50 protein-coding genes and 1 pseudogene (1 of these 51 cut by a window edge) are annotated in these 56,634 nt (G+C 62.0%); 24 read left to right on the top strand and 27 right to left on the bottom strand.

The features are described 5' to 3' along the window. Together A9D15_RS08435 and A9D15_RS08440 are read right to left on the bottom strand one after the other, a co-directional pair. Positions 1-120, bottom strand: partial view of a YeeE/YedE family protein gene (locus A9D15_RS08435; protein WP_066763912.1) — the beginning only. 330 nt of this gene lie to the left of the window's left edge; the window shows 120 of its 450 coding nt (coding positions 1-120); its start codon is at positions 118-120; its stop codon lies beyond the left edge, outside the window. Further along, positions 117-1,046 carry an MBL fold metallo-hydrolase gene (locus A9D15_RS08440; RefSeq protein ID WP_066763914.1) on the bottom strand — a complete coding sequence of 310 codons (930 nt, stop codon included), beginning with the start codon at positions 1,044-1,046 and terminating at the stop codon, positions 117-119. Before A9D15_RS08440 ends, A9D15_RS08435 begins: the two co-directional genes overlap by 4 nt. Positions 1,047-1,122: 76 nt before the next feature. On the opposite strand from A9D15_RS08440, the gene A9D15_RS08445 reads away from it, so the two are divergent. The 3 genes from A9D15_RS08445 (at position 1,123) to A9D15_RS16755 (ending at position 2,528) form a co-directional block, all read left to right on the top strand. Continuing rightward, positions 1,123-1,764, top strand: a complete 642-nt coding sequence (locus A9D15_RS08445; protein ID WP_066763915.1) for a peroxiredoxin — start codon at positions 1,123-1,125, stop codon at positions 1,762-1,764. Further along, positions 1,764-2,135, top strand: a complete 372-nt coding sequence (locus tag A9D15_RS08450; protein WP_066763917.1) for an ArsR/SmtB family transcription factor — start codon at positions 1,764-1,766, stop codon at positions 2,133-2,135. Before A9D15_RS08445 ends, A9D15_RS08450 begins: the two co-directional genes overlap by 1 nt. 243 nt (positions 2,136-2,378) lie before the next feature. Continuing rightward, positions 2,379-2,528, top strand: coding sequence for a hypothetical protein (locus A9D15_RS16755; protein ID WP_172807498.1), 150 nt, complete (start codon positions 2,379-2,381; stop codon positions 2,526-2,528). 91 nt (positions 2,529-2,619) lie between these two features. On the opposite strand, the gene A9D15_RS08455 is transcribed toward A9D15_RS16755, so the two are convergent. From A9D15_RS08455 to A9D15_RS08465, 3 genes are all read right to left on the bottom strand, one after another. Next, positions 2,620-6,024, bottom strand: a complete 3,405-nt coding sequence (locus A9D15_RS08455; protein WP_229660390.1) for an acyl-[ACP]--phospholipid O-acyltransferase — start codon at positions 6,022-6,024, stop codon at positions 2,620-2,622. Positions 6,025-6,147: 123 nt separating this feature from the next. Then, entirely contained in the window at positions 6,148-7,212 is a 1,065-nt protein-coding gene (gene arsB, locus A9D15_RS08460) for an ACR3 family arsenite efflux transporter (protein ID WP_066763923.1), read from the bottom strand. A 61-nt stretch (positions 7,213-7,273) separates the two neighbouring features. Then, on the bottom strand, positions 7,274-8,176 hold the full coding sequence (locus A9D15_RS08465) for an ROK family protein (RefSeq protein WP_066763925.1): 903 nt from the start codon (positions 8,174-8,176) through the stop codon (positions 7,274-7,276). Positions 8,177-8,558: 382 nt separating this feature from the next. Here A9D15_RS08465 and A9D15_RS08470 point away from each other — a divergent pair, with 382 nt between their 5' ends. Both A9D15_RS08470 and A9D15_RS08475 read left to right on the top strand, forming a co-directional pair. Then, positions 8,559-9,608 carry a LacI family DNA-binding transcriptional regulator gene (locus tag A9D15_RS08470; protein WP_066763927.1) on the top strand — a complete coding sequence of 350 codons (1,050 nt, stop codon included), beginning with the start codon at positions 8,559-8,561 and terminating at the stop codon, positions 9,606-9,608. Positions 9,609-9,698: 90 nt separating this feature from the next. Continuing rightward, on the top strand, positions 9,699-10,268 hold the full coding sequence (locus A9D15_RS08475; protein ID WP_066763929.1) for a superoxide dismutase family protein: 570 nt from the start codon (positions 9,699-9,701) through the stop codon (positions 10,266-10,268). Between the two features lie 58 nt (positions 10,269-10,326). Here A9D15_RS08475 and A9D15_RS08480 read toward each other — a convergent pair whose 3' ends face one another. Further along, a complete protein-coding gene (locus tag A9D15_RS08480; protein WP_066763931.1) occupies positions 10,327-10,644 on the bottom strand; it encodes a hypothetical protein in 318 nt (105 codons plus the stop codon). A 185-nt stretch (positions 10,645-10,829) separates the two neighbouring features. Here A9D15_RS08480 and ettA point away from each other — a divergent pair, with 185 nt between their 5' ends. Together ettA and A9D15_RS08490 are read left to right on the top strand one after the other, a co-directional pair. Then, positions 10,830-12,503 carry an energy-dependent translational throttle protein EttA gene (gene ettA / locus A9D15_RS08485; protein WP_066763933.1) on the top strand — a complete coding sequence of 558 codons (1,674 nt, stop codon included), beginning with the start codon at positions 10,830-10,832 and terminating at the stop codon, positions 12,501-12,503. A 145-nt stretch (positions 12,504-12,648) separates the two neighbouring features. Continuing rightward, positions 12,649-13,626 carry an RcnB family protein gene (locus tag A9D15_RS08490; protein ID WP_172807499.1) on the top strand — a complete coding sequence of 326 codons (978 nt, stop codon included), beginning with the start codon at positions 12,649-12,651 and terminating at the stop codon, positions 13,624-13,626. Positions 13,627-13,699: 73 nt separating this feature from the next. On the opposite strand, the gene A9D15_RS08495 is transcribed toward A9D15_RS08490, so the two are convergent. Further along, positions 13,700-14,257 carry a cytochrome b gene (locus A9D15_RS08495; RefSeq protein ID WP_066763935.1) on the bottom strand — a complete coding sequence of 186 codons (558 nt, stop codon included), beginning with the start codon at positions 14,255-14,257 and terminating at the stop codon, positions 13,700-13,702. 86 nt (positions 14,258-14,343) lie between these two features. Between A9D15_RS08495 and A9D15_RS08500 the strand changes: the two genes are divergently transcribed. From A9D15_RS08500 to A9D15_RS08510, 3 genes are all read left to right on the top strand, one after another. Then, positions 14,344-15,018 carry a prolyl hydroxylase family protein gene (locus A9D15_RS08500; RefSeq protein WP_066763936.1) on the top strand — a complete coding sequence of 225 codons (675 nt, stop codon included), beginning with the start codon at positions 14,344-14,346 and terminating at the stop codon, positions 15,016-15,018. A gap of 21 nt (positions 15,019-15,039) precedes the next feature. Beyond that, positions 15,040-15,486, top strand: coding sequence for a thioredoxin TrxC (gene trxC / locus A9D15_RS08505; RefSeq protein ID WP_066763937.1), 447 nt, complete (start codon positions 15,040-15,042; stop codon positions 15,484-15,486). A 90-nt stretch (positions 15,487-15,576) separates the two neighbouring features. Beyond that, entirely contained in the window at positions 15,577-15,960 is a 384-nt protein-coding gene (locus A9D15_RS08510; protein WP_229660391.1) for a mannitol dehydrogenase family protein, read from the top strand. A gap of 3 nt (positions 15,961-15,963) precedes the next feature. On the opposite strand, the gene A9D15_RS08515 is transcribed toward A9D15_RS08510, so the two are convergent. The 3 genes from A9D15_RS08515 to A9D15_RS08525 form a co-directional block, all read right to left on the bottom strand. Continuing rightward, on the bottom strand, positions 15,964-16,716 hold the full coding sequence (locus A9D15_RS08515; protein ID WP_066763939.1) for an SDR family NAD(P)-dependent oxidoreductase: 753 nt from the start codon (positions 16,714-16,716) through the stop codon (positions 15,964-15,966). Between the two features lie 14 nt (positions 16,717-16,730). Further along, positions 16,731-17,255, bottom strand: a complete 525-nt coding sequence (locus tag A9D15_RS08520) for a nuclear transport factor 2 family protein (protein WP_066763941.1) — start codon at positions 17,253-17,255, stop codon at positions 16,731-16,733. A 276-nt stretch (positions 17,256-17,531) separates the two neighbouring features. Next, on the bottom strand, positions 17,532-18,218 hold the full coding sequence (locus tag A9D15_RS08525) for a TetR/AcrR family transcriptional regulator (RefSeq protein ID WP_066763943.1): 687 nt from the start codon (positions 18,216-18,218) through the stop codon (positions 17,532-17,534). Positions 18,219-18,361: 143 nt separating this feature from the next. On the opposite strand from A9D15_RS08525, the gene A9D15_RS08530 reads away from it, so the two are divergent. After that, a complete protein-coding gene (locus A9D15_RS08530; protein WP_066763945.1) occupies positions 18,362-19,495 on the top strand; it encodes a glycoside hydrolase family 68 protein in 1,134 nt (377 codons plus the stop codon). Here A9D15_RS08530 and putP read toward each other — a convergent pair whose 3' ends face one another. After that, positions 19,496-20,971 carry a sodium/proline symporter PutP gene (gene putP / locus A9D15_RS08535; RefSeq protein ID WP_066764218.1) on the bottom strand — a complete coding sequence of 492 codons (1,476 nt, stop codon included), beginning with the start codon at positions 20,969-20,971 and terminating at the stop codon, positions 19,496-19,498. Between the two features lie 363 nt (positions 20,972-21,334). On the opposite strand from putP, the gene A9D15_RS08540 reads away from it, so the two are divergent. The 3 genes from A9D15_RS08540 (at position 21,335) to A9D15_RS08550 (ending at position 24,696) form a co-directional block, all read left to right on the top strand. Then, the gene (locus A9D15_RS08540; RefSeq protein WP_066763948.1) at positions 21,335-21,838 is read left to right on the top strand and encodes an energy transducer TonB; all 504 of its coding nucleotides are present in this window, start codon (positions 21,335-21,337) and stop codon (positions 21,836-21,838) included. Between the two features lie 153 nt (positions 21,839-21,991). Further along, positions 21,992-23,941 carry an outer membrane protein assembly factor BamB family protein gene (locus A9D15_RS08545; protein ID WP_082924359.1) on the top strand — a complete coding sequence of 650 codons (1,950 nt, stop codon included), beginning with the start codon at positions 21,992-21,994 and terminating at the stop codon, positions 23,939-23,941. Continuing rightward, positions 23,938-24,696 carry a glucose 1-dehydrogenase gene (locus A9D15_RS08550; protein WP_066763949.1) on the top strand — a complete coding sequence of 253 codons (759 nt, stop codon included), beginning with the start codon at positions 23,938-23,940 and terminating at the stop codon, positions 24,694-24,696. The genes A9D15_RS08545 and A9D15_RS08550 overlap by 4 nt, the downstream gene beginning before the upstream one ends. Here the strand turns inward: A9D15_RS08550 and A9D15_RS08555 are convergent. Beyond that, on the bottom strand, positions 24,693-26,234 hold the full coding sequence (locus tag A9D15_RS08555; protein ID WP_066763951.1) for a BCCT family transporter: 1,542 nt from the start codon (positions 26,232-26,234) through the stop codon (positions 24,693-24,695). The genes A9D15_RS08550 and A9D15_RS08555 overlap by 4 nt on opposite strands. A 318-nt stretch (positions 26,235-26,552) precedes the next feature. Here A9D15_RS08555 and A9D15_RS17150 point away from each other — a divergent pair. Next, positions 26,553-26,771, top strand: a pseudogene (locus tag A9D15_RS17150) (hypothetical protein); the annotation flags it as partial. On the opposite strand, the gene A9D15_RS08560 reads toward A9D15_RS17150, so the two are convergent. The 3 genes from A9D15_RS08560 to A9D15_RS08570 form a co-directional block, all read right to left on the bottom strand. After that, positions 26,769-28,004: an MFS transporter gene (locus A9D15_RS08560; protein ID WP_066764222.1), complete on the bottom strand. Its 1,236-nt coding sequence runs from the start codon at positions 28,002-28,004 to the stop codon at positions 26,769-26,771. The pseudogene A9D15_RS17150 and the gene A9D15_RS08560 sit on opposite strands and share 3 nt — an antisense overlap. Before the next feature lie 75 nt (positions 28,005-28,079). Further along, positions 28,080-28,472 carry a metallopeptidase family protein gene (locus A9D15_RS08565; protein ID WP_066763957.1) on the bottom strand — a complete coding sequence of 131 codons (393 nt, stop codon included), beginning with the start codon at positions 28,470-28,472 and terminating at the stop codon, positions 28,080-28,082. Between the two features lie 34 nt (positions 28,473-28,506). Continuing rightward, on the bottom strand, positions 28,507-30,159 hold the full coding sequence (locus A9D15_RS08570; RefSeq protein ID WP_082924375.1) for a lysine--tRNA ligase: 1,653 nt from the start codon (positions 30,157-30,159) through the stop codon (positions 28,507-28,509). Positions 30,160-30,256: 97 nt separating this feature from the next. On the opposite strand from A9D15_RS08570, the gene A9D15_RS08575 reads away from it, so the two are divergent. Beyond that, on the top strand, positions 30,257-30,661 hold the full coding sequence (locus A9D15_RS08575; RefSeq protein ID WP_066763958.1) for a hypothetical protein: 405 nt from the start codon (positions 30,257-30,259) through the stop codon (positions 30,659-30,661). A gap of 13 nt (positions 30,662-30,674) precedes the next feature. After that, entirely contained in the window at positions 30,675-31,448 is a 774-nt protein-coding gene (gene ppk2 / locus A9D15_RS08580; RefSeq protein ID WP_066763959.1) for a polyphosphate kinase 2, read from the top strand. Between the two features lie 267 nt (positions 31,449-31,715). Here the strand turns inward: ppk2 and A9D15_RS08585 are convergent, their stop codons facing one another. The 3 genes from A9D15_RS08585 to A9D15_RS08595 form a co-directional block, all read right to left on the bottom strand. Beyond that, complete coding sequence (locus tag A9D15_RS08585) at positions 31,716-32,006, bottom strand: hypothetical protein (protein WP_066763961.1); 291 nt, start codon at positions 32,004-32,006, stop codon at positions 31,716-31,718. A 115-nt stretch (positions 32,007-32,121) separates the two neighbouring features. Continuing rightward, on the bottom strand, positions 32,122-32,883 hold the full coding sequence (locus A9D15_RS08590; protein ID WP_066763963.1) for a WYL domain-containing protein: 762 nt from the start codon (positions 32,881-32,883) through the stop codon (positions 32,122-32,124). Positions 32,884-32,975: 92 nt separating this feature from the next. Then, positions 32,976-34,028 carry a ribonucleotide-diphosphate reductase subunit beta gene (locus tag A9D15_RS08595; RefSeq protein WP_066763964.1) on the bottom strand — a complete coding sequence of 351 codons (1,053 nt, stop codon included), beginning with the start codon at positions 34,026-34,028 and terminating at the stop codon, positions 32,976-32,978. A gap of 388 nt (positions 34,029-34,416) precedes the next feature. Here A9D15_RS08595 and A9D15_RS08600 point away from each other — a divergent pair, with 388 nt between their 5' ends. Beyond that, positions 34,417-34,674, top strand: coding sequence for a DUF2171 domain-containing protein (locus A9D15_RS08600; RefSeq protein ID WP_066763969.1), 258 nt, complete (start codon positions 34,417-34,419; stop codon positions 34,672-34,674). Positions 34,675-34,775: 101 nt separating this feature from the next. Here the strand turns inward: A9D15_RS08600 and A9D15_RS08605 are convergent, their stop codons facing one another. Both A9D15_RS08605 and A9D15_RS08610 read right to left on the bottom strand, forming a co-directional pair. Continuing rightward, a complete protein-coding gene (locus A9D15_RS08605) occupies positions 34,776-35,516 on the bottom strand; it encodes a sulfotransferase (protein ID WP_172807500.1) in 741 nt (246 codons plus the stop codon). 87 nt (positions 35,517-35,603) lie between these two features. After that, a complete protein-coding gene (locus A9D15_RS08610) occupies positions 35,604-36,017 on the bottom strand; it encodes a PepSY domain-containing protein (RefSeq protein ID WP_066763973.1) in 414 nt (137 codons plus the stop codon). Between the two features lie 226 nt (positions 36,018-36,243). Between A9D15_RS08610 and A9D15_RS16535 the strand changes: the two genes are divergently transcribed. Continuing rightward, positions 36,244-36,426 (top strand): hypothetical protein, encoded by a 183-nt coding sequence (locus A9D15_RS16535; RefSeq protein WP_156521720.1) that lies wholly within the window; start codon positions 36,244-36,246, stop codon positions 36,424-36,426. Positions 36,427-36,577: 151 nt separating this feature from the next. Next, positions 36,578-36,799, top strand: coding sequence for a DUF2171 domain-containing protein (locus tag A9D15_RS08615; RefSeq protein WP_066763975.1), 222 nt, complete (start codon positions 36,578-36,580; stop codon positions 36,797-36,799). A 66-nt stretch (positions 36,800-36,865) separates the two neighbouring features. Here the strand turns inward: A9D15_RS08615 and A9D15_RS08620 are convergent, their stop codons facing one another. From A9D15_RS08620 to A9D15_RS08640, 5 genes are all read right to left on the bottom strand, one after another. Next, positions 36,866-40,312 (bottom strand): CheR family methyltransferase, encoded by a 3,447-nt coding sequence (locus A9D15_RS08620; protein WP_066763976.1) that lies wholly within the window; start codon positions 40,310-40,312, stop codon positions 36,866-36,868. A gap of 95 nt (positions 40,313-40,407) precedes the next feature. Further along, positions 40,408-41,175, bottom strand: a complete 768-nt coding sequence (locus A9D15_RS08625; RefSeq protein WP_066763978.1) for a Crp/Fnr family transcriptional regulator — start codon at positions 41,173-41,175, stop codon at positions 40,408-40,410. Beyond that, entirely contained in the window at positions 41,175-41,693 is a 519-nt protein-coding gene (locus A9D15_RS08630) for a PAS domain-containing protein (protein ID WP_066763979.1), read from the bottom strand. The genes A9D15_RS08625 and A9D15_RS08630 overlap by 1 nt, the downstream gene beginning before the upstream one ends. 310 nt (positions 41,694-42,003) lie before the next feature. Next, entirely contained in the window at positions 42,004-44,055 is a 2,052-nt protein-coding gene (locus tag A9D15_RS08635) for a TonB-dependent receptor (protein WP_229660392.1), read from the bottom strand. 341 nt (positions 44,056-44,396) lie between these two features. Then, a complete protein-coding gene (locus tag A9D15_RS08640; RefSeq protein WP_216634384.1) occupies positions 44,397-45,938 on the bottom strand; it encodes an MBL fold metallo-hydrolase in 1,542 nt (513 codons plus the stop codon). A gap of 243 nt (positions 45,939-46,181) precedes the next feature. Between A9D15_RS08640 and A9D15_RS08645 the strand changes: the two genes are divergently transcribed. The 3 genes from A9D15_RS08645 to A9D15_RS08655 all read left to right on the top strand — a co-directional run bounded on the left by A9D15_RS08645 (position 46,182) and on the right by A9D15_RS08655 (position 51,647). Beyond that, positions 46,182-48,827: a cation-translocating P-type ATPase gene (locus A9D15_RS08645; protein WP_066764227.1), complete on the top strand. Its 2,646-nt coding sequence runs from the start codon at positions 46,182-46,184 to the stop codon at positions 48,825-48,827. Further along, positions 48,824-49,834, top strand: a complete 1,011-nt coding sequence (locus tag A9D15_RS08650) for a sodium:calcium antiporter (protein WP_066763985.1) — start codon at positions 48,824-48,826, stop codon at positions 49,832-49,834. The genes A9D15_RS08645 and A9D15_RS08650 overlap by 4 nt, the downstream gene beginning before the upstream one ends. 106 nt (positions 49,835-49,940) lie before the next feature. After that, positions 49,941-51,647, top strand: coding sequence for a monovalent cation:proton antiporter-2 (CPA2) family protein (locus tag A9D15_RS08655; RefSeq protein WP_172807501.1), 1,707 nt, complete (start codon positions 49,941-49,943; stop codon positions 51,645-51,647). Positions 51,648-51,885: 238 nt separating this feature from the next. Here the strand turns inward: A9D15_RS08655 and A9D15_RS08660 are convergent, their stop codons facing one another. After that, a complete protein-coding gene (locus A9D15_RS08660) occupies positions 51,886-53,943 on the bottom strand; it encodes a ribonucleoside-diphosphate reductase subunit alpha (protein ID WP_066763988.1) in 2,058 nt (685 codons plus the stop codon). Between the two features lie 604 nt (positions 53,944-54,547). On the opposite strand from A9D15_RS08660, the gene A9D15_RS08665 reads away from it, so the two are divergent. Continuing rightward, positions 54,548-54,787: a GlsB/YeaQ/YmgE family stress response membrane protein gene (locus tag A9D15_RS08665; protein WP_066763990.1), complete on the top strand. Its 240-nt coding sequence runs from the start codon at positions 54,548-54,550 to the stop codon at positions 54,785-54,787. Positions 54,788-54,878: 91 nt separating this feature from the next. Here A9D15_RS08665 and nadB read toward each other — a convergent pair whose 3' ends face one another. Further along, complete coding sequence (gene nadB, locus A9D15_RS08670) at positions 54,879-56,489, bottom strand: L-aspartate oxidase (protein ID WP_066763992.1); 1,611 nt, start codon at positions 56,487-56,489, stop codon at positions 54,879-54,881. Between the last annotated feature and the right edge of the window lie 145 nt (positions 56,490-56,634).

The raw sequence follows: 56,634 nt of genomic DNA on the forward strand, positions 1-56,634 counted from the left end.
GCCGGAAACACCCGCAATGCGGCCCATGCCGAGCAGCATGACCGCAGCCGAAAGGCCGATGAGAATGCCGCCGATCAGGCCCGCAAGCGGCGCGGCATCAGGGAAACCGGGGATCGTCATACCGCGTTCACCGGGATCTTGATGTAGCTGACGCCATTATCCTCAGGCTCGGGCAGGCGCCCGCCGCGAATGTTTACCTGGACGCTGGGCATGATGAGGTTGGGCATGGCCAGCGTCTTGTCGCGGCTAGTGCGCATCTCGACGAACTCGTCCTCGGTCACGCCATCCTTCACGTGGACGTTCTCCTCGCGCTGCTGCTTGACGGTGGTCTCCCACGCATATTCGTCGCGGCCCGGCGCCTTGTAGTCGTGACACAGGAAAAGGCGGGTTTCGTCCGGCAGGGAAAGGAGACGACGGATCGACTGGAACAACTGGCGCGCATCGCCTCCGGGGAAGTCGGCGCGAGCGGTGCCGAAATCGGGCATGAAGATCGTGTCGCCGACAAACGCGGCATCGCCGATCAGGAAAGCCATGTCGGCAGGCGTATGGCCCGGCACGTGAAGCGCCATGCCCTCAAGTTCGCCGATGCGGAAGGTCTCGCCATCCTCGAACAGCTTGTCGAACTGCGAACCGTCGCGCTGGAAATCGGTGCCGGCGTTGAACAGCTTGCCGAAAACCTCCTGGACGCGAATGATCTCCTTGCCGATGGCCAGTTTTCCGCCCAGCTTCTGCTGAAGATAGGGCGCGGCAGAGATGTGATCGGCATGGGCATGCGTCTCGATCAGCCACATCACTTTCAGATTATTCGTATTTATATACTCGACAATTCGATCCGCAGAACCATGCGCGGTACGGCCCGAGGCCGCCTCGTAATCGAGCACCGAGTCGATGATCGCGGCCTCGTTCGTCGCAGGATCGTGCACAACGTAGCTGACGGTATATGTAGCTTCGTCGAAAAACCCAGCAATAGTGGGCCTTAACGCCTTGTCGGCCTGAGCGCGGCCAACCTGCTCGGCAGCGCGATCGATAACGGCATCTCGGGACATTGCAGCCTCCAAAATTTATTTACATAAATCGTGTATATGTATTGCTTTCCGAAAGTCAAGCTGCAATAAAGCCGGCATGGATCAGACCAACCCACCGTGTTCCGGCCTGCGCATCGGCGATGTCGCTCCGGATTTCTCGGCCCGCAGTACGGCCGGCAATGTTCGGCTGTCCGATTTCCGCGGACGCTGGCTCATCCTCTTCTCGCACCCGGCGGACTTCACGCCCGTCTGCACGACCGAGTTTGTCGAGCTGGCGAAGGTGGCAAAGGACTTTGCGGATCGGGACTGCGCGTTGATGGCGCTATCGGTGGACAGCCTGTTTTCGCACTTCGCCTGGCTGCGGATGATCCGCGACAGGTTTGGGGTGGAAGTTCGCTTTCCCATCATCGAGGATCCGACTCTCGTGATCGGGCGCGCCTACGGGATGGTCGCGGCCGACGCCCATGACAGTGGTACGGTACGAACAACCTTTTTCATCGATCCCGATGGCGTCGTCCGCGCGATGACTTGTTATCCGGCCAACGTAGGCCGCTCGACCCCGGAAATGCTCCGCATGCTCGATGCCCTGCAGGCGACGAACGATGCCACCGTCCTTGCCCCGGCCAACTGGCAGGCGGGCGATCCGCTGCTTCAGCAGCCGACCGCGACGCTGGACGATGTTTATGGCGCCGCTGGCGACGGCGACTGGTTCCTGCGCACGATGAATGGGACAAAGTGATGGCCGGAAAGACAAGGGAAGGCGAGACAAAGGGAGGCGAGCCTCCGATCGAAGCCCTCAAGGCCGTGGCCCATCCGGTCCGTTTCCGCATACTGCAGGCCTTGTCGGGCGGCGAACGCAACGTCGGACAGATCGAGGAAGCGACCGAGATCGCCCAGCCCGGCCTGTCGCAGCAACTCGCCGTCCTGCGCAGTGCAGGTATTGTCCAGTCGCGCAAACAGGCAAAGCTGGTGTTTTACAGCCTGGATAGCGACGCCCTTCAGGAGGTCGTGTCGGCCCTGGCGGCGCTTTCGGGCGCCATAGTCGCAAGACCCGCTGCTACCCCCCGTCGCCCGCTGCCGGGGGCAGCGAATTTCGCACGATTGTCCTGATTCGCGGGCCCGTTCGTTAATCCTTTTCTGCATCTGCAAAGGTTAACACCACGCCTTTCCCGGTCGAATCGGCCAAAAATTTTTCATGCTCGCTTAACCATTTAAGTCATTCGTCAAGCGGGACGAAGGGGCGGTTTGGCGCGGTTTCGGAACGTCCGGACTTGGTTAATCGGTTCGACGCGGGAAACCTTTTCTGGCTTTGAGGATTTTAACGGACAAGTAACGAATGCATGAGGTAGTAAGATGTTCACACCCAGCTATCGCAGCAGTTCGCCCGACCGGTGGACTATGCCGCGTCCGTTTTCGGACGCATCGCAGCGCTATGCCAAGTTCGGCGCCCTCCAGCCCATGGAAGCCCCCGGCTTTTGGGAACGCCTTATCCGCGGTGCCTGATCGCCACGCGGGGCAACCCCGCGGGCAATAATTCCACATGGAAGAGGCCGTTCCGGTTCGTCCGGGCGGCCTCTTTTCATGCGAGCGCCCGCTAGGCGCTTTCTTCCAGCGCCATAGCGTTCAGCGTGACGTAGTCGATCTTGCCCGTGCCCAGCACCGGCAGCGCGTCCACGACGCGTATTTCGCGCGGTACCATGATTTCCGCAATTCCATTCGCCTTGGCCCAGGTTTGCAGCGCCTTCGCGTCTGCATCCGCCGCCGTGGTGTAAAGCACCATCTGCTCGCCCTTCTTGGCATCGGGCCGCGTCACGATGGCCGTTTGGGCATCCGGCCAGACAGCCGCGGCATATCCTTCGACCGCAGGTAGCGAAACCATCTCTCCGCCGATTTTGGCAAAGCGTTTCGCCCTGCCCCGGATGGTGATGAAGCCTTCCTCGTCAATGGTGACGATGTCGCCTGTATCGTGCCAGCCGCCTTCCGGCGGTTGCAGGACGCCGGGATCGCCCGCCAGAAAATATCCCGCCATCACGTTCGGACCGCGGATGAACAGGCGTCCGCCCTCCTCGATCCCCGGCACATTATCCAATCGTGCTTCCATCGCCGGGAGCATGCGCCCGACCGACCCTGCCTTGAAGTGCATTGGCGTGTTGACCGCGATGACCGGCGCGGCCTCCGTCGCGCCATAGCCTTCGAGGATGCGCAATCCGAACTTCTCGGCATAGGCGCGCCGCGTCTCTTCCCGGACTTTCTCGGCGCCGGCGAAGATGTAACGGACCGAATAGAAGTCGTACCCGTGCGCCATGCGGGCATATCCGGACAGGAACGTGTCGGTTCCGAAAAGGATCGTCGCGTTTGCGTCGTAAGCCAGCGCAGGCACGATCCGGTAATGCAGCGGACTGGGATAGAGCACTGTCCTGATCCCGTTGAGCACCGGCAGAAGCGTGCCCCCGGTCAGGCCGAAGCTATGGAATACCGGCAGCGCGTTCAGCACCACGTCGCTGCCGTTGAAATCGATCCGCGCCGACAGCTGCGCGCAGTTGGCCAGCAGGTTGCGATGGCTGAGCACGACGCCCTTGGGCGTGCCTTCCGATCCGCTGGTGAACAGGATAACGGCAGGACTGTCGGGATCGACGCCCAGTTTGACATGGCGATGTTTGATCCGGCCCACAGTGAACGCGGCCCATAGCTTTTCCGGCCCGTCGACAGTCTCTGCCAGATCTTCGAGGTAACGGACGGCAATGCCATCGCGCTCGAGCGCGTCGATCGCGCCTTCCAGCTTCGCCTGTTCGACGAACGCTCGCGCCGTTACCACGGTCCTGATCTTCGCCGTGGCACACGCGGGCTTCAAACTCGCCTCGCCCACCGTGAAGTTCAGCATCGCGGGCACACGCCCGATGGATTGCAGCGCGAAGAAGGTGACCACCACCCCGTTGACGTTGGGCATCAGCAGGCCGACCGCCTCGCCGACCTCGGTGCCATGCGCCAGCCGTTTGCCCAGCACGCCCGATCCCGCAATCAGGCGGTCGAAAGAGACCTGTTTTCGCGTCACATCCTCAATCACCGGCGTGTCGCCGCCGTGCAGTTCGCGCGCGGCGCACAGGGCGGAGAACAGCGTGCGGTCGATCTCTGTCGTGTCGAAAATCATCCGGCTCATTTCATCATAGAGCCTGCGTCCCGCGATGGCGCGGCGTTGGCGCGCGCTCATCTCGCCATCGATCGCGAAGCGTCGCTGCGGCAGGACGTCGATGGTGATCTTCGGGAAAAGCTGCTGCCGAACCTTGCCCTTGAGGCGCGAGAACGGCGTGAACTGAGGACCGTCCAGCCGGACCGGAACGATGGGCGCATCGGCCTTGTCCGCGACCATGCCGGGGCCATCGAAAACCTTCATCAGCGCGCCGGTCACCGTGATGCGGCCTTCGGGGAAGATCACCAGCGTGCGTCCTTCCTGCACCGCGCGGACCATGGCCTTGGCCGACATCGGGTTGGTAGGATCGACGGGAAAAATCTCGAATAGGCTGAAGAACGGTTTGAGCCAGAGATTGCGGGCAATCGCGGTGTGGACCGCGAAGGTAGGCTTGCCCGGCAGGAACGCCCCCAACAGCACACCATCGAGGAACGAGAGGTGGTTGACGACGACCACCGCACGCTCACCCTTGGCCGGCATGTTTTCGAGCCCCGTCACTTCCACGCGGTAGAGCAGGCGCAGGACGAAGGCCGTGATCTGCTTGAACAGGTATTCCGGCAGGAGCCAGATCGACATCAGCGCGACGGCCAGCGTCATAACGCCCAGCACCGCCAGCAGCCCCGGCGTTGCGAAGCCGATAGAAAGGAGCCCGGTCATGATCGCGACGAGAAAAACGGTCACGCCCGCGTTCACGATGTTGTTGGCGGCAATCACGCGCGAGCGTTCTTCGGGATCGGACCGGACCTGCAGGATCGCGTAGAGTGGCACGATGAACATGCCTCCCGACAGTGCAATTACGGCAAGGTCTGCCAAGATGCGCTTCGACAAAGGATGGTCGAGGAACAGCCCGATCGTCGCGTCGCTGCTGCGGGGCACGAAACCACTGGTCGAGAAATAGAGGTCGATCAGGCCTAGCGCGAGGAACAAGGCGGAGACCGGCACGAACTTTGCCGAAACCTCGCCACGCAGCAGCCGGTTCACCAGCAGCGAGCCGATCGCGACGAACATCGAAAATACGATCAGGAACAGCGTAACCACGCCTTGCTGCGCGTCGAGCGTTCCGCTGACCAGCGGCGCAAACAGCGAGACGATGACGGCCCCGCACGCGAAGAACCAGCTGATGCCGAGAATCGCGAGCCAGACCCCGCGGCCGTGCTTGGCGATGGACAGGATCTGCAGCGTCGCGCGCCAGATGTTGCGGTCGATCCGGTGGCTTTCGCGAACCGGAGGCGCGCTGGGCACCGCAAGGCTGGCCAGGAAACCGAGGCCTGCGAAACACAACGCCGTGATACCCCCCACCCACGGATCGATGATGCCCGCCAGCAATTGGCCGCCAAGGATGGCGACGAACGTCCCCGCCTCGATCAGGCCGGTGCCGCCCATCACCTCCTCGCGCTTCAGGTGCTGCGGGATGATCGAGTATTTGACGGGACCGAAGAAGGTCGACTGCAATCCCGAAAGGAACAGCGCCAGCAGCAGGATCGGGATCGACTGCAGCAGGAAGCCCAAAAGGCCGAAGCCCATGATGACCGCTTCGCCCAGCTTTACGACGCGGATGACTTTCGACTTGTCGATGGTGTCAGCGATCTGCCCTGCCATGGCCGAGAACAGGAAATAAGGCAGGATGAACAGGCCGGTCGATATGGTGGCCAGCATCTCTGCCTTGCCCGGCTCTGCCGCGTAGACGGTAAAGCTGGCGAGGAAGAGCAGCGAGAACTTCAGCAGGTTGTCGTTGAACGCGCCAAGGAACTGGACGACGAAAAGCGGCCCAAATCGGCGCTTTGTCAGCAAGGACAGGTCAGGTGCGGACAATCGTTTCCCCCTCGCGATCTCGCGATGGCCGCAACGCTAGTCGACAGCGGCTTGGCCCCGCTAGGGCCGTGTCCGTTAAAATTGTGCGTAGACGCTACGGCTTGCGACAAAGCGCACTCGCGATCAGGCGGCGGGAAAGCTGTCGCGCGTACGGTTGGCGATGGCGACGAGCGAGAGCATGACCGGCACTTCGACCAGCACGCCGACAACCGTCGCCAGCGCAGCCCCGCTACCGAGGCCGAACAGCCCGATGGCCACCGCGACTGCCAGTTCGAAAAAGTTCGACGTGCCAATCAGCGCGCAGGGGGCCGCGATGGCATGGGGTACGCGCCAGACCCGCGCGGCGGCGTAGGCAATGACGAAGATGCCGTAGCTTTGTACCACGATCGGCGCGGCGATCAGTGCGATGAGCAAAGGATTGCCGACAATCGTTCCCGCCTGGAATCCGAAAAGCAGCAGGACAGTGAGGAGCAGCCCGATAATCGACAGCGGTTTCAACGTATGAGTAAAACGCGACACCGCCGCCTCGTCCCCACCGCTTTTTGACAAAAGCCGCGAGCGCACGAACGCGCCTGCCGCCAACGGCACCACGACATAAAGCAGGACCGAGAGCAACAGCGTTTCCCAAGGCACGGCGATATCGGTCACACCGAGCAAGAGCGCGACGATCGGCGCAAAGGCGATGATCATGATGAGGTCGTTCGCCGCCACCTGCACCAGCGTGTAGGCCGGATCGCCGCGGGTCAGTTGCGACCAGACGAACACCATCGCGGTGCAAGGCGCAGCGCCCAGTAGGATAAGACCCGCGATATACTGCTGCGCATCGGCAGGCGCGATCAGGTCGGCGAAGAAAACTTCGAAGAACAGGACGGCGAGCGCGGCCATCGTGAAGGGCTTGATCAGCCAGTTCACGACCAGCGTGATGATCAGCCCCTTGGGCCTTTCACCGACGCGGCGCACCGCCCCGAAATCGACCGCGACCATCATCGGGAAGATCATCGCCCAGATCAGCACCGCGACGATTAGATTGACCGAGGCATATTCGATCCCCGCCAGCGCGGCGAAAGCGCCCGGCAGGATGTTGCCGAGGACGATCCCCGCAAGGATCGCGGCCCCTACCCAAAGCGAAAGCCATTTCTCGAAAAGGCCGAGGCCTGCCTCGCGCGCGTCGATGGGCCGTGATGCCATGTGAAAGTCCGATTCCCCCGTCAATCCGAAGTTAGTCGCCTTTCAGAATGCCGCGCGGCAATCAACGATTTTCAGCAAGCGCCTTCAAGGCGAGTGCGAGTGCGCCCGCCGGTCCCGCCTCGTCGCCCAGCAGCGGAGAGCAGATCATGTATGCCAGCCGCGCCGCATCGATATCGGTGAGATAGCCTGCAAGGATCTGGGGAATATGCGCCCGCGCCTTGTCGAGAAGGTGCGGCTGGCGATTGGTGACGCCGCCGCCGATCACGATGCGCTGGGGCGAGAACGTCAGGATCAGCTGCGCGAGCATTTCGGCAAGGTCCCTGCCCACCGGCCCCCACGCAGGATCGTCCTCGGCCAATTCACCAGGGTGCGTGGGCAGCCTTGCCAGAAGGGCTGGCCCGCTCAGCAATCCTTCGGCGCAGTCGCCATGGAACGGGCATACGCCCGCAAAATCGTCCCCTGCGGCGCGGCGCATGCGGATGTGACCCGCCTCGGGGTGGAGCAGTCCGTGAACGGGTTTGCCATCGAGCAGAATGCCCGCGCCCAGCCCCGTGCCGATGGTGATGTAGATCGTGTTCGAACACCCCTGCGCCGCGCCGATCGCATGTTCGGCCATGGCTGCGGCGTTGACGTCGGTGTCGAGTGCGATGGGACAGGCGAAACGTTCGGCGACAGGGCCGAGCACTGGCGTGTTCGCCCAGCCCGGCTTGGGCGTTGCGAGGATCGAGCCGAAATCCGGCGCATCGGTCGCCACGCGGATCGGACCGAAACTGGCGATGCCGATGGCGGCAAGCGCTTCCTCTGCATCCCACTGGGCGAGCACGTCGATCACCTGCCCCAGCGTTTCATCCGGCGTGGTGGTCGGGAAAGAGCGCATTTCGGTAACGGTCATCCCGCATCCGCGCACGGCAATGGCCTTCGTTCCGCCCAGTTCGATCCCGGCAACCGGCGTATCATTGTCCATGAGCGGCCCTGTCCTCTCTCGTGTCTTGCAACCCTGCGACTAGCGTTTCCGCCGGGCGCCGCAAAGCACCGATGAAAGGGATGGTTGGGGGGGTGGTCCTGTCGAGGGGCCGGAACCACCCCCACGCGCTTTGTCCGAACCAGTCGGGTTGAAGCGCCATGCGAAGGAACCGGTTGAGGGGGAGAGGTCGCGTCGCGGGAGAGGGCATTGCATGACAGTAGTGCATTTGCCCTGCCGCCCTCTCCCGGTGTCCGCACCGGTCCGCTTGTGAGGCCAATTTGCAATCGATTGAATATTTTGTCAACGCGACCATTCGTACAATACGCACTGCACCCCAGAAACAATGGTTTGCACGGTGCGGCAAAGAATTTAGAGTGCCGAGATGGAGAGGCCGGACACCCCATCGGAACAAAGAGAATCGGTTCATATTCGCACCCTTGCGGACCTTGCGAAGCTGGCGGGCGTATCGACAGGTACGGTTTCTCGCGCGCTGGCCGGATCGGATCTGGTCAAGACGAAAACCCGCGATTTTATCCAGGCGCTCGCGCGCGAACATGGTTTTCGCCCGAACCAGATGGCGAGCAAGCTGCGCACCCAGCGCACCGGCATCATCGGCGTCGTGATCCCGCTGGGTCACGAACTGAAGCAGCACATTTCCGACCCCTTCTTCATGAAGCTGATCGGACACCTGGCCGACGAGCTGACCGAAAACGGTTACGACCTCCTGCTCAGCCGCGCGATCCCTGCCGAAACACCCGATTGGCTGGACCGCATCTGTTGGTCCGGCATGGTCGACGGGGTGATCGTCATCGGACAGTCGGACCAGTTCGACGCGATAGAGCAGGTCGCCAAGGCCTATCCCAAGTTGGTGATCTGGGGTTCGCACCGTCCGGGCCAGCACCAGTGCACCGTCGGCACCGACAATATCGAAGGCGGCGCGATCGCGGCCCAGCGCCTTGTCGACAGCGGTGCCCGCAAGCTTGCCTTCTTCGGCTATCGCACCGGTATCGAGATCGCGGACCGTTTCAGCGGGGTCCAACGGGTCGTGAAACAGGCAGGGGCCAGCCTGCTCCACCTGCCCTGCCACATGTCCGACCAGCTGATGGAGGCGGAACTGCGCGAACATCTGGCCGCCAACGTGGACAGTATCGACGGCATCGTAACCGCGTCCGACCTTATCGCGATGACCACCGTTCGCCTCGTGACCGAGATGGGCCGATCGGTGCCCGGCGATGTCCAGGTGATCGGTTTTGACGATCTTCCCCTCGCCTCGCAGACATTCCCGCCGCTGACCACGATGCGACAGGATATCGAGGGTGGTGCCAAAGCCATGGTCGCCAAGCTGCGCGAGGCGATCGAGGGGTGCGGAATTGAGCCGCTCGTCATGAAGCCGCAACTGATCGAGCGCGGGACCACGAAAGCACTTTCGTGAGAAATTCGGAACCTCCTCGCTTATCGATCGCTTGAACCGGCAAGGCGCGCACCGCCGGTGACCGCCTTCGCGCAATCCAAGGAGTGACCCGTGAAAGCCTTTAAAGCCAAAGTCTCGATCCTCGCGCTGGCCGCGCCGTTTGCCCTCGCCGCCTGTGGCGATTCGGGCGAGCCCGCCGGCGAAGCGACCATGGCCTCGGAGCCTGCCGAAACCGCCGCTGCGCAGAGCGCGATGGCCGAACTGAAGGACACCGACGGCAATGTCGTCGGCAACGTCACGGTGACCGGCGAAGACGGCGCGCTGATGGTCGAGGTATCGGGGATGAACATGCCCGCCGGCATGCACGGCGCGCACATCCACGAAACCGGCGATTGCTCGGCAACCGACTTCACCAGCGCCGGCGGCCACTGGAACCCGGACAATACCAATCACGGCCCCAACAGCTCGCCGCCGAACCCGCACGCCGGCGACATCGGAAATCTCGAAATCGCCGACGACGGCACGGGCACGCTTTCGAACACGTCTTTGGGCACCTGGGCAGGCCTGCTCGACACCGACGGTTCGGCCTTCGTCGTCCATGCCGATGCCGACGACAAGGAAAGCCAGCCTTCGGGGAATGCCGGTGCGCGTATCGCGTGCGGCGTATTCGTCTCGGGCTGATCGAACCTGACACCGATCTTGTGGGCGGGCGGCACGTGTCGTCCGCCCACTCTGGCTTCTAGTTGTGGTGCCCGCCAGCTATCCGGCAATGGCGAGCACCGTCCAGCTTCGGTGCCTCCCACGTCGCCATCCCGTTGGTCATCGACAGGCGGTGACCGGCCTTGCTCTCGTACACCGAAACCGTCGTCGAATGGACGGGACGCAGCGTGATTGCCGGTGACGATCCGAGGCGGGCGACGGCGCTGGAACCGGTGAGTGTCACCTTCAGGATCAGCCCTTCCCCACAGTCGTAAGTGCGACCGATCTCCTTGCCAGTCGTGGCGCAAGCCACCAGCATCGCAGCCAGCGCTCCGGCAATCAGGACTTTCCCGAACACACCTGTCCTCCCGTTCCTTCGGTGCGACCCGGCAACACGTGCGATCCTGCGCCTTGCGGCCGCCGTTCGCAATCGCATTCCAGCATGTGATCACGCCCTCCTCGGCCCTTGCCCGAAAGCGCCATTACGCCTATCTGCGCGGGCAAATCCCTTCAGTTTCAGATTTCGCCCAAAGAGGACGACACATGGCCGCCCAGTACGCATACGTCATGAAGAACATGACGAAGACCTTCCCCGGCGCGCAGAAGCCGGTGCTCTCCAACATCAACCTGCAGTTCTACCAGGGCGCCAAGATCGGCATCGTGGGTCCGAACGGCGCGGGTAAGTCGACGCTGATCAAGATCATGGCCGGTGTCGACACCGACTTCACAGGCGAAGCCTGGGCGGGCGAGAACATCACCGTCGGTTATCTGGAGCAGGAGCCGGAACTCGACGAGAGCAAGACCGTGCTCGAAAACGTCAAGGACGGTGCGCGCGACATCGCTGACATGGTCGACCGCTTCAACCAGATCGGTATGGAAATGGCCGAGGAAGACGCCGACTTCGACGCGCTGGGCGCAGAGATGAGCGAGCTTCAGGACAAGATCGACGCGGTCGACGGCTGGACGCTGGACAACCAGCTCGAGGTCGCAATGGAAGCCCTGCGCTGCCCGCCGGGCGACTGGCCCGTCACCGACCTGTCGGGCGGTGAAAAGCGCCGCGTGGCCCTGACCCGCCTGCTGATCCAGAAGCCGTCGATCCTGCTGCTCGACGAACCGACCAACCACCTCGATGCCGAATCCGTGCAGTGGCTTGAAAACCACCTCAAGGAATATGCCGGTGCCGTCCTGATGATCACCCACGACCGCTACTTCCTCGATAACGTCGTGGGCTGGATCCTCGAACTCGACCGTGGTTCTTATTATCCCTACGAGGGCAACTACTCGACCTATCTGGAAAAGAAGGCGAAGCGTCTCGAGCAGGAAAGCCGCGAGGAATCGGGCAAGCAGAAGGCCCTGTCGCGCGAGCTCGAGTGGATCCGTCAGACCCCCGCCGCGCGCCAGACCAAGTCGAAGGCCCGTATCCGCAAGTTCGAGGAACTGCAGAACAGCCAGGACCAGCGCCAGGTCGGCAAGGCCCAGATCGTCATCCAGGTGCCCGAACGCCTTGGCGGCAAGGTCATCGAGGCCAAGAACATCACCAAGGCCTATGGCGACAAGCTCCTGTTCGAGAACCTCTCGTTCATGCTGCCGCCGGGCGGCATCGTCGGCGTTATCGGTCCGAACGGCGCGGGTAAGTCCACGCTTTTCAAGATCATCACCGGCAAGGAAGAGCCGGACAGCGGCTCGATCGAAATCGGCCAGACCGTGCACCTGGGCTATGTCGACCAGAGCCGCGATCACCTGAACCCCAAGAACAACGTCTGGCAGGAAATCTCCGACGGCCTCGACTACATGAAGGTCAACGGACAGGACATGTCGACGCGCGCCTATGTCGGTGCGTTCAACTTTAAGGGCCAGGACCAGCAGAAGAACGTCGGCAAGCTTTCAGGCGGTGAACGCAACCGCGTCCACATGGCCAAGATGCTGAAGGAGGGTGGCAACGTCCTCCTGCTCGACGAACCGACCAACGACCTCGACGTCGAAACGCTGGGTGCGCTGGAAGACGCGATCGAGAACTTTGCCGGTTGCGCCGTGGTCATCTCGCACGACCGCTTCTTCCTCGACCGTCTGGCGACTCACATCCTCGCGTTCGAGGGCGACAGCCACGTCGAATGGTTCGAGGGCAACTTCGAAGCCTATGAAGAAGACAAGCGTCGCCGTCTGGGCGATGCAGCGGATCGTCCGACCCGCCTTGCCTACAAGAAGCTGACCCGCTGATCCCCACAACCTCCGTTCATGTAAACATACATAAACATGAACGGAGGTCTGCGGACCGGTTCAGGACCGCGACAGACGGATACATATAGATACGACCACAGCGACCGATACGTGCGCCTAGCGCCGATCCATGTGGAGAGTATCAATGACCAGGGCAAAAGCCTTCAATGCGGTGACGGGAGTGATCCTTGCCACCACGATGCTGGCAGGTGCACCGATCGCGCAGGCTGCCGAAATCGCCCCGCGCAACGGTGCATCCGCGAGCGTCGACATGACCGCCAACTTGCGCGACCGTGAAGAGCGTCGCTCGCAGCGCCGTTCGGAAAACGTCAGCAGCCGCGAAACGCCGCGCCTGCGTTCGACGGGTCGCCAGGAAACGCGCGACACCCGCGCGGAAAACAACCGCCGCACGACTTCGAACCAGTCGAGCCGTTCGGATGAACGTTCGGGTCGTCAGTGGAACCGGTCGGACCGCCGCAGCGAGACCGCGCAGACGCGTTCGGGCCGTGACTGGAACCGTTCGGACAACAGCGAGTCGCGTACCCGCCCCGTAACGCAGGCGGACCGCCGCGGCCCTGCCGCTTCGGCTCGCGAAGATCGCCGTTATGAGCGGAACAACACCTACTCGGACCGCGACCGCAACCGCGATTATTCAAGCCGGGATCGTGACTCGAACCGTGATCGCGACAACAACTGGCGCGATCGCACCCGTTCGGCCGACAGGAGCGACCGTTACCGGGACCGCGACCGCGACTATCGCAGCCGTGACCGCGACTATCACAACCGCGACCGCTATTCCGACCGGAACTATCGCAACTGGGACCGCCGTTGGCGCGATAACCATCGCTATGACTGGCACCGCTATCGCAGCCACAACCGTAACCTCTATCGGGTCGGCCGGTATTATTCGCCCTATCGCGACTACCGTTATCGCCGCCTGTCGATCGGCTTCACGATCGGCTCGCTGTTCTATAGCTCGCGGTACTGGATCGACGATCCTTGGCGCTATCGCCTGCCCGAGGTTTACGGCCCCTATCGCTGGGTCCGCTACTACGACGATGTCATGTTGGTGAACATGTACAGCGGCGAAGTGGTCGACGTGATCTACGACTTCTTCTGGTAAGGTCAGGGTCGCAGACCTTAGCCGGAAGGACGGCCCCTCGAGCACCGCTCGGGGGGCCGTTTTCTGATGGGTATCAGCGCTTGCCGAAGCCCGGAATCATGCGGCCCAGTTCGCCATTCTTGTCGATGAACTGGTGCTTCAGCGCGCCCAGGATATGCAGGATGATGAGGATCATCATCGGCGTCCAAAGCGCCTTGTGGATGCCGATCACCCACTTCCCCGCTTCGGGATCGTTCGCGACCGGCAGCGCGAACAGTTCGAAAACGCCGAACATGTCGATGCCGCGCCCGAAGGACGACGTCGCGATCCAGCCGAGCAGCGGAATCGAGATCAGCAGGATATAGAAGATCGCGTGGACCGTCTTTGCCAGCATGCGTTCCCACGTGGCGTAGTTAGGATCCATAGGGGGCGGCGGGTTCATCAGGCGCCACGCGATGCGGATCGCGGTCAGGACCAGGACGGTAATGCCCAGCGCCTTGTGCGGGTTCATATAGGCTGCGGCTGCCGGCCCTTCCAGATGCTCAGCCGCCTCTGCCAGGCGCCAGTTCACGATGACGGCGATTGCGATCAGCCAGTGAAGGATGATCGCGCCAGTCGAGTAACGGGCCTGCGGGGTGTTGATTGTTGCCATGGCGCTGTGCTTAGCCTTTCGTGACGAAGTCCGCTGCGGACTACTCATGCACTATTGATACAGTTCCAGAAAATCGAAGCAATCAAATGGCAAAGACCGGACGCACCGACACCGCGAATCAGCGAGAGATCGCGACGATGAACCAGGCTGTCCTGGCCCGCCTGAAAGCCGACGACAGCGTGCAGGTACTGGTCGACGACAAGCTGCAGCTATTCGGCATTCCCGACTTCTTTTCAGCCGAAGAATGCGAGCGGCTGATGAAGATGGTCGACGAAACGGCCCGCCCCTCACCCGTGTTCGACGTCGATTACGGCAAGCAGGCGCGGACCAGCTATTCGGGCGATCTCGATCCGTACAACCCCTTTGTCCGCATGCTGCACCGGCGGATGGACGATCTGATGGGCGTGCCCGAAAATTGGGGCGAGACCATGCAGGGCCAGCGCTATGCCGTCGGCCAGCAGTTCAAGGCACATCACGACTGGTTCGACACCAGCCAGCCCTACTGGACCGGCGAGGTCGCGCTTGGCGGACAGCGGGCGTGGACGCTGATGGTCTATCTCAACGATGTAGAGGAAGGCGGATCGACCGACTTTCCCAAGGCCAATATCGCCGTTCCGCCCCAGCAGGGCACGCTGATCGCGTGGAGCAACGCGAACGCCGACGGCAAGGTGAACATGGAAACGCTGCATGCCGGAACCCCGGTGGTGAAGGGCGTGAAATACGTCGTGACCCGCTGGTACCGCGCCCGCGCCTGGTATTGAGCAAAGAGGGGAGCCTTCGCCATGACAACGCCCGCAAGCAGGATCGTCGCCTGCCCATCGTGCAACACGCTGAACCGGGTGCCAGATGCGAAGCGTGCCGAAGAGGCGAAATGCGGCAAATGCGGGGTCATGCTGTTCCGGGGCGAAGTGCTGACGCTGACGTCGGCGAACTTCGATGTTCATGCGGGCAAGGGCGACTTGCCGCTGCTGGTCGATTTCTGGGCGTCGTGGTGCGGACCGTGCCGCCAGATGGCCCCGGCCTTCGCCACCGCCGCCCGGCAGCTCGAACCGCAGATGCGGCTCGGAAAGCTCGATACCGAAGCAGAGCAGACGATCGCGGGCCGCTATGGCATCCGCTCTATCCCGACGATGATCCTGTTTTCGAAAGGCCGCGAAATCGCGCGTCAGTCGGGCGCAATGCCGACCGGCGCAATCGTTGATTTTGCTCGGAACGCCCTGCGGGGTTGATGCGCCGATCAGACGATTCGGGCGCTCACATCGCCGATGATCTCGAAGCTGGCGACGACTTGCGATCCGGACGCAACTACATGCACGCCGGTGATCGGACCGCTAGAAATTCACCGCAGGCAGGATCTCGAAGCCTATGCCGATAAGTTGAGGCAGCGTTTCGCCGATCCGGCGCTAAATCACCGGCTGGCCCAGATCGCGATGGACGGCACGCAGAAGATCCCGCAGCGCTGGCTCGACACGGCCGCGTGGCATGCCGAACGCTGCGGCAGGACCAAAGCCATCGTGAGCGCGTTCGATGCGTGGATCGACCACGTCGGCGCAAGCGAATTCGTGGACGATCCGGCCAGAAACCGGCTGATCGCAGCCTATGCCGTTCTTGGCCGGAAGGGCGTGCTCGATCTCTGTTTCGGCAGTAGCGAGGATAGCCCGCTCTGGCCCGATCGAGCCGCCCTGCGCGGCCTGTTCGAATAGACCTTACTGCGCCGTCAGGCCGCCATCGACGACGAATTCGGCGCCGGTGATGTACTTCGCACCGTCCGACAGGAGGAACGCGATGGTATGCGCGATGTCGTCAGGCTCGCCCATGTGCTTCATCGGGATCGCAGCGTTGATCGCGTCATAGCCGTCGGGGTTGTCGGCAATCGCGACCTTCTGCATGTCGGTCCAGATGACGCCGGGATGCACGGTATTCACGCGGATACCCTTGGCTGCGACTTCGAGCGCGATCGACTTGCTCATCAAGCGCACGCCGCCCTTGCTGGCCGCATAGGCGGCGGTGCCGGCAATGCCGACAAGTCCGGCGACCGATGACAGGTTGACGATGGCGCCTGCTTCCTGCGCTTCCATGACGGGCAGGACCGCGCGGCAGCCGAGGTAGACGCTCTTCAGGTTCACATCGATCTGCTTGTCCCAGCTCGCCTCTTCAAGGTCGGCCATGTAGCGCAGCACCGCGATGCCGGCATTGTTGACCAGCCCGTCGATGCGGCCTGTGTCCTTTTTCACCGTGTCGACCAGTTCGGTCCAGGCCGCGGCATCTGTCACGTCCTGCACCATGGCCGTTGCCGTCAGGCCTTCACCACGCAGTTCACTTGCCCGCGCCTCGACCGCGTCGGAATCGAGGTCGGTCAGGTAGATCGCGTGGCCTTCGCGGGCCAGCATACGGGCGGTGGCAAAGCCCAGTCCTGCTTCGGAGGCTGCGCCGGTGACGATGATGGTCTTCTGGGTCATATAAATTCCGTTTCTCAGGCGTTCTTCAACCACTCGCGATCGTACGAGCGGTCCTGCATGTCGTGGCGGCCGATCAAGGCGTCGGCGAGGTCGGTCTTGAGGAAGGCGTCGGCGGCAGGCTCCTTGCGGGCCCAGTCGTTCACTTCCGAACGGTGGGCAAAGCGCCACTCGCCGTCGCGGCGCTCGTACCGGTCGATGTAGCGGCCGCAGATCGTCATATCGATCGGTTCGCCATCTTCGACGATGCGGTGGAAGGCGTAGAAATAAACCTCGCCGAAAGCCATGTCGACATCGTGCTCGTCGAACCAGATCAGGTGCTGGCCGATAAGATGCTGGTTTGCAATGTGTTCGACCAGAAGGCCTTGCGCAAAGCGGACGAAATCGGGGCCGCTACCAGCGAAAATCCCATAGTCAGTCGTCGAATCCGGCCAGAAGGTGCCCATCTGCAGATCGGCGTCGAGCCGGTCCTGCCCGCGCATGTAGCGGGCCGCCAGATCGCGGATCGCGTCTTTGGCGAGAAGCTTTTCGATGTCGGTCATGTGTCTCTCCCGTTACCTTTTGAAAACGGAGCCGGCAGGCGGGTGGTATTGCCTGCCGGCCCAGGTTCAATCTTGCATGGCCGGGGATAAGACGGCCATGCGAGGGAAGCTGAAACTGGGGACCGGTCCGGGAATAGCGCGCAATGGTACTGTCGTTGCTGACATGACTGATCCTTTCCCGTGACCGGCAAGGCATGTCGCTGTCTGGCGCCTTGCGGTGCCCTTCTTCGAGGGCAAGCCGAAAATCTCACAGACTTAAATTACAGTGCACTGCAATTATGGATAGGTTTCGACTGCCCTGATCGCCGCAACTGCAGCCCTCGCCTCGGCCAGTACTTCTGCTTGCAGGTCGCCGGCAAGATGCGGTGCAAGCACTTGGCAGACGGCCAGCCGCATGTGCGGGTTCAGCGCGTTGTCGGCGATCGTTCCGCCCGACCATAGAGTGATGAGGCTGACGATCCGCATCGCGAAAAGATTACAGATGATCGAAACCTCGTGTGCCTCGATCCGGCCACGCTCCGCAAAGTCCTTCAGCACTTCGCCGACATGCCGCTCATAGATCTCGCCCAGTCCGACGAGATCCGGATTACGCACCAGAACCGTCGCCAGCCCGCGGGCAAGCGACGGTGCGGCCAGCGTTTCGTAGGCGAGCGTGTCGGCAAGCGAATAGAAATAGGCAAGCTCGCCCTCGCCCACATTGTCCATGATACTCAACATGATCCCGTCCGACCGCTCGCGCGCGCTGGTTGCGATGAGGAGATCCTTGGACGAGTAGATGTTGAACAGCGTGCGTTCGGCAACCTTGGCCGACTTTGCGATCATCTTCATCGAGACGCCGTCGTAGCCATGCTCCGCCAGAAGCTCGTAAGTGGTCGACAGAATACGCTCTCGGCGTTCGCGCTGACGCGGAGTTAGCGCGCGATGGCCGCCCATATCTTCTGTAACGTCATCGCTTCTAGCCATCCCGCCTCTATGGCCGATGGAGGGCGCAGCGCAAAGCCTGCCTTTTCTTGCGGCTGAACCGGAGCCCCGACGACGAGTAATTATTGCAGAATTTACACCACTTGAAATTTTACAAACGATTGTAACTGTCTTACCCGCTTCTTATGAATTCCAGCAAGACCTGCGATCCGGACATTTGCACGCTGCGCTGGACGGCGGGCGATTTAGCATCGCTCAACTGGCGGGACTTTGACCGGACGGCCAAATTCGCCACGCGCGAAGTCGTCCGGGTAAGCGACGATCTTGACGTATGGGATGCGTGGCCACTGGCCAATGCGACGGGCGCTCCGGTGTCATGGCGTGGAGGCGAGTTGTGGTTTGCGTTAGCCGCGCCGGTCGACGGCGATCCGGAACTGCGCCACGGCCTTGCCCGCATCCACTGCTTTCATCATGTGGACGGAGCATTCCGGCACCTCGGCCCTACCCTGCCCGAGGGCTTCTCGCCCGGTTCGCGCGAATGGTCGGGGTGCGCCCGGATGGAAGATGGGCGCGTCGCGCTCTACTTCACGGCCGCAGGCACGCAGGGACAACAAGGCTCGGTCAATCGCCAGCGCCTCTTGCGCACACGCGGCGCGTTGTCGGATGGCGATAGGATCTTTGCAGGCTGGGAACCGCTGGAAGAACTTATTGCGCCTGGCACCGGCCCTTACATGTGCACTGATCTTCCCGGTGGCGGCATCGGCACGATCAAGGCTTTTCGCGATCCCTTTGCCTGGACCACGGCGGCGGGGCGCGAGATGCTGCTCTTCACTGGATCGGCAAAAACATTATCGGATCCGTTCAACGGGGTGATCGGCCTGGCCGAGTTGGACGCATCGGGCGCCTATCGCCCCCTGCCCCCCCTGATCGATGCAACGGGACTCAATAACGAGTTGGAGCGCCCGCACATCGTGGCCAAAGACGGGCTGCTTTACCTGTTCTGGTCGACGCAGGCGTCGGTTTTCACCCACAGCGTCAAGGCACCGACCGGGCTTTACGGCGCCGTCGCCGACCGGATCGAAGGGCCGTGGACCCTGCTCAATTCCGACGGGCTGATCTTCGCCAATCCGCAGGATGAGCCGTTCCAGGCCTATAGCTGGTGGGTTCTGCCCGACATGCGGGTGACGAGCTTTGTCGACTATTGCGGGATCGGCGATCCCGACGCGAAGGAAAAGCCGCAGGGCCGCACGCACTTCGGCGGAACCTTTGCGCCTTTTCTTCGCATCGAGCTCGACGGGGCGAACACCCGCCTCGCCTGATCAGGCAGTCCGGGCAACTTCCTTGGGAGCCGTAGCGCGGCTGACGAGGACGATCGCCAGCCACGACACGATGAAGCCCGGAATGATCTCATACACGCCGGGCCCGCCAGCGAAGCTGGCGTTGAGACCCAGCGCGATCCACGCGATCACGACCAGCGCGCCGGAAACGAGGCCCGCGACCGCGCCTGTGCCCGTCATCTTGTCCCAAGTCAGCGACAGGACGATCAGCGGACCGAAGGCAGCGCCGAAGCCTGCCCATGCGTTGGACACGAGGCCGAGCACTTCGCTTTCCGGGTCCGCCGCGATTGCGATGGCCGCAAGCGCGACCAGAAGGACGCAGACACGCGACACGTTCACAGTCTCACGCTCCGACGCCTGCTTGCGTAGGAACAGACGGTAGAAATCCTCCGTCAGCGAGGACGATGCGACGAGCAGCTGCGAGCTGATCGTGCTCATGATCGCGGCCAGAAGCGCGGCAAGCAGGAAACCGGTAATCAGCGGGTGGAACAGCGTATCGGCCAGAAGGATGAAGATCGTTTCCGGGTCGTCAAGGACGAGATTGTTGATCTCGACATGGGCGCGGCCAAGGATGCCGACCCCCAGTGCGCCGATCAGCGACACGAACATCCAGCTCATACCGATGTTGCGCGCCGTCTTCACGCCGCCTTCCTTCACCGCCATGAAGCGCACGATGATGTGCGGCTGGCCGAAATAACCCAGCCCCCAGGTCACTGCAGACAGGAAGCCTACGACCGTCAGGCCGGAGAACAGCGAGAGGAATTCGGGATCGACCTGGCGGACGGCCTCGGCAACGGTGGCGCTGCCGCCGTCGCTGGTGAGCACCACGATCGGCATGAGGACGAGCGCGACAACCATGATGCAGCCCTGCACGAAGTCGGTCAGCGACACGGCAAGGAACCCGCCGACCATCGTATAGGCCAGCACGACACCGGCTGTGAGCCAGATGCCGGTCATGTAATCGCTCATGCCGGTGTCGCCAAACAGGCCCGCAAAGCTCGATACGAACAGCTTGCCGCCGCCAACGAGGCCCGCCGCGGTATAGACCGTGAAGAACAACACGATAATGATGGCGGAAACGACCCGCAGCGCGATGGCGCGGTCGGGAAAGCGATTGGCGAGGAATTCGGGGATCGTCAGCGCATTGCCGTATTCGACCGTTTGCTGGCGAAGGCGCGGTGCGACGATGATCCAGTTCGCCAGCGCGCCGACGAACAGGCCGATGCCGATCCATGCCTCGACAAGGCCGCTGGCGTAAAGCGCGCCGGGCAGGCCCAGCAGCAGCCAGCCCGACATGTCGGACGCCCCCGCGGACAGCGCCGCGACGGCAGGAGGCAGGTTGCGCCCGCCCAGCAGATAGCCTTCCGAACTGTCGGTCGACTTCTTCCAGGCGAACAGTCCGATGCCCAGCATAAGCACGAAATAGAGGGTGAGGGAGATGAGTGTTCCTGTAGCCATGCGCATCGAGGTAATAGACCGAGTCGCATTTGGCCACCACCAGCGGTACGAAAGTACGAAAGCTGCAAGAGCCACGCATACGGCTTGGCGATGCTGACACTCGTGTCTACACGGGCGCAACAATATCGCCTGCCAACTTTCAGACCGATCAAAGAAGCGACATTTGCAATCTGAAAATCGCAACTAAATATAGTTGGCTAAGTAACCTTTGACTCCCGCCACTTTCACGCAGACTGTCCGCCTCTGAAGTTGGGGGGAATTAGCCAACTTCTGGCCGACCACTCGTCCAATTGTGAAAACAACAAGGGTCGTAGCGCAAATCAACTGGCCCGTTGGCCGGCCATCCACAGAAAGGATGGTCCGATGAAGTACGTCACGAAAACAACCGCATGCATCATGGCAGTCGCCATGCTGACCTGGTCTCCACCCTCCCTTGCCGGGGACGAAGAGATCATCGTAGAAGCACAACCGGAAATGGCGATCTGGGTCGACAAGGTCTCCGACGACCTGTCCTCGACCTTCGAACGCACGCGCCTGCCGTCGCTGAACGCGATACCCAGCGACTATGCGCAAGTGCAGTTCACTTGCGACGAGAACGGCAAGCCGACCGATATCGCGCTTGTCCGCAAGTCGCGCAGTGCATGGATCGACCGCGCGGCGCTGCGTTCGGTGCGCTCGATCAAGACCATGTACCCGCTGCCCGCCAGTGTCCGCAAAGGTCAGCGATATCAGGCCGATTTCATCTTTGCGGAGAACGAGCGCGCCTATGACCGGGTTGCCGATGCCGTCCACGAAAGCCACGTGCGGCGCCTTGCCGCTGGCGATCGCACGGTCATCGCGCTGGCCGTCACGCGCCCGGCCGGATAGGCCCAGCGCAGAATTCACGACCTATCAGGGGCGGACGGACACCGCCCCTTTCTCTTGCATTTCTGGCAGTAAGGACAGCTTTACCTGCGCTGCTCTTGCCGTCCATGCCTGTCGCCAAGACGACCACTAGTGAATTGTCTGGGAGATAACGGGATGGGTATTGGGCTTGCGAGGCACAAGCTTCGCATAAGCGCTCTGGGCATTGGCTCGGCCGCGCTTGTTTCGGCGATTGCCTTTGGCGGAAGCGGACTGGAAGCCGCGCCCCGCGATCAACAGGGCGTCGCCGCCGACAACTACCGCGATTTGAGCTCGCTGTCCGCCGAAACGAACGAGCAGGGCGACAAGATCTGGACCGAGACTTGCGCCGCCTGCCACGACACCGGCGTTGCGCGCGCGCCAGGCAAGCTTATCATCCAGCAGATGACGCCCGAGGCGATCTACAAGGTGCTGACCACCGGCATCATGGCGCCGATGGCCGCATCGCTCGACGACAGCGAAAAGAAGGTCGTGTCGGAATACCTCGCAGGTCGCCCGATCGGTGCGGCAACGGCCGCGCCCGTCCCGCAGTGCGAAGGCGCCAAGGCCAGCTTCGATACGGGCGCTCCGACCAGCTACCCCTTCTGGGGCGTGGACGCGGGCAATACGCACTTCGTGCCCGCCGACATGGCCGGGATCGACGCGGCGAACGTCGGCGATCTTGAACTGAAATGGGCGCTTGCCATTCCCAACGCGACGCGCGTCCGTTCGCAGCCCGCCTTCGCAGGCGGCGCGGTGATCTTTGGCGGGCAGGACAACCAGGTCCGCGCGCTTGACGAGGAAACGGGCTGTTTGCGCTGGTCTTTCGAAAGCGATGCCGAAGTGCGCACCGGCATCACGGTGCAGAGCTGGGACAGGGACGACGCGGACGCCAACCCGCTCGCCTTCTTCGGCGACGTCACCGGCAATGCCTATGCGATCGAGGCCTTCACCGGAAAGCAGGTCTGGAAGATCTCTGCCGACGACCATGCCTCGACTACGCTGACCGGCGCGCCGACCTACTATGACGGCACGCTCTACATCCCCGTATCCTCGCTGGAAGAAGGCGCGGCAACCACGCCGGGATATCCATGCTGTACGTTCCGTGGCTCACTGCTCGCGGTTGACGCCGCGACGGGTGAGGAGAAGTGGCGCACCTACCTGATCGAGGAACCCAAGGAAGGCGCTCCGGGCGTCAGGGGCAACGAACTCATCGGTCCTTCGGGCGTACCGATCTGGTCGGCCCCGACGATCGATGCCGCGCGTGGCCGCATCTATGTCGCGACTGGCGACAACTATACCGGCCCCGCCACCGACATGAGCGACTCTCTGGTCGCTATCGACATGGCGACGGGCAACATCGACTGGCACTTCCAGGCCTTGGAAAACGATGCCTGGAACGGCTCGTGCGAGGAAGCCGAACAGAGCAACTGCCCCGAGGAAGACGGCCCCGACTACGACTTCGGCGTGAACCCCGTGCTTGCCAAGACCAAGGACGGCAAGGACATGATCCTGCTGGGCCAGAAGTCGGGCGCGGCATTCGGCGTCGATCCCGACACGGGCAAGATGGTCTGGAAGACGCAGGTGGGCCGCGGTGGTATCGTGGGCGGTATCCACTTCGGCATGGCCGCGGTCGACGGCGTGCTCTTCGTGCCGGTGTCGGACGTTCCCGACGGCCAGGAATACGAAATGGAGCCGCGTCCGGGCATGTATGCGCTAGACATCGCGACGGGCGATTATGTCTGGCAGGCCGAGTCGGAAGATGTCTGCGAAGGCCGCTCGCTCTGCTATCCCGGCTATTCGGGCGCGATCTCGGCGACGCCCGATCTCGTCTTCGCAGGGTCCAACGACGGCCACGTGCGCGCCTACAACGCGGCGGACGGCAAGGTGCTCTGGGACATCGACACGACGGTCGAATATACCGGCGTAAACGGCGAGAAGGGTCACGGCGGATCATTCTCGGGCGGTTCGGCCCCCATGCCACACAAGGGCATGCTGTTCATCACCTCGGGCTACGGTTTCTCGGGCAAGATGCCGGGCAACATGTTCCTCGCCTACGGCGTCAAGGAAGACGCCGGCAAGGAATGAGCGGTCGTATAGAAGGGAAGGTCGCGCTGGTCACTGGCGCGGCCTCCGGCCTTGGCGATGCCATCGTCAGGCGCTTCGTCGCCGAAGGTGCGAACGTAGTCGCAGCCGACATCGACGAGGAAGCTGGCCGCGCGCTCGCAGAGGACCTGGGCAATGCGGCCAGCTTCCTCTCGCTCGACGTAACGAAGGAAGATCGCTGGGTTAATGCCTTTGCCGCGATGGAAGTCGTTCACGGGCGCTGCGACGTGCTGGTGAACTGCGCGGGCATCACCACGATCGGCAATGTCGAGAGTTGTTCGCTGGAGGCGTTCAAGCACGAACTGGACGTCGATCTTGCGGGCGTATTCCTCGGCTGCAAGCATGTCGTCCCGCTGATGAAGAAACATGGCGGATCGGTCATCAACATCGCCTCTATGGCGAGCATGAAGGCTGCAGACTACCTCGTCGCCTATAACGCGGCGAAGGCGGGCGTGACGCACATGACGAAGTCGATCGCCCTGCATTACGCGCATTCGGGATACCAGATGCGCTGCAACTCGGTGCATCCGGGCGTCATCCGCACGCCGATCCTCGACAAGGTTCTGGAACAGTCGGACGATCCCGACAAGCTCTATGCCCAATGGGTAGCGAGCCATCCGATCGGCCGGATCGGCCGCCCGGACGAAGTCGCTGCGTTGTGCCTTTACCTCGCCAGCGACGAAAGCTCGTTCGCCACTGGCGCGGAATTCGTCCTCGACGGCGGTTCCTCGCTCTAGTCCAGGGGCGGGATCTCGCGGCGGACCATCCGTAGCAGACCCGCCACCATCGCCAGAAGCACGAGCGCGAAGGGCATGCCCGTCACGATGGCGGCGGTCTGCAGTGCATCGGTTCCGCCCGACCAAATCAGCGCACCAGCGAGCAAGCCGATGGCGATGGCCCACGTCACGCGCGGCACGAAGCCTGCGTGCTGTTGCCCGCCCGATGCGATCATCGCGGTGACGAGCGCGCCCGAATCCGCCGACGTCACGAAGAAGGTCGCGACGATGACGATCGCCATGCCTGACGCTATCTTTGCCAGCGGATAGTGCGACAGGAACGCGAACAGCGCATCGGGCATCGACTGGTTCACCGCAGCCGACAATCCGCCCGCGCCGAACAGTTCGATGTGCAGCGCGCTGTCACCAAAGATCGTCATCCAGAGGAACGTGAACAACGTTGGCACCAGCAGCACCCCACTGACGAATTCGCGGATCGTGCGGCCATAGGAAATGCGCGCGATGAAAATGCCCACGAAAGGCGACCAGCTGATCCACCATGCATAGTAGAAGATCGTCCACCCGCTCTGCCAGTCGCCCGGCGTATAGGTTTCGGTCCAGGTCGAAAGGTAGATGAAGCGCTGGAAGTAATATCCGATGTTCTGCACGAACGCGTCGAGCAGAAAGACCGTCGGCCCGGCGATGAACACGAAGGCGGCAAGCAATACCGCCAGCGACATGTTCATTTCGGAAAGCCTGCGGATGCCCTTGTCGAGGCCAAGCGCGACCGAAAGCGTTGCCAACCCCGTGATGACCGCGATCAGGATTGCCTGCACCATGCCGCCTTCCGGCAGGCCGACCAGCAGGTTCAGACCCGCATTGATCTGCGCCGACCCAAAGCCCAGCGATGCGGCAACGCCGCACACGGTGGCGGTAATGGCCAGAACGTCGATGACGTCGACCAGCCAGCCAGGAACGCGCGGAAAAGCTTCTTGCAGGAACGAACCGATCGAGAGCGTGAGATTACGGTTATAGGCGATGTAAGCCAGCGACAATCCAATGATCGCGTAGATCGCCCATGCGTGCAGCCCCCAGTGCAGAAATGTCAGGCCCATCGCATGCTGTGCGTTGCCCGCAAGTCCGCGCGGCAGGGCGGCGTCCGGGTTGGAAAAGGCCGACATCGGCGGGTTGGAAAAATGCATCACCGGTTCGGCGACGCCGTAAAATAGCAGGCCGATGCCCATCCCCGCACTGAACAGCATCGAGAACCATGTCAGCATGCCATAATGCGGTTTGGCCCCCTTACCGCCCAGCCGCACATCACCCGTACGTGACACGGCGAGCCAGACTGCTGCTACCAGCAGGATGTTGACCGTCAGGACAAGAAACCAGCCAAAACTGTGGGTTACATAGGACTGGACCGCGCCAAAGCCCGCGCCAGCAGCCCCGGCGTTCAGCACCGCGAACAGTATCAAAACCCCAATAAGCCCGGTCGCGCCGAAAAAGACTGTCGGCTTGAAAGTGTCGGAACTGCCCGATCCGCCCGGTTGACTTGCCACTAGGCAATGCTCCCCAAAGTGAAAATCCAATATTTACTTACAATGTCTATAAAATAGAATTGACACATCGCACAAACCGAAAGCGATATGTAAGTAAAAATACCGCTTCCGTGCAGAACTATCCGGCACCCGCAACCATCGTCCACCGAATATGGCCCGTGTTGTGTTTATGCAACGCCAACATGTTTATTGTCCGGGTTTGTTCCCATGCCAATCACAAGGGTTTGAGAGCGTATCTAGACGGCTCGCAAGGGCAAACGTCCTCCGCCTTCATCGTAAGGCATACTCTGCATTTCAAACAGGGACCAGCAGGGGAATGTGGAGCGCGAGGACGTGCTCGACGATCTGGCAGGCCAGGTGCGCCGAATGCGCGACTATCTCGGCTTGCCGTTCGAGGATGCCTGCCTCGACTTCCACCGCACCGATCGCGCCGTTCTCACGGCCAGTTCCGAACAGATCCGCCGCCCGATCAACCGCAGCGGACAGGACGCACGGAAGCCGTTCGAACCTTGGCGGGACGAATTGAAGGACGCGCTAAAGGGCATCGTCCGAACTTTGCGAAGCGGGCTCGAGCGCGGCTGCCGCGGGCGTCGTGCGGGGCAGGATCTGATAAGGCTGCTGGTCTTCCTCGGCGACGGCATCGGTCCGGTACATCCGCCACATGGCAAAGCCTAGGCCGCCAAGACCCAGCGCAGCCATGAACAGGAACAGGCCCCTGGCTCCGAAAGCCGCCATCGCCGCCGACCCCAACAGCGGACCGCCGGCCGCTCCGCCCGAATAGAGGAGGATCAGCACGCTGCTGGCGCTCAACTGTTCGGACGCGGTAAGGCGGTCGTTCGCATGGGCGACGCACAGCGGGTAGAGCGAAAAGACGAAACCACCGAAAAGCGCGCCCATGCCGAAGATCACAAGATGGTCGGTCAGCAGGGCGAGCACGAGGGACGTCACCCCGATGCTAGCCAGGACCAAGACAATGACAAGGCGGCGGTCCATCCGGTCCGACAGGTGGCCCAACGGCCATTGCAGAGCGACACCGCCCGCAATCACGACCGAAACGAACAGCGCGACATCCGACAGGGCAAATCCCTGGCGGCGCGCATAAAGCGCGCCAAGCCCGTAGAAGGCCCCCATCATAACCCCCGTCAACGCCGTTCCCGCCGTGCCGAGAGGCGATGTACGATATAGCGCGCGCAACGAAAGATGTTCGCCATCGTCCGGCAAAGGCGGGCTGTCGATCTTCGTGAGGAGCACCGGCACGGTAGACAGCGAAACGAGGATGGAGGAGACGACGAAAGGCAACATTACACCAGTGTCCAGCCCCAACAGGAACTGCCCTACCGCCTGCCCCGAATAGAGGGCGATCATGTAAGCGGCGAGGATTGTACCGCGGCTTTGCGCGTCGGCCCGATGATTCAGCCAGCTTTCGAGACAGATGAACACGCCTGCGACACACATGCCGTCCGTCAGGCGCAGCAAGCTCCACAAAAAGGCGTTCTGATACAGCGAATAGAACAGCGTGCTGGACGACAGCACCGTGACGACGGTTGCGAAAGTGCGGATATGGCCGACCTGCCTGACCACGCCCGTCAGCGTGAGCGACCCTACGACGAGACCAAAGAAATAGGCACTGGCCATGAAGCCGACGACCGGCGCGGAGGCCCCTGCGCCCTCCATCCGCATGGCAAGCAGCGTGGGCATGAAGCCGTTGCCCGCCATAAGCACGAATACGGCGAGAAGAAGCCCTCTGATGGCAAAGACACGATCGATCATCGGGCGGCCCATATGTGTCCATCCCCCGTGCACGCAACCCTTGTCCCACGCTGTCCGGCTAAAGTGCCAAACGGTCTATCGAACCTGGTCTTCCAGCGCATGCATGTCGTCGTCCGACAGGCCGAAATGGTGCCCGATCTCGTGCACCACGACATGGGTGACAAGCGCTTCCAGAGTTACCCCCGTCTCGCACCATTCGGCCAAAAGCGGCTGGCGGTATAGCGTAACTTGCGGCGGCATCGATCCGGAATGCCAGACCGATTGTTCGGTCAGGGGGTTGCCGTGATAGAGCCCCGAAAGGTCCCACTCGCTCTCCATCCCCAGGGCATTTAACGTTTCGCGGTCGGCGAACTCCTCCACGCGGATCACGATGTCGCCAAGATGCTGCGCGAACGGATCGGGCAGCCGGTTCAGCGCCGCGACCGCGAGCCGCTCGAACATAACGGCATCGGGCGCGTGGCCCGCCATCAGGACAGCAATCCTGCGCTGATGGCGGCGGCAATCATGCCTGTTCCGGCTGCGTGCGCATCATGGCCTTGGCGATGAGGCGGCGGGTATTCTCGATACCGTAGAGCGCGATGAAACTGCCCATGCGCGGTCCTTGGCTCGATCCCAGCAGTGTTTCGTAGAGCGCACGGAACCAGTCGCGCAGATTCTCGAACCCGAACTCCTCGCGCTTGCCGATTTCATAGACTGCGGTCTGCAGGTCTTCCGCCGGGGTCTCGTCGTCAAATCCGCTCAATGCACGGTCCAACGCGTTGAGCGCCTTCATCTCATTCGCGGCAGGAGGCCGTTTGACGAGGTGAGGCGCAACGAAATCGCGGTTGTAGGCCAGCGCCCGGTCGACCAGCACGTCGAGATCGGGGTGCGCTGCCGGATCGGCATCGTGGATGTAATTGCCGAGGTAGTTCCAGACCTGCTCGCGCGTAGCTTCGGCGCCGAGCACGGAAACGAGGTTCAGCAACAGACCGAACGTGACCGGCAGGCTATCGCCCGCACCCGGCACTTGCGCGCCTTCATGCCCGCCGTTCGCGCCCAGCAAGTGCCACGCAGCATTGCCCAGCTGCTGCTCGACCGGCTGCGACGGGATCTTTTCGCGGAACTGCCAGTACTCGTCGACCGCCTTGGGGATGATCCCGACGTGAAGTTGCTTCGCGCTTTTCGGTTCGCGGAAGAGGTAGAAGCCGAGGCTTTCCTCGCTGCCGTAGGTCAGCCATTCCTCGATCGTCAGGCCGTTGCCCTTGGACTTGGAGATCTTCTCTCCGTTCGCGTCGAGGAACAGCTCGTAGATCATGCCCTCGGGCTTGCGCCCGCCGAGGATCTTCGCGATCTTGCCCGACTGCGTGACGCTGTCGGTCAGATCCTTGCCGCACATTTCGTAATCGACACCCAGCGCGACCCAGCGCATCGCCCAGTCGACCTTCCACTGCAGCTTCGCCTGCCCGCCGAGGACCGAGTGCGTGACGATCGTCCCGTCGCTGTCCTTGAAGCTGACGAGCCCCTTGTCGGCATGGACCACGCTGACCGGCACCTGCAGCACCACGCCCGTCGTCGGGCTGACCGGCAGGACCGGCGAATAAGTGGCGCGGCGTTCCTCGCGAAGGGTCGGCAGCATGACGCCCATGATCGCGTCGTAATTACGCAGGACATTCTTCAGCGCATCGTCGAACTGGCCCGAATTGTACCGGTCGCTGGCTGCGATGAATTCGTAGTCGAAGTCGAACCGGTCGAGAAATTCGCGCAGCATCGCGTTGTTGCGCCCGCCGAAACTGTCGTTCGATCCGAAGGGATCGGGAATGCGCGACAGGGGCATGCCCAGATGTTCGGTCAGCATTTCCTTGTTCGGCACGTTGTCCGGCACCTTGCGCAGGCCGTCCATGTCGTCCGAAAACGCCACCAGCCGCGTCGGGTGCCCGCCGGTCAGCACTTCGTAGGCGCGGCGGACCAGCGTGGTGCGAAGCACTTCCTGGAACGTTCCGATATGCGGCAGGCCCGAGGGGCCGTATCCGGTTTCGAACAGCACCGGCACGAGGTTGCCATCGGCATCGCGCTTTCCATCGGGGAAGCGTTTGGCCAACCGCTGGGCTTCCTGGAAGGGCCAGGCCTTGGAGGTTGCGGCGGCGGCTTGCAGCTGGTCTTGCGTCACGGTTTCCATGCCGCGTGCCTTGGCCGCGAAAACGCCGAATCGCAAGGGCTGTCATTTTACCGGCAAGTCCTTACCTTTGCCCGTAACGCAATTTTGGAGGCCGACGATGCGCAAGGGTTTGATCGCTTTGATGGGGGGCATGATGATGACCGGCTGCGTCACGGCCGAGGACGGGGAGCCGATGGCCGTTCCCGTCTGCCCGACCGAAACGCGCGGGTGGGAGGCGTGGGTGAACGCCATGCCCGGCCCCGATGCGACCCCGACCCTGATCGTGGTGGGAGAGGCGCTTCTGCCCGAGAAAGCCACCGCGACGCTGGCTGCAGGGCCGACCGACCGCATGATGCCGCCGGGACAGCGCGTTTCGCTTTCCGTCGAACCGTCGGACCAGGCCGCCGGGTGGCAGCCGCTGCGGCTTGAGATCAAGCCTGCCCTGCCCGAATATTCCAGCGTGATCGTGGGCTGTGGCGGGAATGCGATTGCCACCATCTCGCCTGTCGTAACGGCCCAATAGGGCGGACCGTTCGGTGAAGAGGAAGGACTACGACGACGCGCTGGATGAGCTGGCGCTGGAACTCGTCGGGATGGCGCGCTGGGCGAAGGCCAAGGGCGAGCGGATTGTCGTCATCTTCGAAGGGCGCGACACGGCGGGCAAGGGCGGCGCGATCAAGGCGATTCACGGCACCTTGAACCCGCGCCAGTGCCGCATCGCCGCCCTGCCCAAGCCGAGCGAGGACGAGAAAACGCAGTGGTATTTCCAGCGCTATGTCGCCCACCTGCCGTCGGCAGGCGAAATCGTGCTGTTCGACCGCAGCTGGTACAACCGCGCCGGTGTCGAAAAAGTCATGGGCTGGTCCAGCGAGGACGAGGCGCAACACTTCCTGCGCGCCGCGCCGATCTTCGAAAAGATGCTGGTCGATGACGGCATCCGCCTGTTCAAGTACTGGCTCACCGCCAGCCAGGAGGCGCAGGAAGAACGCTTCAAGGAACGGCTGGACGATCCGCTGAAGCGCTGGAAACTGTCGCCCACCGACATCGCGGCCCGCGATCTCTATGCCGACTATACCGCCGCGCGAGAGACTATCTTTGCCGAAACGCACACGGCATGGGCGCCGTGGACAGTGGTGGACTTCAACGATCAGAAGCGCGGGCGGCTGACGCTGGTACGCCACTTGCTGGACCGCCTGCCCGACACCCATGTCGAGCCGGAGGCGATCGAGTGGACCCCGCTGGGCCACGATCCCCTGACCGAGGACTTCAAGGTCCTGCGCCCGATCGAGAATTTTCCCGTCAAGGACTAGGCCTGCCAATTTGCAGCGGGTGACAAAGGTTACACCCTGTCACCCACTGCATTCACACCGAGCGCCGCAGAAATGCGCGGGTTCGGGCTGCGCGGCACAGGGTTACACCTTGCGCGCAAAAGACGACGACGATGGACACGATGAAAGAGCCGATCGTCAGGCGTGACAGATCGGACCCGAGTAGGAAAACAGTTTTCGTAACTGCAAAACGGCGCGCGCTTCCCCACAAGCACGCGCCGCATCCGGCCCGTCAGGGCCGAGCGCGTTTCACCGGATATTGGTGAAGATCGCGTTGGTCAGATAACTGGCCCGCTGCACATCGTTCGCCTTGGTCTGCGCCAGCGGGCGGACGAGCGGGACCTTCTTTTCCGCCAGCACCGGAAGCGTCATCTCCTGCCGGTTATAGGGCCGGCGGCGCGTCTCGCCCTCAGCAAAGACGGAAACCGGCCGCATCGAAGCGGCGACATCGGCCTTGATGCGCGACGGCATGTCGGAATCGGCAGAGATCTGCGGCCCGGGCGCGACGAGAAGCAGGGCGGCGGCAGTGATGGTAAGCATGGCAATCCCCCGTGTTGCTGACGGAGGTATACCACAGGGCACCGAGTCGGGCCGCGTGATTTGGGTCACGGGTTCATATCGAGAGTTCAATGTCTCTAGACGCCCATCCAAACGCTCACTTTAGGAAATCTTCGATCTCAATCGCCCAATACGTCTCTTCCTTTTGAATGACGTCGTCCGCTGCGATCAACTGCATAGCTGCCGTCTTGAAGATGCGCTTGAGACTTTCGTCAGTCTTGAATTTATGGAGCGCCGCCCAGAAGATTTCCCCGCTCGGTGCGAGCCGCTCTGCGTAATCGAGGATGTCCTCAATTTCGCAATCTTCTGCGATTTCCCTTTCAAGCCAAAATTTCACAACCGTAGCTTCGATGCTCTCGACCTCGGCAGGATGAAAATCTCGGTCGCAGCGAGCCAGAAAGACGAGAGCATTTAGCAGTGAAACAAGGTCTGCGCGCTGACGAACAGAGAGCCCCCATGACAGCCCGCTTTTCGTAACCTTATTCGGATCGAATTGGGCGAAGAAAGCGTCCACAGGGCTGAGCGTTTCGCCGGTTCGAGGGTCGAAAATTTCGATCACCCTATCCAGCCTAAAACTTCTATGAGCACGTCGGTGGTGGCAATATGCTTGGACGTAGCTCTTGTCGGCTCTGACTTGAAGCTGCCGACACGTGATTACGCGCTGTGAAGTTTTTCCCGCAGCATCTTCATATTCTATGATTAGGCTCAGACCTGAAATATCTGACGAAAGAGATTCATCACCTGCGTCGGCCTCGTGATCATCCTCGTCGATCTGGTCGACGCCAATCTTCAAAAGATTGGCAAAACGCGCGTGAAGCCGAGGCATCACGGCGTTGTGAACTTGTTCTCGCAACCCCATTCAAACAACCCCCATTGTTTGTCGAGGAAAGAACTTAGCTCACAACGCCGCTAATACAAGTCACTCAAATAAAATGATTACTTAGGGGCCAATTACTCCGCCGCTTCGGTATCCCCGAACAGGCCCGGACCGTCATCCTCGGCGTCGTTGGCTTCTTCGCCCTTGGCGGCCTTGCGGCGGTTGTCGAAGTTTGACCACACGGTGTTCCAGTCGCCCTTGGTCGCGCCCTTCGAATACTCGGTCGCGCGGGTTTCGAAGAAGTTGGCATGCTCCACCCCGTTGAGCAGCGGCGTCAGCCACGGCAGCGGGTGTTCCTCGATCATGTAGATTTCGGGAAGGCCAAGCTGCGACAGGCGCCAGTCGGCGATGTAGCGGATGTAGCGCTTGATTTCCTTCGCGCTCATCCCCGGAACAGGGCCCTGTTCGAAGGCCAAGTCGATGAAGGCATCTTCAAGGCGCACCGTTTTCTGGCACGTGTCGATGATGTCTTCCTTCACTGCCTTCGTCAGGCAGCCGCGTTCGGCGCAGAAGGCGTGAAACAGGCGGGTGATGCCTTCGCAGTGCAGCGATTCGTCGCGCACCGACCACGACACGATCTGGCCCATGCCCTTCATCTTGTTGAAGCGCGGGAAATTCATCAGCATCGCGAAGCTGGCGAAAAGCTGAAGCCCTTCGGTAAAGCCGCCGAACATGGCGAGCGTGCGGGCGATATCCTCGTCGTTGTCGACGCCGAACTGCTGAAGGTAGTCGTGCTTGTCCTTCATCTCCGAATATTCGAGGAACATGCCGTACTCGCTCTCCGGCATGCCGATCGTATCGAGGAGATGCGAATAGGCGGCGATGTGGATCGTCTCCATGTTGGAGAACGCGGCCAGCATCATCTTGACCTCTGTCGGCTTGAACACGCGGCCGTACTTTTCGTGGTAGCAGTCCTGCACCTCGACGTCGGCCTGCGTGAAGAAGCGGAAGATCTGCGTCAGCAGGTTGCGTTCATGGTCCGACAGCTTCTGCGCCCAGTCGCGGCAATCCTCACCCAGGGGAACTTCCTCGGGCATCCAGTGGACCTGCTGCTGACGCTTCCAGAACTCGTACGCCCAGGGGTACTCGAACGGCTTGTAGGTCTTGCGGGCTTCGAGCAGCGACATGGGCGGTTTTCTCCGTTCGGGTGCGAGTCAGTTCGGGCGTCGAGCCACAAGATATAGCATGGCATCGCCGCTCCGTTACGTACCGGTTGCGTCTTTTCCCCAGCCGGGGCGCGGTTATCCACGACGCCTTTTCACCCGCCTGTCCGATATGGGGACTTGCGCCATCGCCTTCCAGATGGCGCCCGAGTCGCGCATGGTTAACGGCCTGCCGCACCGGCCATGCCGCTCGTCGTGAAAGGGCCGAAAAAGGCGGAATACGGCGGAAATCAGGCACTTTTGGCGGAACGGGGTGTGCGGGCGACGCGTTTATGTTGCAAGCCGGCCGGGGGTATGTTCCCCTTCGCCCTCGGCCGGTCACCCATCCACTTTTCCGGAAGGAGTGCATGACATGAGCATTGCGAGCCAAATCAAGGAACACATGAAAGTCATCGGCGCAGACGGCGCCCCCGTCGGCAAGGTCGACGGCATCGAGGGCGAGCGTATCAAGCTGACCAAGGACAGCACCAGCGCGGGCTTTGACCAGGAAACCCATCACGGCCATCACCACTACCTGCCGATCGGCCTCGTCGCCGACGTGGAAGGCGACACGGTACGCCTCTCGGCAACCGGCGCAAACGCCGCCGAACTGTTCGAGGAAGAGGCCTGAGGGCCTGACCTTATAATGGGCCCCCACCCAACGGAAGGCTGACCGGCCTTCGCGAAACGCCCCCTCCCCGCACCTGCGGCGAGGGGGTTTTCATTTGGGTTTCATCTGGAGCCGCCAAGCTTCCGCCGCACGCCCGCCACCAGCCTTCGGGCAGAGCGCGCGTTGAGGCCCCAGCCCGACCCTTGCAGGTGCTGCAACCGCTCCGCCCCGATGGCGGCGACTTGCGCTTCGTCCAGATCCTCGCCCAGCCATGCCAGCAGGGGCGCGAAGCCTTCGGGCTTTCCGTCGTAGTCGGCGTGGTCGATCAGGAAAGTGCGCTTCGGCTCCTTTGCATGGAACTCGCGGTACCAGCGCGTCGCCTCGGTCAACTGGGCGCGGGCGGTGTCGGCATCGCGGTCCTTCCACCAGCCGGAACGCAGCGTCTTTTCGACATCGCGCGTGTTGAACACGATCCGAGCATCCGGAAAGGCATCGAGCATGAAGCGCATCGCGTGGCGGAACGTATCCTCACCGATCACTTCGGGCAGATAGCGGATTTCTTTGAAGCCCGTGACCCGCGTACCCGGCGGCGGGCAGAGCACCTCCTTCGTAAAGGCCAAGGCCAGCGAGGCGGCAAAGGCGCGGGGGTCGATCGTGTCGATCCCGTACCAAGGCGTATGCGGCCCGTCGGCAAGGTGCCCGAAACGGTCGTGGGCGTCGCGCACGACGTGGGCGGCATCGGCAAGTGCGTTCAGCGCGCCGCCGTTCTCTCCCCTGATGCAATAGCCGGGGACGGCGTTCAGCAGGTTGGTCAGCGCGGTCGAACCCGACCTGCCGAACGTGACCACGAATAGATACTGCAAAGTCCCTGCCCCTGCTGGTGCCAGCCTGTACCGATCATCTCGGCACAGGGATTGCGCCATTGCAAGGGCGGCAGGGCGCTTGTCCGCTTACTTACGGACAGCGCCCAAGTTCCAGAACCAGCGCGGGTCGAGGCGGCAGCTCTTACGGTTGCGCCACATCCGGATGTAGAGCCACAGGCCCAAGAAACTGAAGAAGATCATCGCCAGACCCGACAGGACCGAGATGCCCGTGCCGATGGGGCCGAACGTCTCGCCCGAGTGCAAGTGATGGAACAGGCCGACCATGCCGCGGATGCCGGTCGCGCCCTCGCGCGGGGGCATGCAGCGCCAGCCTTCGGGGCATGCGAAACCCGCCGGCGGGGTCCGCGCAGCGGCTGCCGCAGCGGGTTCTGCAGAGCTGGCAGGCCAGAGAACCGCAACCTGGCTCAACACGCCAGTGACTGCGATCCAGAGCAGAAAACCGCCGAAAAAGACCGACAACCAGCGATGCCACTTGCGCATTTTCAGTCCCTTTGATGAAAATTACCGGATCGGGATGGCGGCCTATTTCACGCCTGCGGCGCAATAAACCATCACACTGTCGCAGATTGTAACCGTTTGCGCAGTTACCGCCGCCGCAACCATGATTTTCGGAATCAGAATAACCACCCTTTTTTGCGCATCGTTCAATCCCGGCTGTCATTTCTTGGACCTGCGTGATCGCAAACGCACGAGACCAGGAAAAAGGATGAACGACATGCTTGAGAAACTCGGAGTGAAGAGTGGAATGGCCGTGTTCGACGCGGAGGGTCAGTCGCTGGGCGCCATCGAGACCGTGGGCGACAACGACTTCACCGTCGGCTCGAAGGGCTACACCGTCAAGGACATCGAAATGGTCGAGCCAAGCGGAGTGTATCTCTCGGTCAGGTAAACGGTCCCGGCTCTTGGAAAAGCCGATCGATCAGCCAAGTCAGGCACCCCACGGCCGACCCGCCACAGGCCGTTCCCCCGACGCGCCGAGGCGTGGACCCGATCACCGATCTGCCCGTTAATATAGTAAATACAGACAGATAGGAGATCTTATGTTCGAGAAGTTGCGTATCAAGGAACACATGGAAGTCACCGACATCAACGGCCAGCATCTCGGTACGGTCGACGAGATCGAGGACGAGCGCATCAAGCTGACGAAGTCCGATTCCAGCGACAACAGGCATCACTTCGTGTCGCTCGACGATATCGACCGCATTGATGACAACCGCATCTACCTGAAGGCGGCAGCGATCATTCCCGAAGGCGTCGCCTGAGAGAAAACAACTTCAAAGTCCGCGCCATCCTGACGGCGCGGCGCGAAGGCCCGGCGGAGACCCCCTCTACGCCGGGTTTTCTGCGTTTGCCGTCCGCGCAAGACCGTTCAACAGCAGCTTGCGGCGAAATTCGCCGTCGCCTTGCCCGCCATCCAGCTTCGCATCGAGTTGACGCACCGACGCTTCGACAAGACGCGTGCCGAAACCGGCGCTCGGCCCCTTGTCGGTGATGCCGTCCATCTTCTCGACCCAGGAAACGACGACCTTGTCGCCCTCGTGGCCGATCTCGACCAGCAATTCACCGCCCTCATCCGAAAGCGCACCGTATTTCGTGGCATTTGTCGCCCATTCGTGAAGGATCAGCGCCAATGACGTGATCTTGCCGGTCGGGACCATCGCGTCATCGCCAAGGATGCGGACGTCCTGGTTGCTGCGCGCAGGTCGCAGGACCACATCGATCAGTTCGCGCAGGCCCACAGGTTCGTCCACGCGGCGCTGCTGCGTCAGGGCATGGGCGCGGCCCATCGCGTCGATGCGACGTTTGAGATCGCCCGCGAACTCTTCCACCGTCTCGCTCTCGCGGTGCGAGATGCCGATCATCGCGCCGACAACCGCGAACAGGTTCTTGATGCGGTGGTTCATTTCCCGCAGCAGCAGGTCGCGTTCGGCCAGCGCCTGACGCTCCGACGAAATGTCGTAAGTAACGCCGACGAAACGATGTTCCCCATCAATGAAGATGCGTCGGGCCAGGCCGTGCAGCCAGCGTTCCTCGCCCTCGCGGGTGATGACGCGGAACGTCTCGTCGAAATCGCGCCTGCCGTCCATTGCGTTGCGCAGCGCCGAATTCACGTTATCCCGGTCTTCCGAATGGACCCGCTTGAGGATGAGATCCATCTTACGAGCTTCTTCCCCATCGACGTCGAGCAGTTCGCGCTCGACTTCGTCCAGCTCGGTTTCGCCGGTGGCGGGATCGTATTCCCAGATGCCGATACGCGCGACGCGAATTGCCAGTTCAAGCCGCTCGCGCTGCTCGGCCAGTTCGCGTTCCATGGCGAGCGCGGCGGTGATGTCGTTGAACACCAGCGTCGCACCGTCCGTCGTCCCGTCCTGCTTCACATAGGGCAGGACGCGCAGCGCATAGTCGCGTCCGCTTTCGCGATTGTGCGCGCGGGCGTCGGCCTTTTCGCCCGTGCCGGCAACGCGGCGGGCCAGGTCCATGTAATTGCTGTCCTCAAGGAACGTCGTCACTTCCGAAAGCTTGCGACCCCGGTCGCCGTGCTGGAACGGGAAGAGCGAGCAAGCTTCGTCCGTAAAGCTGCGGATACGCAGTTCGTCGTCGACCACGATGACGGCGAGCTGCGTGGAATCGAAGAAATTCTCGAGATCCGAATTGGCGACGATCAGCTGGTCGACCTTGTTGCGAAGCTCGTCGTTGACGGTGGTCAGCTCCTCGTTCGTGGACTGGAGCTCCTCGTTCATCGACATCATTTCTTCGTTGGAGCTCTTCAGCTCCTCGTTCGCGGTCTCCAGCTCTTCGACCGTGGAGCGCAGGCGATGGCGCGTGATGCGAAGTTCGTCTTCGAGGAATTCGATCTGGTCGTCGGTTTCGCCCAGTTCGACGAGATCGCCCTCATCCATCGGCACGAAGGGGCCGGTTTCGCGGATGACGACGAGGAACGTACCGTCGCGCACCGGATCGCAGATGACCTGCACCGGCTGTTCGCCGAAGTCGGTCTTGACCTTCACGTCGCGCGCAACGTGGCGTTGCTTGCTCTCCTTGGACTGGCGGACCAGCGCGCCGATGATTTCGCGCAAGCCCGGCTTTGCCAGCGAAGTCGCGTGAAGGCGCCGGTCGCGTTCAGCGGGGAAGTCAAGATAGCGCCCGACCTGCCCCCACGTGCTGAGGATGGTCGCTTCCCCGTCCACCAGCAACGATGGCGACGTGTAGGTCTCGGTCAGCTTGCGTAGCGCCTCACCCTCGAGCCAGCTGCGTTCGTACTGGTACGACTGCCGCTCCATTGAAGTGCGCGTCGGGCGGCGCGTGGTTCCGGGAAGCTCCAGCGGATAGCTGGGGTGCATGCCGGTACGCAGAAACAGGCGGTGCTTGGCATCGACCGGCGAAAACAGGTCGTCGTACCGGCCGATGGTTTCCGACGGACCGAGCAGCAGCCAGCCATCGGGGCGCAGCGCATAATGGAACAGCGGCAGGACCGCCTGCTGCAGCCTGTCGTCGAAATAGATCAGCAGATTGCGGCACGAAATCAGGTCGATCCGTGAAAACGGCGGGTCCTTGATCACCGAATGCAGGCTGAAACGCACCATGTCGCGGATCGAGGAATTGATCGCGAAAGTATCGCCGTGTCCGACGGTGTAAAGACTGCGCATCGGTTCGGGAATGTCGGCCAGCGCGGCGATCGGGTAGATGCCTTCGCGCGCGATACGCAGCATCTGGTCGTCGATGTCGCTGGCGATAACCTGCACCGTGACGTTGCGGTCCTGTGCCCGCAGTTCCTCTGCGAACAGCATGGCGAGTGAATAGGCTTCCTCACCGCTGGAACAGCCGGGCACCCAGATGCGGATGCCGTGGCGCTGGTCGGCCATGCGGACGAGCGGTTTCACCACCGTCTGGTGCAAAACCTCGAATGCCTCGGGATCGCGGAAGAAGCGGGTCACGTTGATCAGCAGGTCGCGGAACAGCGCCTGGCATTCGTCGACATCGCTGTGCAGGCGTTCGATGTAGGCAGACAAGTCCTCGATCCCCAGGACCTGCATGCGCCGTTCGATCCGGCGACCCATCGTGGACCGCTTGTAGCCGGAAAAATCGTGCCCGATCTGGTCGCGCAGCGCGCCGCACAGGTCGTCGATGTTGTAGGCGACGGCGTCTGCCGCCTCTTTCGGGTCGACGTTGTCGAGGCTGCGGTCGAAGAATTCGCGCAGGCAGGTGATGATCTGGTTCGAATCCCGCACGAAATCGACAAGGCCGGTGCCCACTGCCGACAGCGGCATCCCGTCATAGCGCGCACCCTCGGGCTCCTGCGCGACGGCGACGCCGTGGTGTTCCTTGATCGCGCGCAGGCCGCGGCTGCCATCGGCGCCCGTGCCCGACAGGATGACGCAGGCCGCACGGTCGCCCATGTCCTCGGCCAGCGCCTCGAAGAAGTCGTCGATGGGCCGCCGCATCCCGCGCGGGTCCTTGAACTCGGTCAAGCGCAGGACGCCGTCCTCAACCGACAGGCCGGAGCCGGGGGGGATGACGTAAATGTTGTCCGGTTCGAGCGTTTCGCCGCCCACGATCTGGCGCACCGGCATGTCGGTGTACCGTTCGATCAGCTGGGCCATCAGCGATTCGTGATTGGGGTCGAGGTGCTGAACGACGACAAAGGCCATGCCCGGCAGCCCCTTGGAGCCACCCAGCATTTCCCTCAGCGCCTCCAGACCGCCCGCGGATGCCCCGACGCCGATGACGGGGAATTGCGTGTCAGCCTCTGCGTCCCGTGGAGTCCGCGTTGTCATCGGAGCGGGACGATAGTCATTCACTGATAACGTTACAATCGGCTTGTTCGAATGATGGCGGGATTGATGCCGAGGCAAGTTCGCGAGGCGCTCGCTCAGGCGAGTTCGGCCTCGAACGCATCGGCCAGATATAGGTCGCCGTTGCCGTACAGATAGGCGCCGTCGAACTGTGCCATCTGCTTTAGCCGATCCATGTCGGAGATCATCACCCGCCCGCGCGAGAAATCGATCAGCCCCGCCTCGCGCATGGCGCGCACGGTGCGGTTCATGTGGATCGCCGTCGTTCCGCAAGCGTCGGCGAGCTCAACCTGCGTCAGCGGCATCGCGCAGCTCGTCGGTTCGGCCAGCCCCACGAAATCGAGCCTGTGCCACAGTTCCACGATCAGGTGCGCCAGCCGCCCGTCGGCGTTCAACTGCTCAAGCTTCAGAATCCATTCGCGGTGCATCGCCGCGTCGAGCAGGGTCGCAAACCACAAGAGGCGCGTGAGGTGCGGCTCGGTCCGCATGACTTCGACCAGCTTCGCATGCGGCGTGTGCCCGACGACCGTGTGCCCGACAGTGACGATATCGTGATCGAGCCGCTTCAGCGCAAAACCGTGCAGGTCGACGAAATCGCCGGGCACGTGAATGCCGATAATGTGCCGCTTGCCGCCACGCGTGATCGAACGCGCGATGAAACCGTCGATCAGCATCGTCGATTTTTGCGCAATCTCGCCGCGGCCGATCAGCTTGGTCGGCGAGGTGTAAATTTCGGTATGCTCGACCAGGTCTTCGAGAAGCTCCTTCTCCCGGTCACGCATTTCGTGCCTAAGGCGCCCCATCATGAAACGGCCGGTCTTGGGGTGACCTACTGCAATCGCCATCAGTCAAGCCTCGCTTCTGCGATCAGCGCGGCGCTGTTGGCAAGCGATCGGAACGTGCCCAGCGTGACCATTCCCATTTCGCCCGCCAAAGAGCCGAGTTCGCGGATATCCTTGCGAAGCGTTTCGTCATAACCGTCGTGCCCGCGCCGGTCGTGCTTCGAAAAATCGAATTGCGATCCGATGATGAACGTATCGCGGCCGTTGCGGCGGATTTTCGTCATGTAAAGAAGGTTGAGGAACGGCGTGCCGTCCTTGCGCACGTTGGGGATCAGGAAGCGGTCTTCCTTCACACTGTCGTCAACAAGAAAGGTGCGCATGCGTTCGCGCACCGGACCTGCCCCGCCCTCCGGCTGGAGGAAGCGGCAATTGCGCCCCACGATCTCGTCGTTGCTATACCCGGTCAGGTTTTCGAAAGCGGCGTTAACCGCGATCAGAGGCACATCATCAGCACGGGCGTCAGCAACGCTGAGCGAGATACCGCTCTTCTGCATGAACTCGATAATCGGATCGGCAAGCATGCCTTAGATCGTCCCCCGACGTTGGATTTCAGCCCCTTACCATCCCCACCCTCATATAGACATTTGTTAATCTGGCGAGGGGGCTGGCCAAATAATGTTCGCTTCGCCGCCCCCGACCGTGTGTGCCGAGCGACGGTTTCCCAACAACCGTCCGTTTTTGGAAAGGGTTCCGCACAACGCGACGGGCCGTGCCCGAAAGGGGGCACGGCCCGCGTAATCGCAATCGAAGTGATGCGGGAGAAGGCGCTGCCGATGCACTTCCGCGCAGTCGCGGCAACACGCCGGACCTGCATCCCCATAGCCAGTCGGATCAGAACCGGATGCGCGCGCTGACCGATGCGTTCAGAGGCTTGGCAGGCTGGATGTTGTTGTCGCCATGCGCGCTCGGGTAATAGTCTTCGTCGAACAGGTTCTCGATGTTCGCCTGAAGTGCGACATTCGGGCTGATCTCGAAATAGCCCGCCAGATCGACGCGCGTATATGACGGCAGCTTCACGGCATTGCTCAACGACGCATACTGGCTGGAGGCGTGGACGATGCCCCCGCCGATGCCGAAGCGGGGCGAGAAGTCATAGCGGGTCCATGCGGCGAAATGGTGGTCGGGCACCTGCTCGAGGATCGTGCCCGCCTCGGTACTGCCGACACGTGAGCGGACTTTCCCGTCGAGATAGCTGTAGCCGATGTTCGCGTTCCAGCCCGGGGCGAGCTCGCCGGTAAGCTGCGCCTCGAAACCGCGCGTCCGGGTCTTGCCGGTAAGGATCACGAATCCCGGATTGTCGGGATCGGTCGTCTGACGGTTCGATCGTTCCAGTTGGAAGACGGCGGCGGTCAGCAGCAGTTCGGGGCGCGGCGACCACTTGATACCGGCCTCCATGTTCTTGAACTTTTCGGGCGCAAGCTCTGCCGAAGTGGGGCTGAGCAGTACGAACTGGTCACCGGCCTGCGGCAGGAAGCTTTCGGAATAGCTGGCATATAGCGACAGGTCTTCCTGCGGCTTCAGCACGACGCCAAGGCGCGGGCTCCACTTCTCGTCCTTGCGCGATGCGGGCGTATTGCTGACGAGGTTCACGGTATCGAGATCGAAGCTTTCGAACCGCACGCCGCCGATGATCTGGACGAAATCGCCCAGTTCGATCTGGTCCTGCACATAGGCGGACAGGACGGTCAGTTCCGATGCACGGTCGCGGGCAAGCGGTTCGAGGAAAAACGCGGGAACACTGATCTCGTCCGCCAGCGGAACGCTTGCCGAAGTCGGGCCGTCGATAGATCCGAAGTGGACGACATCGCGAGAATTGCCGGTTTCCTGGCGGATGACTTCAAAGCCTGCGAGTAGCGTGTGGCCGATCCCTCCGGTATCGCCCTGCCAGACCAGATTGCCCTGCCCGATCCAGTTGCGGCGCGTGGTCGCGTCGCGATAGCCCGAAAGACCGACCGTGTCGCCATCGGTGCCCGACGGGACGATGTTGGCATAGACCTTGTCGTAATCGGCGAACTGGCCGCTAAGGTTCACACTAAGTGCGTCGGAGAAGTCATGCTCGACGCGGGCGCGGGCGATGTGGACTTGCGCGCTCGCCTCGTTGAAGCCCGGCTGGCCGAAGAAGGTATTGTCATATCCGGTCAGCGGCGCGCCGTTCAGCGAGGGCACACCGCGATCGGTGACGCGCTCGTCATCGTCGTAGCTGTAGCCCAGGATGACGCGGGTATCGTCGCCCGGTTCCAGCGTGACGGTCGGGCTGATGCCGAAGAAGCGGCCTTCGTATTCGTCACGGTGGCTGTCGAATTCCTCGTACGTCGCGCTAAGGCGCGCGGCGGCATTGGTCGAAAGCGGCTGGTTCAGGTCTGCCGACAGCGACCATGCACCGAACGTATCCACTGCGCTTTCGGCAGAGCCGAACGCCGTTCCCGGGCGTGCCAATTTGCTCACACGATTGATCGCACCGCCGCCGGCACCGCGTCCGAAGATCAGGGCGCTGGCGCCTTTCAGCACTTCGACACGCTCGATGTTATAGAGCGAGCGGTAATACTGTGCATCGTCGCGCAAGCCGTTGAGGTAGAAATCGGAAGTGCTTTCCTGGCCGCGGATGAAAACCTCGTCGCGGTGGCCTTCACCCGTTTCCAGCGAAACGCCGGCGACAAAGCGCAGCGCATCGTTGAGCTGGCTGACCGCCTGGTCGTCGATCTGGTCGCGCGTGATGACCGAAACGGTCTGCGGTACGTCGATCATCGGAGTCGGCGTCTTGGTCGCGCTGGACCCATCATCGACCGAATAGCCGTCGCGGTCGGCGGAAACGACGATTTCCTGCGGCAGGTAGGAGCGGCGATCGTCCTCCCGATCCTGAGCGAACACCGGGGTCGCAACCATGGCCGTCGCCACCATCAGAGAAGTGCGGATTGAACATGCGGAAACGCGGCGATCGAACTGCAAAGGTACCCTCCTAAAAGTTGCGATTGATTCGCAAAATCGAAAGGCCTGCTAATGCGAAGTGATCGCAAAAGCAATCTTTGCATCAGAGTGTATCAAGGCAGGCGTAGAAGTCTTTCCGCTGCGACATGTCATGGTTCTCTGGCCGGATGGTGAAACGTCGCTCTGGGCCGATAGCCGCAATCCGTCATTGAAGGTCGAGCAGGCCGACGCCTACATTCGAGCGCCATCACGAGCAGGGCCTGAGAAAGGCGGCAGGCTATCCTAACCGCGATTCCGGCCTAACCGCGATTCCGGCGCTCACCTTCCCGATGCGCGTTGTAGGATTCGAGTATGGCGCGCATGTTGTCGAGCGCCTCCCGGCGCTGCCGGTCGTCCTGCAGGTCTTTCAGGCGCGATTTCAGGACCGTGGCGAAATCGGCGTAAGCATTCTGCCAGTCGCGTCCCACAGCCTCTGCCAAGTCGACGCGCCCGGTGTCCAGCCGCTTGGCGGGCTGTCCGGGTGGCAGGGCATATCGCTCACCAATCTGCGGCAGGCGTATCGAGAGATCGGCATGCCGGTTGTGCACCTCGCGGCGCAAGACCTCCAGCGCACCGGCCTCTCCGTGATCGAGGAACAGGCTTCCGGAAATCGGACAGCGTTCATCGATCCATGCTAGCAGTTCCGCTTGATCTGCATGAGCAGAGTAGCTGAGGATCGAGCGGATTTGCGCCCTCACCTTGATGTCCCGTCCGCTGATGCGCACACGCTCTGCACCGCCCAATATCACGCGACCTAGCGTGCCCTGCGCCTGATATCCGACGAACAGAACGGTCGAATCCGGTCGGTGAAGATTATGGATCAGGTGATGGCGGATGCGCCCGCCTTCGCACATGCCTGACGCCGCGAGGATGATTGCGCCCGACACCGAATTGAGCCGCATCGATTCCTTGACCTCGCTGACATAATGCAGCTGCGGCTGATCGAAGACGTTTCGCCCCCCGGTATCTTCGAGCTGCGAAGCATAGCGCCCGAAAACACCGGTCACGCGATTTGCCAGCGGCGAATCTACGAAGACCGAGGCGCTCTCGATTTCGTCGGTTGCCATCAGGTACTGCAGGTCGAGTAGAAGCTCCTGCGTGCGTTCGAGCGCGAAGACCGGGATGACGAGATTGCCCCCGCGCGCCATCGCGGCCTGTACTTCCGACTTCAACAGCCTCCGGCGCTCATCGATCGACAACGGCTCTCTTCGGCGATCGCCATAAGTCGCCTCGCATACGACATGGTCGATGCCAGCCGGGCTGTCAGGGTCGGGATGGAAGCTCTTGTTATCCGGCCCGATGTCGCCCGAACAGATCACGCGGCAGCCTCCTGCTGCCAGTTCAACCGACGCCGCGCCAAGAATGTGGCCTGCGTTCCATAAGCGGGCGTGAAAGCCGTCCGCAGGATCGAAGGGCTCTTCGAGGTCAACCGTACGGCAAAGGCCCCATGCAACCATCGCGTCTTCGGCGGTGTAAAGTGGAGCGAAAGGCTTGTCTCCGGCACGGTCCCGACGGTGGTTGCGGCGTTCAGCCTCGTATTCGTGGATGCGTCCGGAATCCGCGAGCATGTGTTCAAGAAGGTCACGCGTTGGCTTCGTGCACCAGATCGGCCCTTCGAAACCTCGGGATACCAACTTGGGAAGCAGACCGCTGTGGTCGATGTGGGCGTGCGTCAGGATCACGGCGTCGATACGGCGCGGATCGAATGCGAAGTCCTCGAGATTCAGGGCTTCGAGTGAACGTGAACCCTGAAACATCCCGCAATCGACCAGGATACGCCGATCGTCGATTGCGAATTCCATGCATGACCCTGTCACGGTTCCCGCCGCGCCGTGAAAAGTGACAGTAAGCATCCTTTACCCCTTTTCGTTTTCGGCCGGTTTCGTTTTTGACCCATTTCATTTGGGTAGCCTGCAGCGAGCATAGCAGGTCGAGAGCACTGACGGTTTGACCTCGGTCACATGGGTTTTCGCAATTCGAGAGCGCCGCCTCGCCAATTGCGCCAAAGCAATGACCGCCCGTCGCCCTCCTGCTTGACTGCGACGATGCTAAGCGAGAGGCCACACTCCGAACCGGTCGACCTGCTTCTCCGTGCCTATTCGGTCGAGATGGCGATCGGCCTTGAGCCGACAGAGGTGCAGGAGCGTCTGGCGCGCTTCGGTCCTAATCTGATCGAGGCCGGAGACGCCGTATCGCCATTCGCGATCTTCCGGCACCAGCTCGCCAGCCCCGTAGTCTACCTGCTGACCGCAGCCGCATTCCTCGCCTTCCTGTTCGGCCAGCATGTCGAGGCCATGGCAGTCGTCGCGGTGCTGCTGATCAATACCGCCATCGGCTATTGGGCCGAGTACAAGGCAACCCGTTCGATGGAAGCGCTGCGTACGCTGGGCCACAGGTCGGTACGAGTATTAAGGGAGGGACATCAGAGGATGGTGCCGGCAGAGCAGCTGGTGCCCGGGGACGTGGTTGTGGTCGAAGCAGGTGACGTCGTCTCCGCAGACCTGCGCATCCTTGAAGGATCCGGCCTTGCCGCCAACGAATCCACGCTGACAGGCGAATCCGCGCCGGTTGACAAATCGGCCCTGCCCGTCCCTCCCGAAACGCGGCTGGCCGAACGCAGCAGCATGTTTTTCAGGGGCACGGCCGTTACGAGCGGGAGCGGCACGGGCCTTGTCGTAGGGACCGGACGGCGCACTGCCATCGGCGATATCACGCAACTGGTGAAGCAGGCGAGGCCAGCCCGATCCCCGCTGGAAAAGCGGCTATCGAAAGTCGCTGCCCAGCTGGTCTGGCTGACCATGCTTCTCGCCCTGGCCGTGACGGTTGCCGGCATCGCCCGCGATGCGGATCCCTTCCTCATGGTGACGACCGGTATTGCCCTTGCCGTCGCCGCCATTCCCGAAGGGCTACCCATCGTCGCGACACTCGCGCTGGCGCAGGGCATGTGGCGCATGGCGCGACAGAATGCCTTACTGCGCCAGCTTTCGGCCGTTGAGACCTTCGGTTCGGTTTCCGTCATCCTGACCGACAAAACGGGTACGCTGACCGAAAACCGGATGGTGCTGGAATCGGTCTGCCTGCCGGCGATGGACCTTGCCCCGAAAAACTTCACCACGGAATCTCTGGCGGGAGAGGAAGCGGGGTTGTTGCGCGATCTCCTGACCGTTGCGGCCCTTTGCAATTGCAGCGAACTCGATCCTGGAAATGGTGAAGGCGGCGTGGGCGATCCGCTGGAAATCGCGTTGCTCGAAGCTGCCGCCAGCGCCGGACTGTCTCGTGAACAGCTGGTCGATGAACAACCGCAGGTCCGGCTTTCCGCCTTTTCGGCCGAAACACGCATGATGGCGACAGTCCATCGGCACGGCGAGACATTCACCTACGCGGTGAAAGGCGGGCCGGAAGCCGTGCTTGCCCACTGCACCGCAGTCCGCTTCCGCCACGACGACCGCCCGCTGGACGACACGATGCGGGGTGAGTGGCACGAACTTGTCGAAGAACTTGGCAGCGAAGGAATGCGCGTTCTCGCCATTGCGCAAAAACTTGCCCCATCGGCCGATGAAGAGCCGTACACCAACCTGACCCTTCTGGGCCTCGTCGGCTTGCGAGATCCTGCCCGGGGCGACGTGGCCGATGCAATCGCTGCCTGCCACTCGGCCGGGATCGATGTCGCGATCGTGACGGGCGATCACGCGGTTACCGCGGTAAGCATCGGGCGCCAGGTCGGGCTGCCTGTCGATGAAAGCGAACCGGTGGAAGGACGCAACCTTGCCCGGCTGGATTTCGATAGGGACAGGCTTCGCGCCACAAAAGTCTTCGCCCGCGTGGACCCGGGCGAGAAACTGGCGCTCGTCAAGGCTTTCCAGGATTCGGGTGATGTCGTCGCGATGACAGGCGACGGCGTTAACGACGCCCCGGCGCTGCGTCAGGCGGACATCGGCGTCGCCATGGGCAAGCGCGGGACGGATGTCGCGCGCGAGGCAGCGGACATGGTCTTGCTGGACGATGCCTTCACTTCGATCGTCGCGGCAATTCGTGAAGGCCGCATCATATTCGAAAACATCCGCCGTTTTGCCACGTACCTGCTTGCCTGCAACCTCAGTGAAGTCCTTGTCGTCGGCCTTGCGGTATTGATCTCCCTGCCACTGCCGATCCTGCCGCTACAGATTCTCTTCCTCAACCTTGTCACGGATGTCTTGCCTGCCTTTGCGCTGGCGACCGCGAAAGGAGACGCATCGATCATGACCCGTGCGCCGCGGCCTTCGTCAGAGCCTCTGTTGGGCCTTGCACAATGGCGCCGGATCGCCTTGCACGGGCTGGTTCTGACTGGCGCAGTCTTTGGCGCAATGGGGATCGCAAGTAATGCAATGGGTCTCGACGGCGCTCCACTGGTTACCGTCACGTTTCTCACCCTGGCACTGTCGCAGCTGTGGCATGTCTTCAACCTGTCCAGTCCTCGCTCAGGGATCGTTCGGAACGAAGTCACGCGTAGTCCGTGGATTTGGGCCGCACTCGCAGTATGTGGTGTTCTGCTGTGCCTTGCCGTCTATGTCCCGTCCTTGCGGCTGGTCCTCGGCCTGGCGCGTCCGGACGGACAGATGTGGAGCGTGGCCATCGCGGCCAGCCTTGCGCCGCTTCTTGTCATCCAGTTGCCCAGGCTTCTTTCTGCCATAACCGGACGAAAGCAGGCATGATCGAATTCGCCATCCCATGGCTCCAGTTTGCGGTCTGCGCCTTATTGATCGGTTTTGCAGGCCACAGACTGACCCGTTATGCCGACATCATCTCGATCAGGACTGGCCTGCCCAGTTCATGGATCGGACTGGTCCTGCTTTCCGCGGCGACGTCGCTGCCCGAACTGTCCACCGGCATCAGTGCGGTCACTTTGTTCGATACTCCCGACATCGCGATGGGCGACGCGCTGGGCAGCTGCATCCTCAACCTCGCGATGCTCGTCGCTCTGGACGCGCTCAACCGCGGGGAATCGATCTACTGCCGCATCAACCAGAGCCATGTGCTGACCGCAGGTTTCGGGATCATCCTCATTGGCATAGTCGGGCTTACGATCCTGACCTCAGGCACGATCATCGGTCAGGCGCTCTATCATGTCAGCGCCTATACGCCGCTCGTGATCCTGATCTATTTCGTAGCGGTCAGGGCCGCCTATACGCATGAACGCCGGATCTCGATCACGGTGCCGGTCGCGCAGGATGCCGATCCGCTCAACCTGCGGCAGGCCATCGTGCGCTATGCCGCAGCGGCGGCCGTCGTGGCCCTTGTCGGCAGCCTTCTGCCCTCCGTCGGCCTGCAGGTCGTTCTTCTCACCGGGTGGGAGGCCAGCTTCGTCGGCACCCTGTTCGTGGCGATGGCAACCTCGTTGCCGGAATTCGTAGTCGTCATCAGCGCAGTCCGCCGCAACGCCGAGGACATGGCGATTGCCGCATTGCTGGGAAGCAATCTGTTCGATATCCTCATCATCGCACTGGATGATCTTGCCTATACGAAGGGCAACATCTTCGCGGCCGTATCGCCGGCCCATGCCGCTTCGGCATTTGCCGCGGTGATCATGAACGGTATCTTCGTCGTCGCCCTGCTCTATCGGCCCCGCAACAGGCTTTTCGGATCGATTGGCTGGGTCAGTCTATCGCTCGTCTCGATCTATTTCTTCAGTGCCTATTTCCTGTACCTTTACGAGCTTTGAATCGCGATAGCAGGCCGTCCCGCCGGGAATGGTAAAGAGCAATCGCGGCCACGATGGTGTAGTCATGGCATCGCATCAGACAAAGATGCGGGTCCAGGAGGTTCTTTTGCACCCTCAGATACCCTACCTGCGCGAAATCCTGATTTTCCTTGCGGCTGCTGGGCTCATCATGCCGTTCGCACGGAAATTCCGGATCAGTCCGGTGCTCGGCTTCCTCTGCATCGGCCTGCTGATCGGACCTTATGGTCTCGGCAAATTGACATCTGCGGTCCCGGAACTGCGCCTGTTCGTCATCACCGAAACCACAGGCATCGAGGCGATTGGCGAACTTGGTGTAATCTTCCTGTTGTTCAGTATCGGTCTGGAAATGTCGTTCCAGCGAATCTGGTCGATGCGCCGCGACGTCTTCGGTCTTGGCCTGGCCCAGATCATGGTCAGCGCGGCCGTGATCGGATTGTTTTCCTTCTCGCTTGGATTCAGCGGCGCCGTTTCGGTTCTTCTTGGCCTCTGTCTGGCACTGTCTTCCACTGCAATCGTCATCCAGTTGCTGTCAGAGCAATTGAGACTGAGTTCCGCCGCAGGGCGCACGGCCTTCAGCGTGCTCCTGATGCAGGATCTTGCCGTCGTCCCCATCCTGTTCCTGATAACCCTGTTTGCGGGACAGACCAGTTCTGCCACCGGCGCCGCTCTTTTGGCGCTGCTGGAAGCTGCGGCTGTCCTCGTCGCCATATTTGTAACCGGACGGTTTCTGGTTCGTCCCCTGCTCCGTTTCGCGGGCGGTAGCGGTAGCCAGGAACTCTTCATGGCTTGCGTCCTGTTGCTGATCATCGGGACATCCGCGATCACGGCTGCGGTCGGGCTGTCCATGGCGCTGGGTGCTTTTCTCGCCGGCCTGTTGTTTTCCGCAACGGAATACCGTCATCAGGTCCATAACGACATCGAGCCGTTCAAGGGGCTCCTGCTCGCACTATTCTTCATTTCGGTCGGCATGCAATTGGATGTCTCGTCGATCTGGCCGCAGATCGAGGGTATCGTCTTGGCGGCGATAGCGCTGATTACGATCAAGGCGCTCATCATGTTCGTTCTGGCGCGTGCATTCGGCCATTCCCGGGCCGTATCAGCCGAGACTGGCATTCTTCTGGGTGAAGGGGGCGAATTTGCCCTCATCGCCGTCTCGGCCAGCGTTGCGGCTCAGATCATGCCAGAAAATGTCGCCGAATTCGTGATCCCCGTCGTGGTCCTGTCAATGTTTGCCGCACCATTGCTGGCAATCGCAGGCAGACGTGCCGGTCGATGGATCGCTGCCTCCGATGCAAATGACGCGGTATCGTCCGATCGGGAAACGGCGACCGACCGGGTCGTTATCGGCGGTTTCGGGCGGGTCGGTATGGCAATCGGTCGTATCCTGGAAGAACAGCGCATCGCCTATCTCGCGATTGATCGCGATCCCGAACTGGTCATGCGACAACGCAAGGCGGGTGTCCCGATATATTTCGGGAACGCCAACAATGACCGCTTCCTTCACGACATCGGCATCGAGAAGGCGATCGCGTTCATCTCAACGATGGACGAGAGCGATGGTGCAGCAGAAGTGGTCGATGACCTCCACCGGCATCATCCTCACCTGCCCATCTTCGCCCGCGCCCGAGACCCTGCCCACGCACGTGTGCTGCGAAGTCGTGGTGCTGACCTCGCTATCCCCGAAACGACCGAAACGGGCCTGCAATTGACAGAAGCAGTGCTTCAGGCAAGCGGCCTGCCCGACGAACTTGCCCGCTCGATTATAGAGAAGGAGCGGTCGAGTACGCCTTGATCCCTATCGAAAGGTGCCATGGCAAAGCCCTCTTCAAACAGTGCGAACACCAGCGCCGTGCGAAGAGAATAGCTTGGCATGGCCCGTCACGAAGCAGTTCTCAAGATCTTCCCGCTCACTATCCGCGCCACTATCGGTTTACATGGAATCACAGGCCAAACAGGAAAAAGGGTAAGGCACCACAGCACCTTACCCTTTTTCAAAGCTCACGAAGTTTGCGTTCCCGCCCGGGGGCCTACTATTGGCAGGCGAGGCATTCCTCGTAGTCGGTCTCCTCACCCGCAGCGAGGTTGAACTTGGCCGCGTCCTTGGTGTTGTCAGCCTCTACCCCGCCGGCGAAACCGGCGCGCTGAACCGATTTCGAGCGCAGGTAGTAAAGCGACTTGATGCCCATTTCCCATGCGCGGAAGTGCAGCATCATCAGGTCCCACTTGTCGACGTCGGCCGGGATGTAGAGGTTGAGGCTCTGCGCTTGGTCGATGAAGGGCGTGCGATCGGCCGCGAATTCCAGCAGCCAGCGCTGGTCGATTTCGAAGCTGGTCTTGTAGGTCGCCTTTTCCTCGGGGCTGAGGAAGTCGAGGTGCTGGACCGAACCGCCGTGTTCGAGGATCGAGTTCCACACGTTGGTGGAATCCTTCGACTTCTCGCGCAGCAGTTTTTCGAGGTACGGGTTCTTCACGACGAAGTTACCCGACAGCGTCTTGTGCGTGTAGATGTTGGCCGGGATCGGTTCGATACAGGCGCTTGTGCCGCCGCAGATGATCGAGATCGATGCCGTCGGCGCGATCGCCATCTTGCAGCTGAAACGTTCCATCGCGCCGGTGTCTTCGGCATCGGGGCAGGGCCCGCGTTCCTTCGCCAGCATCATCGAGGCCTCGTTCGCCTTGGCCGAGATGTGCTTGAAGATCTGCAGGTTCATGGCCTTGGCCATCGCGCTTTCGAACGAGATGTTCTTCGACTGCAGCAGCGAGTGGAAGCCCATCACGCCCATGCCGACGCTGCGTTCGCGCATCGCGGAATACTTGGCGCGGGCCATCTCGTCGGGTGCGCGGTCGATATAGTCCTGCAGCACGTTATCGAGCATGCGCATAACGTCTTCGATGAACTGCTTGTCGGCCTTCCACTCGTCCCAGGTTTCGAGGTTGAGCGAGGAGAGGCAGCAGACTGCGGTACGATCGTTGCCGAGGTGGTCGCGGCCCGTGGGCAGAGTGATTTCCGAGCACAGGTTGGAGGTCGAGACCTTGAGGCCCAGTTCGCGGTGATGCTTGGGCATCATGCGGTTCACCGTGTCGTTGAACACGATGTAGGGTTCACCCGTGGCAAGGCGGGTTTCGACCAGTTTCTGGAACAGCGCGCGGGCGTTGACCGTCTTGCGGACCGTGCCGTCGCGCGGGCTGATAAGATCGAAGTCGCCGCCGTCGCGGACGGCTTCCATGAACTCGTCCGTCAGCAGGACGCCGTGGTGCAGGTTCAACGCCTTGCGGTTGAAGTCGCCGGACGGTTTGCGGATTTCGAGGAATTCCTCGATCTCGGGGTGCGAGACGTCGATATAGCAAGCGGCCGAACCGCGGCGCAGCGAACCCTGCGAAATCGCGAGGGTGAGCGAGTCCATGACGCGCACGAACGGGATGATGCCGCTGGTCTTGCCGTTGAGGCCGACGGTTTCGCCGATACCGCGGACCTGGCCCCAATAAGTGCCGATGCCGCCGCCGCGCGATGCCAGCCACACGTTCTCGTTCCAGGTGTTGACGATGCCTTCGAGGCTGTCCTCGACCGAGTTGAGGTAGCACGAGATCGGCAGGCCGCGACCGGTGCCGCCGTTCGACAGAACGGGCGTTGCCGGCATGAACCACAGCTTCGAGATGTAGTCGTAGAGACGCTGCGCATGATCCTGGTCGTCGGCATAGGCGTCGGCCACGCGGGCGAAGAGATCCTGATAGGTCTCGTTCGGAAGCAGGTAACGGTCCTTCAGCGTTTCCTTGCCGAATTCGGTGAGGTTCGCGTCACGCGCCTCGTCCGTCACGATGGTGAAGCGGCGCGCCTGGATGTCCTTCGATGACAGCTTGGGCGCAGCAGCGGTCTTCACCGCTTCGGCAACCGCGTTGCCCAGCGCCGCGGCGGCAGCTTCTGCCACCGGTGCGTCCTCGATCGTGTCCGTCTTGTTCATCTTGTCCTGCACGTCTGCCTCCACGGGCGTTTTCTCCTGAGGAGAGGTTTCGAACATGTCGCCCGTCGTATCATCGCCGCTCACGTCACCGGCACTCACGCGACCATCGTCCCCGTTCCTGAAATCCATTTCGATATCGCCCCGTCCTGCCGCCCCGACCGGTATCTCCGACCCTGCGACGTGTTGCACCACTATCGACCTTCCCGCTTCAGTGCCGAGATGCTCCGTTCAATGGAGCGCCCTCGGCATGAACCGGGACGACCGGCGTAAGGGCCGGATGTGTCCGGCAAACCCGTTACCTGATCTGGCCCCGCCGGTCGTCTTCGGCCCCTTGCCGCAACACCTGTTCAGGGCCCTTTGCCGTTCACGACGTGAGCAGCGCCAATCCCAAGGTCTTGCGGTCCTCCCGTCGAACCGACCGCTAGGGATAGTGCCTCAACGCGCAGGTCAAGCAAGCGCAATTTATCCACTGCGCAGTGCAGCAAACCGTGTCGCAAAGCAGCGACGCGTGGACCAAGCTTGACCCGCGGATGACGCAAGGGGGTAGGCGCGGTTTAAAAAACTTTTCCCCAGTTTCCGTCACCAGGGCGCACCCACCAGATATGGTATGGCAAAAGCCCTAATAAAAGGCTGCGACGGCAAATCTGCGATGCGCGCTCGGCAATCTGGTTCGCGGGCGCAACCTTTTCGGGCTAGGCCGGTTCCATCACCGATTCGCCAGCAAAGGATACCCATGCTCAACATCATCGGCGCCATCGTATCGGGCCTCATCGTCGGCATCCTCGCCCGCTTCTTCTACCCCGGCGAAGTCGATCTGGGCTTTTTCGCAACGATCGCGCTGGGCATCGGCGGTTCGCTTCTCGCAGGCCTGATCACCAGCCGCGGCCGGTCCGAATTCTCGCGACCCGGCTGCCTCGCCTCGATCCTGGGCGGCATGGCATTGATCCTCCTGGGCCGTGTTCTCCTGACCTGAGCCGTCAGGCGGGGCGCGTGTTTCCGCAAGTCGGGCACGAACCCTTAATTCCGCTTTCCGCAGCGTTCCTGACACAAGCCGACGCCGAACGTCACGGCACAAGGATCGTGTCCCGCGCGACCTCGTCCGTCTGCGGGTAATCGACATTGTAGTGCAGGCCCCGGCTTTCCTTGCGGCGGCGGGCGCTGCGTACGATGAGGTCCGCCGTCTTCAAGAGATTGCGTAGTTCGATCAGGTCCTTCGAGACGCGGAAGTTGCCGTAGTATTCGTCGACTTCCTCGGTCAGCAGGCGGATGCGGTTGGCGGCGCGTTCCATGCGCTTGTCGGTGCGGACGATGCCGACGTAATTCCACATGAAGCGGCGGATCTCGGTCCAGTTCTGCTTGATGACGACTTCCTCGTCCTGCGCGGTGACGCGGCTTTCGTCCCACACGCGCACCTGTGGCGGAGGTGCGAGTTCGTCGAAGCGTTCGCAGATGTCGCGGGCCGCCGCATCGCCGAAGACGAAGCATTCGAGCAGCGAGTTGGAGGCAAGGCGGTTCGCCCCGTGCAGCCCGCTCTCGCTGCATTCACCGATCGCGTAGAGCGCGGGCAGGTCGGTCCGGCCCTTGAGGTCCACGCGCACGCCGCCGCAGGTATAATGCTGCGCGGGCACGACGGGGATCGGCTCTTTCGTCATGTCGATGCCAAGGCCGAGCAGGCGTTCGTAGATGTTGGGGAAATGCTCGCGCACGAATTCGGGTTTGCGGTGGCTGATGTCGAGGTGCACGTAATCGAGGCCGAGGCGCTTGATTTCGTGGTCGATCGCGCGGGCCACGATGTCGCGCGGGGCCAGTTCAAGCCGCTCGTCGAACTCGGGCATGAAACGCTTGCCCGCTTCCGCACCTGCTTCGGGCGGGAGTTTCAGGATGCCGCCCTCGCCGCGCACCGCCTCTGTAATGAGGAAGTTCTTGACCTCCAGGTTGTAAAGGCAGGTCGGGTGGAACTGCATGAATTCCATGTTCGACACGCGGCACCCCGCGCGCCAGGCCATGGCGATGCCGTCGCCCGTCGCGCCGCGCGGCGCGGTTGAAAACAGGTATGTCCGCCCTGCCCCGCCGGTAGCAAGGATCGTCGCCCGCCCGGTCAGCGCCTCGACCTTGCCGATGCCGGTGTCGAGCGCATAGACCCCCCAGACCTGCTGCCCGCCCTGCGGATCGACAAGGTTGCGGTCGCGGATGAGGTCGATGGCGACCATGTTGGGGCGCATCGTGATGTTGGGATTGGCATCGGCGGCGCGCAACAGCGCCTCTTGCACGGCCCAGCCGGTCGCGTCGTTCACGTGGACGATGCGACGGTGCGAATGGCCGCCTTCGCGCGTCAGGTGAAGGCTGCCTGCCTCGGTATTGAACGGCACGCCCAGATCGACCAGCCGCTGGATCGCCTCTGGCGCATGTTCGATCACGTATTCGACGGTCTCGCGCCGGTTCAGGCCTGCGCCCGCCACCATCGTATCGCGGATGTGATCCTCGAACGTATCGCCGGCATCCAGCACCGCGGCGATGCCGCCCTGCGCCCATGCGGTGGACCCTGAATCGAGCGCGCCCTTGGCCAGCACGAGAACCCGGCATTTCTCGGCCAGCACCAGCGCCGCGGAAAGCCCCGCCGCGCCCGAACCCACGATGACAACGTCGTAATCACGGTCGGAAACTGCGTCGGTCATGCTCTCTCCAAAGGCGGGCTGCCGGGCGCCGGCTACCCCTCGCAGCTCGCATTGCCATCGTCATCGCCATGTCACAAGCGTTGCGGGCGCACATGCGTTCCAGCGCCCTTGCGACACCCTAGACTTTCGACGGGCTGGACGCGTG

The sequence above is a fragment of the Croceicoccus pelagius genome (assembly GCF_001661915.1).
GTDB lineage: Bacteria > Pseudomonadota > Alphaproteobacteria > Sphingomonadales > Sphingomonadaceae > Croceicoccus > Croceicoccus pelagius.

Bases quoted from the DNA above. Each gene is read 5' to 3' on its own strand.
- nadB (WP_066763992.1), bottom strand. From the start codon at position 56,489: ATGACCGACGCAGTTTCCGACCGTGATTACGACGTTGTCATCGTGGGT.
- A9D15_RS08520 (WP_066763941.1), bottom strand. From the start codon at position 17,255: ATGACCGACATCGAAAAGCTTCTCGCCAAAGACGCGATCCGCGATCTG.
- A9D15_RS08450 (WP_066763917.1), top strand. From the start codon at position 1,764: ATGGCCGGAAAGACAAGGGAAGGCGAGACAAAGGGAGGCGAGCCTCCG.
- A9D15_RS08500 (WP_066763936.1), top strand. From the start codon at position 14,344: ATGGCAAAGACCGGACGCACCGACACCGCGAATCAGCGAGAGATCGCG.
- A9D15_RS08610 (WP_066763973.1), bottom strand. From the start codon at position 36,017: ATGCGCAAGTGGCATCGCTGGTTGTCGGTCTTTTTCGGCGGTTTTCTG.
- A9D15_RS08650 (WP_066763985.1), top strand. From the start codon at position 48,824: ATGATCGAATTCGCCATCCCATGGCTCCAGTTTGCGGTCTGCGCCTTA.
- A9D15_RS08620 (WP_066763976.1), bottom strand. From the start codon at position 40,312: ATGACAACGCGGACTCCACGGGACGCAGAGGCTGACACGCAATTCCCC.
- A9D15_RS08640 (WP_216634384.1), bottom strand. From the start codon at position 45,938: ATGGAATTCGCAATCGACGATCGGCGTATCCTGGTCGATTGCGGGATG.
- ettA (WP_066763933.1), top strand. From the start codon at position 10,830: ATGGCCGCCCAGTACGCATACGTCATGAAGAACATGACGAAGACCTTC.
- A9D15_RS16755 (WP_172807498.1), top strand. From the start codon at position 2,379: ATGTTCACACCCAGCTATCGCAGCAGTTCGCCCGACCGGTGGACTATG.
- A9D15_RS08465 (WP_066763925.1), bottom strand. From the start codon at position 8,176: ATGGACAATGATACGCCGGTTGCCGGGATCGAACTGGGCGGAACGAAG.
- A9D15_RS16535 (WP_156521720.1), top strand. From the start codon at position 36,244: ATGAACGACATGCTTGAGAAACTCGGAGTGAAGAGTGGAATGGCCGTG.
- A9D15_RS08470 (WP_066763927.1), top strand. From the start codon at position 8,559: ATGGAGAGGCCGGACACCCCATCGGAACAAAGAGAATCGGTTCATATT.
- A9D15_RS08495 (WP_066763935.1), bottom strand. From the start codon at position 14,257: ATGGCAACAATCAACACCCCGCAGGCCCGTTACTCGACTGGCGCGATC.
- A9D15_RS08560 (WP_066764222.1), bottom strand. From the start codon at position 28,004: ATGATCGATCGTGTCTTTGCCATCAGAGGGCTTCTTCTCGCCGTATTC.
- A9D15_RS08525 (WP_066763943.1), bottom strand. From the start codon at position 18,218: ATGGCTAGAAGCGATGACGTTACAGAAGATATGGGCGGCCATCGCGCG.
- A9D15_RS08515 (WP_066763939.1), bottom strand. From the start codon at position 16,716: ATGACCCAGAAGACCATCATCGTCACCGGCGCAGCCTCCGAAGCAGGA.
- A9D15_RS08540 (WP_066763948.1), top strand. From the start codon at position 21,335: ATGAAGTACGTCACGAAAACAACCGCATGCATCATGGCAGTCGCCATG.
- A9D15_RS08590 (WP_066763963.1), bottom strand. From the start codon at position 32,883: ATGGGGTTGCGAGAACAAGTTCACAACGCCGTGATGCCTCGGCTTCAC.
- A9D15_RS08570 (WP_082924375.1), bottom strand. From the start codon at position 30,159: ATGGAAACCGTGACGCAAGACCAGCTGCAAGCCGCCGCCGCAACCTCC.
- A9D15_RS08665 (WP_066763990.1), top strand. From the start codon at position 54,548: ATGCTCAACATCATCGGCGCCATCGTATCGGGCCTCATCGTCGGCATC.
- A9D15_RS08440 (WP_066763914.1), bottom strand. From the start codon at position 1,046: ATGTCCCGAGATGCCGTTATCGATCGCGCTGCCGAGCAGGTTGGCCGC.
- A9D15_RS08445 (WP_066763915.1), top strand. From the start codon at position 1,123: ATGGATCAGACCAACCCACCGTGTTCCGGCCTGCGCATCGGCGATGTC.
- A9D15_RS08645 (WP_066764227.1), top strand. From the start codon at position 46,182: ATGCTAAGCGAGAGGCCACACTCCGAACCGGTCGACCTGCTTCTCCGT.
- A9D15_RS08545 (WP_082924359.1), top strand. From the start codon at position 21,992: ATGGGTATTGGGCTTGCGAGGCACAAGCTTCGCATAAGCGCTCTGGGC.
- A9D15_RS08550 (WP_066763949.1), top strand. From the start codon at position 23,938: ATGAGCGGTCGTATAGAAGGGAAGGTCGCGCTGGTCACTGGCGCGGCC.
- arsB (WP_066763923.1), bottom strand. From the start codon at position 7,212: ATGGCATCACGGCCCATCGACGCGCGCGAGGCAGGCCTCGGCCTTTTC.
- A9D15_RS08565 (WP_066763957.1), bottom strand. From the start codon at position 28,472: ATGGCGGGCCACGCGCCCGATGCCGTTATGTTCGAGCGGCTCGCGGTC.
- A9D15_RS08585 (WP_066763961.1), bottom strand. From the start codon at position 32,006: ATGCTTACCATCACTGCCGCCGCCCTGCTTCTCGTCGCGCCCGGGCCG.
- A9D15_RS08490 (WP_172807499.1), top strand. From the start codon at position 12,649: ATGACCAGGGCAAAAGCCTTCAATGCGGTGACGGGAGTGATCCTTGCC.
- A9D15_RS08595 (WP_066763964.1), bottom strand. From the start codon at position 34,028: ATGTCGCTGCTCGAAGCCCGCAAGACCTACAAGCCGTTCGAGTACCCC.
- A9D15_RS08600 (WP_066763969.1), top strand. From the start codon at position 34,417: ATGAGCATTGCGAGCCAAATCAAGGAACACATGAAAGTCATCGGCGCA.
- A9D15_RS08575 (WP_066763958.1), top strand. From the start codon at position 30,257: ATGCGCAAGGGTTTGATCGCTTTGATGGGGGGCATGATGATGACCGGC.
- A9D15_RS08615 (WP_066763975.1), top strand. From the start codon at position 36,578: ATGTTCGAGAAGTTGCGTATCAAGGAACACATGGAAGTCACCGACATC.
- A9D15_RS08635 (WP_229660392.1), bottom strand. From the start codon at position 44,055: ATGGTTGCGACCCCGGTGTTCGCTCAGGATCGGGAGGACGATCGCCGC.
- trxC (WP_066763937.1), top strand. From the start codon at position 15,040: ATGACAACGCCCGCAAGCAGGATCGTCGCCTGCCCATCGTGCAACACG.
- A9D15_RS08530 (WP_066763945.1), top strand. From the start codon at position 18,362: ATGAATTCCAGCAAGACCTGCGATCCGGACATTTGCACGCTGCGCTGG.
- putP (WP_066764218.1), bottom strand. From the start codon at position 20,971: ATGGCTACAGGAACACTCATCTCCCTCACCCTCTATTTCGTGCTTATG.
- A9D15_RS08630 (WP_066763979.1), bottom strand. From the start codon at position 41,693: ATGCTTGCCGATCCGATTATCGAGTTCATGCAGAAGAGCGGTATCTCG.
- A9D15_RS08625 (WP_066763978.1), bottom strand. From the start codon at position 41,175: ATGGCGATTGCAGTAGGTCACCCCAAGACCGGCCGTTTCATGATGGGG.
- A9D15_RS08660 (WP_066763988.1), bottom strand. From the start codon at position 53,943: ATGGATTTCAGGAACGGGGACGATGGTCGCGTGAGTGCCGGTGACGTG.